The following is a 56888-nucleotide window of genomic DNA, read 5'->3' as shown; positions in this document are numbered from 1 at the left end:
CTGCTGCTGATGGGCTGGGCGCTGCTGGCCGGGCGCATCGCCAAGACCGCGTGAGCATCGCCTATCGTCCCTGTAGAAACGGCGCTGCGCCGCCTCTACAGGGACAGCGAATCAGTAGAACAACCGATACCCCACCAGCCCGACGGCCTCATTGAGCAACTGCCCGTTCTGCCACATCGCCCGGCTCTCCGGCAGCAGCCCGGCGAATGGCCGCGCGTGATCGGCGCCAAGGAAGCCCACTGGCGCCGGTACCACCTCGAACCCGACCTGCTCGAAGCTCCAGCGCGAACGCGGCATGTGCCAGGCCTGGGTCACCACGACCACGCGCCGGATGCCCAGCGGTTGCAACACTTGGGCACTGAAGCGGGCGTTTTCCCACGTGGTGCGACTGGCCTCTTCCTTCCAGGTCACGTTCACGCCGAAATCGGCTTGCAGACGCTGCGCCATCAACTGCGCCTCGCTCGGCGGCGTACCGTAGTGCAGTCCACCACTGGTCAACACCGGCAGGCCCGAGGCCTTGGCCAACTGCGCCGCGTAACGCATGCGCTCCAGCGCCGAAGGGCTGGGCTGATCGTCACCGCCCCAGGCCGGATCGCCACGTTCACGCCCGGCACCGAGAATGACGATGGCATCGGCGCGCCGGGACAGCGTTGCCCACTCCTGCGGCGCCAGCGGCGCCTCGGTCTCCAGCACTCGGGCCGACTCCTGCACCACCAGCGGCAGGCTCATCAGCCACAACCCACCCAGTCCGAGGGCGAAACACAACGCCGCCACCCGTGGCCGGCGTCTGCGCAACCACCAGCCGGCCACGAGCAGCAACAGCAGCAGCCCTGGCGGCATCAACCATTGTTTGATGAAGAATCGAATCGGCATGCACACCTCCGGCAAGGCGTGCAGCCTAAAAGCAACGGGGCCGGGCAACAAGTGCCCGGCCCCGATCGCCAAGGTGGCCAAATCACCGGTGCAGGCCCACTAGCGGGCCGTTTGCTTCCTGGACCCGGACACCGACGCGGGGCGCTTTCGATCCTTGAGCCAGACGATCTTGCCGCGCCCGGCGTCTGCCGACGCACCGCTGCCAGCGCGGGCGGAGCGGTGCTCGGGAAGGCGGTCCAGATAGGCCTTGATCACCCGGAACTCCGCCGGGCTGAGGTCTCGCAGTTCCAGTTCGGCGGGTATTTCATCACGCAAGCCGGCGGATGTCCTGGCCACTTCCAAGGCCAGGCCCAGCCGGTCGATCAGGCGCTCATAGAGCTCGGGTTTGATTGCGGTTAGCTGCGACTCTCCCATCGTTCACCTCATTGAAGGTCAGAATATCTTCCCCCTCCGAACAGCTTAGCGGCGCTGCGCAAAGCAGCTGCCCGTCGCGACAAACGGAGCGCGCCGCGCCAATCGCATTCAGCGTTTCCCCGAACGCGCGGCGCTCATGTATGCTAGGCCGTTCACTCTCACCGCCACCGGAGTGCCGGACGCAGCGAGGTTGCGCTGCCTGGAAACAAGGTCTCCCTCTCTCATTAAAAGTAGCCATGCACGAACAATACCAGCCCCGTGATATCGAAGCCGCCGCCCAGTCTTTCTGGGACGAGCAACAATCGTTCGCTGTGACCGAACAGCCAGGCCAGGACACCTACTACTGCCTGTCGATGTTCCCGTACCCGAGCGGCAAGCTACACATGGGCCACGTGCGCAACTACACCATCGGCGACGTGATTGCCCGCTACCAGCGCATGCTGGGCAAGAACGTCCTGCAACCGATGGGTTGGGACGCCTTTGGCATGCCGGCGGAAAACGCGGCGATGAAGAACAACGTCGCGCCGGCCAAGTGGACCTACGAAAACATCGATTACATGAAGACCCAGCTCAAGAGCCTGGGCCTGGCCATCGACTGGTCGCGTGAGGTCACCACCTGCAAGCCGGACTACTACCGCTGGGAGCAGTGGCTGTTCACCCGCCTGTTCGAAAAAGGCGTGATCTACCGCAAGAACGGGACCGTGAACTGGGACCCGGCCGACCAGACCGTGCTGGCCAACGAGCAAGTCATCGACGGCCGCGGCTGGCGTTCGGGCGCGCTGATCGAGAAGCGCGAAATCCCGATGTACTACTTCCGCATCACCGACTACGCCGACGAACTGCTGGAAAGCCTCGACGAACTGCCGGGCTGGCCCGAGCAGGTCAAGACCATGCAGCGCAACTGGATCGGCAAGTCGCGCGGCATGGAAGTGCAGTTCCCCTACGACCAGGCCAGCATCGGCCAGTCCGGTGCACTGAAAGTCTTCACCACCCGCCCCGATACCCTGATGGGCGCCACCTATGTCGCCGTCGCCGCCGAGCACCCGCTGGCCACCCAGGCCGCCCAGGGCAATCCGGCGCTGCAGGCGTTCATCGACGAGTGCAAGAGCGGCAGCGTCGCCGAGGCCGACATGGCCACCCAGGAGAAGAAGGGCATGGCCACTTCCCTGCGGGTCGAGCATCCACTGACCGGCGAGAAGCTGCCGGTATGGGTCGCCAACTACGTGCTGATGCACTACGGCGACGGCGCGGTGATGGCTGTCCCGGCACACGACGAGCGCGACTTCGAATTCGCCCGCAAGTACCAGTTGCCGGTCAAGGCAGTGGTGCGCACCAGCGCCGGTGATGACGTCGGCGCCGAATGGAACGCCGCCTACGGTGAGCACGGTGTGCTGATCAACTCCGGCGAGTTCGACGGCCTGGACTTCGCCGGCGCGTTCGACGCCATCGAAGCGGCCCTGATCCGCAAGGAACTCGGCAAATCGCGTACCCAGTTCCGCCTGCGCGACTGGGGCATCAGCCGCCAGCGCTACTGGGGCTGCCCGATCCCGATCATCCATTGCCCGTCCTGCGGCGACGTGCCCGTGCCGGAAGACCAACTGCCGGTGCGCCTGCCCGAAGACGTGGTGCCGGACGGCGCCGGCTCGCCGCTGGCGCGCCTGCCCGAGTTCTACGCGTGCACCTGCCCGAAATGCGGCAGCCCGGCCAAGCGTGAAACCGACACCATGGACACTTTCGTCGAGTCGTCCTGGTACTTCGCCCGCTACGCCTCGCCGCACTACGACCAAGGCCTGGTCGACCCGAAAGCGGCCAACCACTGGCTGCCGGTCGATCAGTACATCGGCGGTATCGAACACGCCATCCTGCACCTGCTGTACGCGCGCTTCTTCCACAAGCTGATGCGCGACGAGGGCCTGGTCACCTCCAACGAGCCGTTCAAGAACCTGCTGACCCAAGGCATGGTGGTCGCCGAGACCTACTTCCGCGTGGCCAGCAACGGTGGCAAGGACTGGTTCAATCCCGCCGACGTCGAAGTCGAGCGCGATGCCAAGGCCAAGATCATCGGCGCACGCCTGAAGACCGATGGCCTGCCGGTGGAAATCGGCGGCACCGAGAAGATGTCCAAGTCGAAGAACAATGGCGTTGACCCGCAGGCCATGATCGACGCCTACGGCGCCGACACCTGCCGCCTGTTCATGATGTTCGCCTCGCCACCCGACATGAGCCTGGAATGGTCCGACTCCGGCGTCGAAGGCGCCAGCCGCTTCCTGCGCCGGGTCTGGCGTCTGGCCCAGGGCCATGTCGCCCAAGGTTTGCCGGGCAGCCTCGACATCGCCGCGCTGGACGATGCGCAGAAGGTCATTCGCCGCGCCATCCACGCGGCGATCAAGCAAGCGAGCACCGACGTAGGCCAGTTCCACAAGTTCAACACCGCCATCGCCCAGGTGATGACGCTGATGAACGTGCTGGAGAAAGCGCCGCAGGCCACCGCGCAGGACCGTGCACTGCTGCACGAGGGCCTGGAAGCGGTGACACTACTGCTGGCACCGATCACGCCGCACCTCTCGCACGTCCTGTGGCAGGCCCTGGGCCATGCCCAGCCGGTCATCGATGCCGTCTGGCCAACCGTCGACGAGAGCGCCTTGGTGCAGGACAGCCTCACCCTGGTGGTGCAGGTCAACGGCAAGCTGCGCGGCCAGGTGGAAATGCCGGCCACTGCCAGCCGCGAAGACATCGAACACGCCGCCCGCAACAACGAGAACGTCCTGCGCTTCCTCGATGGCCTGACCATCCGCAAGGTCATCGTGGTACCGGGCAAGCTGGTCAACATCGTCGCCAACTGATGGCAAGCCCGCCCTGGCGACGGGGCGGGCGCAACAGGCCCAAAAGGGAGCTACACCATGATCAAACGCAATCTGCTGGTAATTGGCCTGGCCGCTGCGCTGGGCGCCTGCGGTTTCCAGCTGCGCGGTACCGGCACCAACGAACTGGCTTTCAAGGAGCTGGACCTGGGTGCGCGCAACGCCTACGGCGACACCGTCAAACAACTGCGCCAGTCGCTGCAGAGCAGCGGCGTCAAGGTCTACAGCGGGGCACCCTACAAGCTGGTGCTGACCAACGAGCAGGAATCCCAGCGCGCCGCCACCTACACCGGCGGTAGCCGCTCGGCGGAGTACGAGCTGACCACCGTGCTCAACTACGTGGTGCAGGGTCATAACGACACCGTGCTGCTGGAAGACAAACTGGAAGTGCGCAAGGACTACGTCTACGACGGCAACAACATCGCCGGCTCCACCCAGGAATCCGGTCAGATCCGCAAGGAACTGCGCCGCGAACTGGTCCAGGGCATGATGGTTCGCCTGCAGCAGCTCACCCCGGCGCAACTGGCCGACCTCCAGCAAAAAGCCGACGAGCGCGCCCGCGCCGAAGCCGAAGCGTTGCGCGAAGCCCAGCGTGTGCAGGACAACACGCCCCAGCAATCGCCGATGGAAGTCCCGGCCAACTGAGGCTCAATGGGGCACCTGCGGTGCCCCTGCCCCGCCATGAAGCTTTCTCCCGCCCAACTCAACAAGCACCTGCAAGGCACGCTGGCGCCGGTCTACGTGGTCAGCGGCGACGACCCGCTGCTGTGCCAGGAGGCCGCTGACGCCATCCGCACGGCCGCGCGCCAGCAAGGCTTCGACGAACGCCAGGTGTTCAGCGCCGACGCCAATTTCGACTGGGGCAGCCTGCTGCAGGCCGGTGCCAGCCTGTCGCTATTCGCCCAGCGACGGCTGCTCGAATTGCGCCTGCCGTCGGGCAAGCCTGGTGACAAGGGCGCCGCCGCGCTGATGGAGTACTGCGCCCGGCCCGCCGACGACACCCTGCTGCTGGTCAGCCTGCCCAAGCTCGACGGCAGCGCGCAGAAGACCAAGTGGGGCAAGGCGCTGATCGACGGTGAACAGTGCCAGTTCATCCAGATCTGGCCGGTGGACGCCCAACAGTTGCCGCAGTGGATCAACCAGCGCCTGTCCCAGGCCGGCCTGTCGGCGCAGCGCGATGCGCTCGACCTGATCGCTGCGCGGGTGGAAGGCAACCTGCTGGCCGCAGCCCAGGAAATCGAGAAGCTCAAGCTGCTGGCCGACGGCAATCAGATCACCGTCGAGACGGTGCAAGCCGCCGTCGCCGACAGCGCCCGCTTCGATGTCTTCGGCCTGGTCGATGCCATCCTCAATGGCGAAGCGGCGCACGCCCTGCGCATGCTCGAAGGGCTGCGTGGCGAGGGCGTGGAACCGCCGGTCATTCTCTGGGCCTTGGCCCGCGAACTGCGCCTGCTGGCCGGCTTGGCCCAGCAATTCAGCCAGGGCGTGCCGCTGGACAAAGCCTTCAGCCAGGCCAGGCCACCGGTGTGGGACAAGCGTCGACCACTGGTGAGCAAGGCCTTGCAGCGGCTCTCGGCGCAGCGTTGGACTCAACTGTTGCAGGACGCCCAGCGCATCGATGCACAGATCAAGGGTCAGGCCGAGGGCTCGCCGTGGACCAGCCTGGCGCGGCTGGTGCTGCTGATGGCGGGCCAGCGCATTGGCCTGCCGTCGCAGTGATCACGGGGCTGCGTGCTTTCGCCGCAGCGCACGCAGGTCCGCGACCATAAACAGATTCAATTGGCCCTGCCCCTCAGCGCCCCGTACAGTCGCCCCTCGAACGTCACCCTAACGGGAATCCGCCATGAGCAAGAAGCCGAAAAAGCACGGCCCCAACAAGGCCAAGTCGATCATCGCCCAACCCCTGTTCCGCTGCCGCCAGGAACGACCGGAAAAGGGCAAAGGCAGCTACCGCCGCGAAGCCTTCCAATCGAGAGATTGGGAGGCTTCTTGCTTTCTGGCCGCCTGAAAAAGCTGCAGGCATGATATGGTCGGCACCTGAACTGCAAAACTGGATCTGTGCATGTCCTTCAGTCTTCCCCAGCGCTGGCAGTCCCGCCAGCTGATCGCGGCCTCCAGCTTCATCCTGCTCGTCGCCTGCGCGGAAAAACCTACCGCCGCCGACGCCCTGCCCTTGGCTCCAGCCCAACCCACTGCCAACGTCAGCCTTCCGGCCAACAGCGCCGACAGCAACGGCGATATCCAGCCGCTGCAGACCTTCGCCCAGTGGCAGGCGGGCTTCCGTCAGCAGGCCTTGCAAGCCGGCATCAGCGCGGCCACCTTCGACCGCGCATTCCTCGGTGTCACGCCGGACATGGACGTGATCAAGGCCGATCGCAGCCAGCCGGAATTCAGCCGCCCGGTCTGGGAATACCTCGACAGCGCGCTGTCGCCGCTGCGGGTGCGCAACGGCAAGAAACTGCTGGAGCAGAATGCCGAGTTGCTCTCACGCATCGAGCAACGCTACGGCGTCGATCGCCAGGTGCTGGTGGCGGTGTGGGGTATGGAAAGCAACTTCGGTCAGTTCCAGGGCAACAAATCGGTGATCCGCTCGCTGGCCACCCTGGCCTACGAAGGCCGCCGCCCGACTTTTGCCCAGGACCAGCTCATCGCGGCCCTGCAGATCCTGCAGAACGGTGACATTCAGCCTGAAGCCATGCGCGGCTCCTGGGCCGGCGCCATGGGCCAGACCCAGTTCATCCCCACCACCTACAACACCCATGCGGTGGATTTCGACGGCGATGGTCGCCGCGACATCTGGAACAGCACGCCGGACGCCCTGGCCTCCACTGCGCACTACCTGCAAAGCTCAGGCTGGAAGCGCGGGCAGCCGTGGGGTTTCGAGGTCCAGGTACCGGCCGGCTTCGATTACTGGCTGGCCGACGGTGCCCAGCGCAAGCCGGTCAGTGAATGGCTGAGCCTGGGTGTGAAGCTGCCCACCGGCACGCAACTGCCTGCGGGTAGCAACTCGCTGTCGGCGGCACTCCTGTTGCCAGCGGGCGCGCGCGGCCCAGCCTTCCTGGTGCTGGACAACTTCCGCGCGATCCTCAAGTACAACAACTCCTCGTCCTATGCGCTGGCCGTGAGCCTGCTGGGCGACCGCTTCTCCGGCTGGGGTTTCATCGCCGGGGCCTGGCCGAAGGACGATCTGCCGTTGAGCCGCAGCGAGCGGGTCGAGTTGCAGAACCTGCTCAACGCCCGCGGACACGACGCTGGCAACGCCGACGGCATCATCGGCGCCAATACCCGCAAGGCAATTCGCACGGCTCAGCAGGGCCTGGGCTGGCCGGCCGATGGTTACCCGACGCACAAGCTGCTGGAGAGCCTGCGCTAAGGGCGCAGCTCGAGCGGCAAAGCTGAAAACCGTGGGATTGCGGCGCGCTCCAATCGCGACACGAGGCCGCTCCCACGAGAGCGTGCGAGCTGTCTGAGCCTACACCGGCCAACTTGTGGGAGCGGCCTTGCGCCGCGATTGGACCGCAGAGCGGTCCCGACGATGGCAGCGGCCAGGCTGAAAACCGTGGGACTGCGGCGCGCCCCAATCGCGGCACAAGGCCGCTTCCCCAAGGGCTAGGCGCTGAACAACGGCTGTTCCAGCGTCAACGTCTGCGCGTCGCTGTCCAGCCGCACGCGCGCGCCCAACGGTAGACACACATTCGGGTCGCAATGCCCGCTGCGCCATCCCGCCAGCACGGGCACCTGCAAGGGGCCGAAGATATCGCGCAACAACGGCTGCATCGACGCTACAGTAATACCGGCGAAGTCGCCCACCAGCACGCCCTTGACCCCCTTCAGTCTGCCCGCCAGGCGCAGCTGGGTGAGCAACCGATCCACCCGGTACAGCGGCTCGTTGACGTCCTCGATGAACAGGATGCTGTCGTGGGTCTCGATCTGCGCCGATGTGCCCAGCGTCGCGCCAAGCATCGACAGGTTGCCGCCGACCAGACGCCCGCTGGCTGCACCGGGCACCACGGTGGTCAACGCGAAGTCCTGCGGATGCGCAATCACATCGCCGCAACCCACCTGCCCACTCAACTGCGCGAACAGCGAACTCACCGTAGGCTCGCGCTTGTCCCCGAGCAGATCAGCATTGAGCATACCGCCGTGGAAGCTGACGAACCCGGCATGCCGCGCAATGGCCGTGTGCAAGGCAGTGATATCGCTATAACCGATCAAGGGTTTCGGATGCTGGCGAATCAGCGAGAAATCCAACCGGTCAAGCAGCCGCATGCTGCCGTAGCCACCACGCATGCACAGAATCGCGTCGATCTGCGGATCGGCAAAGGCGTCGTGCAGATCGCGCAGGCGCTGCTCATCGCTCCCTGCCAGATACCCCTGCGCCTGCAACACCCCCGGATAGATCCGGCACTCGTATCCGCGGCGCTCGAACCATTGCGTGACCGTGCCCACATCCACCCGCGCCGGTCCCGCCGGTGCCACTATGGCAAACCGCGCCCCTGGCACCAAGGCCTTCGGCAACCCTATTGCAGCTGTTCCAACGCGCTCCACCTTGCACCTCCACCACGCTCACTGCTTGCCGCAAAAAAAATGCCGATGACGCTTGGCAGCGTACATCGGCATGTTCGACACGCCCCGACTCAGAGCTTGATCTTGGCTTCGTGGGCCTGCTGGTCGGCGTGGTACGAGGAGCGCACCAGCGGGCCGGAGGCGACATTCTTGAAGCCCATCTTGTAGCCTTCCTCGGCGAACCAGGCGAAGGTGTCCGGGTGCACGAAGCGTTGCACCGGCAGGTGGCTGCGCGACGGCTGCAGGTACTGGCCAAGGGTGAGCATGTCGATCTCGTGCTCGCGCATGCGCTGCATCACCTCGATGACCTCTTCGTCGGTCTCGCCCAGGCCCAGCATCAAGCCCGATTTGGTCGGCACATGCGGCACCATCTGCTTGAACTTCTGCAGCAGGTCCAGCGACCAGTCGTAGTCCGAACCCGGACGCGCCGCCTTGTACAGGCGCGGCACGGTTTCCAGGTTGTGGTTGAACACGTCCGGCGGAGTCTGCGCGGTGATTTCCAGCGCCACATCCATACGACCGCGGTAGTCCGGCACCAGGGTTTCGAGTTGCACGCCGGGCGACAAGGCGCGGATCTCGCGGATGCAGTCGGCGAAGTGCTGGGCGCCGCCGTCACGCAGGTCATCGCGGTCCACCGAGGTGATCACTACGTACTTCAGGCGCAGGTCGGCGATGGCCACGGCCAGGTTCTTCGGCTCGTCCAGGTCCAGCGGCTTGGGACGACCGTGGCCGACGTCGCAGAACGGGCAGCGACGGGTGCAGATATCACCCATGATCATGAAGGTGGCCGTGCCGCCGGAGAAGCATTCGCCCAGGTTCGGGCAGGACGCCTCTTCACAGACGCTGTGCAGCTTGTGCTTGCGCAGCAGTTGCTTGATGCGGTCGACTTCCGGAGACACCGGGATGCGCACGCGAATCCAGTCGGGTTTCTTCGGCAGCTCGTCGGTGGGGATGATCTTCACCGGGATGCGTGCCACCTTCTCGGCGCCGCGCAGCTTGACCCCAGCCTCGACTTTCTTGGGCGCAGGGCGGGGCGTGACGTCTTGCGTCGCGATCAGATTCGGCACGGCTTCTTGCACAGTAGTCATATTCAGTCGATTCCGCCCGTGAGGGTCGTCTGCTCAGCGTAGTCGAGGTGCCTGACCAGCTGTTCGCGCAGCCTCGTCCTGACCTCGTCGAGTTCGATCGGGCCTGTGTGGTCGCGCAGCTGGGTCATGGCCAGCCCCGCATACCCGCAGGGGTTGATTCGGCGAAAGGGCGCCAGGTCCATGTCGACGTTCAGCGCCAGGCCGTGGAACGCGCAGCCGTTACGGATGCGCAGCCCCAGCGAAGCGATCTTGGCGTTGTCGACGTACACGCCCGGGGCGTCAGGCTTGGCCGCCGCCGTGACCTGGTAACTGGCCAGTAGCGCGACCAGACTCGCTTCGATGCGACTGACCAGCTCGCGCACACCGATGCCCAGGCGACGCACATCCAGCAGCAGGTAAGCCACCAGTTGACCGGGGCCATGGTAGGTCACCTGTCCACCGCGTTCGGTCTGCACCACCGGGATGTCCCCAGGCAGCATCAGGTGCTCGGGCTTGCCGGCCTGGCCTTGGGTGAACACCGGCAGGTGCTCGACCAGCCAGACTTCATCGGGCGTCTGCGCAGTGCGCTGTCCGGTGAAGCGACGCATGGCCTCCAGTACCGGTTCGTACGGCTGCAGGCCAAGCTCGCGGAAGCCCAGGCATCCGGGCATCACAGCACCATTTTCACGATGCCGGTGGCACGCAGGGCGCTGTTGATGTCCTGCAACTGGTCTTCGCTTTCGGCGACGATATGCAGCTGCACGGTGGTGTACTTGCCTTCCTTGCTCTGGCGCTCGGCCAGGGTGCTCAGGTCGACTTTTGCATGTTTGCTGAGGATCTCGATCACGGTGTCACGGAAACCGACACCGGTATCGCCGATCACCTTGATCGGATAGTCCTGGCAGGGAAACTCGATTTTGTGCGACTTGACGTCAGCTTCGCTCATGGCGCAAACGCCCTCGTAAGGCGTGGCAACAACGATGCCCCCGGCGTGATGGCTCGGGGGCATGGCAGGTCACGTATCAGTTGAACAAACCGTAGAAGAACAGGCGGATGCTATCCCACATACGACGGAAGAAACCACCTTCCTCGACGCCATCAAGGGCGATCAGGTCGGTCGTCTGCACCACTTTGTCATCCAGTTTGACTTCCACTTTACCGATCACCTCGCCTTTGGCGATAGGCGCAGTCAGTTGCGGATTCATGGTCATCGACGCTTGCAGACGCTTGAGCTGGCCCTTGGGCATGGTCATGGTCAGGTCGTTGGCCAGACCCGCCTTGACCTGGCCGGTAGCGCCTTTCCAGACCGGGGCCTGGCTCAGCTCGACACCCTTCTGGTAGAAGGTCTGGGTTTCGAAGAAGCGGAAGCCGTAGGTCAGCAGCTTCTGGGTTTCGGCAGCGCGGGACTGCTCGCTGTTGGTGCCGAACACCACGGCGATCAGGCGCTGACCATCACGCACGGCCGACGCCACCATGCAGTAACCGGCCTCCTCGGTGTGGCCGGTCTTCAGACCGTCGACGGTCTTGTCACGCCACAGCAGCAGGTTGCGGTTGGGCTGCTTGATGTTGTTCCAGAAGAACTCTTTCTGCGAGTAGATGGCGTAGTGGGCCGGATCTTCGTTGATGATCGCGCGCGCCAGCAGGGCCATGTCGTGCGCCGACGAATAGTGCTCCGGGTTCGGCAGGCCGGTGGGGTTCATGAAGTGCGAATTGGACATGCCCAGGTCGGCAGCGGTCTTGTTCATCATGTCGGCGAACGCGTCTTCGCTGCCGGCGATGTGCTCGGACAGGGCGACCGAGGCGTCGTTGCCGGACTGGATGATGATGCCGTGCAGCAGGTCGCTGACGGTCACCTGGCTACCGACCTTGATGAACATGCGCGAGCCACCGGTGCGCCAGGCGTTCTCGCTGACGGTCACCGGGTCGTTCTCGCCGATCTGCCCGCGACGAATGTCGAGGGTGGCGATGTAGGCGGTCATCAGTTTGGTCAGGCTGGCCGGCGGCAGGCGCTCGTCGCCGTTGTTCTCGACCAGCACGTTGCCGCTGGACGCGTCCATCAGTACGTAGGACTTGGCTGCCAGTTGCGGAGGTGCCGGCATCATCTGCTCGGCTGCGAAGGCAGCGGGCATGATCATCAGCAGTACGGGCAGGCAAAGGCGTTTGGCAAGGTTGGTGATGTTCATCCGTCTCTCGTAGATCGCTAATGGTCTGATGTTCCGCAGGACAACCGCGGCGTTTCAGTGTATTTCCAGGCTGACATGCAGCCCTGCCCCAAAGGGGCAAAAACCGCCATTGTACATGGCATGCCTCGGCAATTCATGAACAAGCGCGAAGCGGTGAGTTACAAGCTGCAAGCTTCAAGCTTCAAGCTGCAAGAACAAGCGGTACGCATGGACAGCTCCTCTTGCAGCTTGCAGCTTTCAACTTGTCGCTGGCCACGCGCCGCAGGCGCGTGGCTCAGTCCGTGACGACCTTGGCCTGGCCCAGGTTCGCCAGGCGAATGCTGTCCTGGGCCTGCTGGATTTCACCCTGGCTGCTGATCGGACCCAAGCGTACGCGGTGCAGGGTCTGCTGGTTGCGCACGATGGAACTGATGAAGACCGGGGCGCTGACCATGGTGCTCAGTTTCGAACGCAGCAATTCGGCGGCATCCGGGTTGGCGAAGGCGCCGACCTGCAGGAAGCTGCCGCCGCGATTGCCGGGCACGCTGTTGCCGCCCACCTGAACCGGGACCACGGGCGCGGCGTGCTGCTGCGGCGGAGGCGTCCACTGCTCGACGCGGCCGGTGCTGGCCGGGACCGGCTGGGCCTGGGCGACCTGCGGTTCCTTGAGCATCAGCGGTGGACGCTGGCCCTTCTGCGCCCACCACTGCTGCGGGTCGATACCCTCCACGCGCACGTGGGCGGTGCCGGTTTCGGCGTAACCGAGCTTTTTCGCTGCGGCGTAGGACAGGTCGATGATGCGGTCGGAATAGAACGGGCCGCGGTCGTTGACCCGCAGGATCACGCTGCGACCGTTGGCCAGGTTGGTGACGCGCACGTAGGCCGGCAGCGGCAGGGTCTTGTGCGCCGCGCTCATGCCGTACAGGTCGTACAGCTCGCCGTTGGCGGTATTCTGGCCATGGAACTTGGTGCCGTACCAGGACGCCGTACCCTCGGCGCGATAGCTGCGCGCGTCCTGCATCGGGTAGTAGGTCTTGCCCAGCACGGTGTAGGGGTTGGCCTTGTAGGCGCCCGTGTGAACGGTCGGCGTGGCGTCCGGAATCTTGTTGACGTCCACGTCCCACCACGGCGCGCCGTCCTTGTGCGCCCGGTTGATGTCCAGGCCCGGCTGCGAGCGCACGGCCGTGCCGCTCGACTTGGTGGGCGTTGGACGACTGGACGAACAGCTGACCAGTAGCACGCCGATGGCGGCGCAGCTCAGCAGCTTGAGGGTGTTGGCTTTGAACAATTCGCGCATTACTTGACGCCCCGTGCCTGGACCAGCTGTTGCGACAGCTGATGCACCGCCATGGCATACATCACGCTGCGGTTGTAACGCGTGATCGCGTAGAAATTCTTCAGGCCCATCCAGTATTCCGGGCCGTTGTCGCCTTCGAGTCGGAAGGCGGTGACCGGCTGATCGTCGCGCAGCGCATCATGACTCGACCAGCCCAACGCCCGCAACTCCCCGACCGTCTTGACCGGTTCGATGCCCTGGGTCACCCCTTCGTCGACCCGTGGCCCGCTTACCTCGGCGCGGCTGACCACCGGTTCCCCGGCCACCCAGCCGTGACGCTTGAAGTAGCTGGCCACGCTGCCGATGGCATCGTCCGGGTTGGTCCAGATATTGATGTGGCCATCGTGGTCGAAGTCCACCGCGTAGTTGCGGAAACTGCTTGGCATGAACTGCGGCAAGCCCATGGCCCCGGCGTAGGAACCCTTGAGGGTGAGCGGATCGAGCTGTTCCTCGCGGGCCAGCAGGAGGAACTCGCGCAGTTCCTTGCGGAAGAAGTCGGCGCGCGGCGGGTAGTCGAAGCCCAGCGTCGACAGCGCATCGATCACCCGGTAATTACCGGTATTGCGGCCGAAGAATGTCTCTACACCGATGATCGACACGATGTACTGGGCCGGCACGCCGTATTCCTGCTCGGCACGCGCCAGCACCGCCTCGTGCTGGCGCCAGAAGTCCACGCCACGGGCGATGCGCGCATCGCTGATGAACATCGGCCGATAGTCTTTCCACGGCTTGACCCGCTCGGCCGGCCGCGAAATCGCATCGAGGATCGCCTGCTTGCGCTGCACCTCGTGGAACACCGCCGTCAGTTGCTCGCTGGCGAACCCGTAATCGCGGACCATCTCGCCGACGAACTCGGCCACCTGGGGTGAGCCGTCGTAATCGCCGGCATCGGCCTGCTGGACAGCGCCGAGCAACCCCACCGCGCCGATCCACGGCATACAACGGGCCGCCCAACTACGCACTGCTTGCATGTGATTGTTCACCTTATTCAAACCTGGGCGATCCATTTTCGGTGCGTATGGATCGACATCAGAACGCCAAACGCTGACAGCAGCGTCACCAACGAAGTTCCGCCGTAACTGATGAAGGGCAACGGCACCCCCACCACCGGCAACAGACCGCTCACCATACCGATATTGACGAAGACGTAAACGAAGAATGTCATGGTCAGGCTGCCGGCCAGCAGCTTGCCGAACAGGGTCTGCGCCTGCGCGGTGATGACCAGGCCGCGACCGATCAACAGCAGATAAATGATCAGCAACAGGCAGATGCCCACCAGCCCGAACTCCTCGCCGAGCACGGCGATGATGAAGTCGGTGTGGCTTTCCGGCAGGAAGTCCAGGTGCGACTGAGTGCCCAGCAGCCAGCCCTTGCCGAACACGCCGCCCGAACCGATCGCCGCCTTGGACTGGATGATGTTCCAGCCGGTGCCCAGCGGGTCGCTTTCCGGGTCGAGGAAGGTCAGCACCCGCTGTTTCTGGTAGTCGTGCATGACGAAGAACCACATCGCCACGGCCACCGGCACCGCCGCCGCCACCACGCTGACGATCCAGCGCCAGCGCAGGCCGCCCATGAACAGCACGAAGGCGCCCGAGGCGAGAATCAGCAGCGCAGTGCCCAGGTCCGGCTGGCGCACGATGAGGATGAACGGCATGCCGATCAACACCAGGCTGATGGCCACATGCTTGAGGTGCGGCGGCAAGGTGCGCTTGGACAGGTACCAGGCGATGGTCGCCGGCATGATGATCTTCATGAATTCCGAGGGCTGGAAGCGAATCACCCCGGGGATGTTGATCCAGCGCGTGGCGCCCATGGCGTTGTGCCCCATGACGTCCACCACCACCAGCAGCAGCACCCCGACCACGTAGGCCAAGGGCACCCAGCGCGCCATGAAGCGCGGTTCGAGCTGGGCGATGACGAACATCGAGACCAGGCCGATGCCGAACGAGGTGGCCTGCTTCATCAGCAGGTCCCAGTTCTTGCCGCTGGCCGAATACAGGACGAACAGGCTGCCGGCGGCCAGGGTCAGCAGGATGAGCAGCAGCGGGCCGTCGATATGGATGCGCTGTAGAAAGCTGGCGCGCCTGCGCATCACGTCCTCGCTGGAGAGCATGCGATCGAAATTGTTCTTCACGGGGCCGGTTCCTGGGCGACAGTGGCGGTGGCGGTGCCGAACTCAGGCTTGAGCTGGCCGTTCTCGTCGAGCAACCAGGCGTCCATGACCTGGCGCACCACGGGGGCAGCGACACCCGAGCCGGACTCGCCGTTCTCGACCATCACCGACACTACGATCTTCGGGGCCTCGGCCGGGGCGAAGGCGACGAACAGCGCGTGGTCGCGGTGACGCTCCTGGAGTTTGTTGCGGTCGTACTTCTCACCCTGCTTGATCGCCACCACCTGCGCGGTGCCGCTCTTGCCTGCGATGCGATAGGGCGAGCCGAGCGCGGCCTTGCGCGCGGTGCCGCGGGCGCCGTGCATCACCTGCTCCATGCCATGGGTAACGCGCGCCCAGTCGTTCTTGTCGCGCAGCACGATGTCGGCCATCGGGTTGTCGTCCACCGGCGGCTGACCTTCGATGGTCTTGGCCAGGTGCGGCCGGTTCCACTTGCCCTTGTTGGCGATCAGTGCGGTGGCCTGGGCCAATTGCAGCGGCGTGGCCTGCATATAGCCCTGGCCAATGCCGAGGATCAACGTTTCACCCGGGAACCAGGCTTGGCGGCGGGTGGCGCGCTTCCATTCGCGCGACGGCATCAGCCCGGGCGACTCCTCGAACATGTCCAGCGAGACTTTCTGGCCGATACCGAACTTGTTCATGTAGGCCGAAAGGCGGTCGATGCCCATCTTGTGCGCCAGATCGTAGAAATACGTGTCGTTGGAACGCATGATCGCCACGTCCAGGTCCACCCAGCCGTCACCGGTGCGGTTCCAGTTGCGGTACTTGTGGTCGTAGTTGGGCAGTTGGTAGTAGCCGGGATCGAACACCCGGCTGCTGGCATTGACCACGCCACTGTCCAGACCCGCGATGGCCACCGCCGGCTTGATGGTCGAGCCGGGCGGGTAGAGTCCGCGCAGCACGCGGTTGAACAGCGGCCGATCGATCGAATCGCGCAGCTCGGCATAGGCCTTGAAGCTGATGCCGGTGACGAACAGGTTGGGATCGAAGCTCGGCTGGCTGACCATCGCCAGCACTTCGCCCGTGCGCGGATCGAGGGCGACGATGGCGCCACGACGCCCGCCCAGGGCTTGTTCAGCCGCTTCCTGCAACTTGATGTCCAGGCTCAGGACAATGTCCTTGCCCGGAATCGGATCGGTGCGCTTGAGCACCCGCAGCACCCGGCCCCGGGCATTGGTCTCGACTTCCTCGTACCCCACCTGACCGTGCAACTGGTCTTCGTAGAAGCGCTCGATGCCGGTCTTGCCGATGTGGTGGGTGCCGCTGTAGTTGACCGGGTCGAGCGACTTGAGCTCTTTCTCGTTGATCCGCCCCACATAGCCCACCGAGTGGGCGAAGTGCGCACCCTGCGGGTAGTGACGTACCAACTGCGCCACCACTTCCACGCCCGGCAGGCGGAACTGGTTCACCGCCACCCGGGCGATCTGGTCTTCGTTGAGCTCGAAGAGGATCGGCACCGGCTCGAACGGGCGTCGCCCCTGCTTCATGCGCTTCTCGAACAGCGCGCGGTCGTCCTCGGTCAGCTCCAGTACTTCGATGATGGTGTCGAGCACCGTCTGCCACTGCCCCGCCCGCTCGCGGGTCATGGTCAGGCTGAAGCTGGGCCGGTTGTCGGCGACGATCACCCCGTTGCGGTCGAAGATCAGCCCACGGGTCGGCGGAATCGGCTGCACGTGCACCCGGTTGTTTTCCGACAGTGTGGAGTGATAGTCGTACTGGATGATCTGCAGGTAATACAGACGCGCGATCAGCACGGCGACCAGCAGCATGATGGCCACCGCACCGACCACGACGCGGTTGCGCACCAGACGGGCGTCTTTCTCGTGGTCCTTGAGGCGGATCTGCTGCGGCATCGGACAGGCTTACGCGATCATTTGTGGTAAGGGTGCCCGGACAACACCGTCCAGGCGCGATAGATCTGTTCGCCGATGAGTATCCGCACCAGCGGGTGCGGCAGGGTCAGGGGCGACAGCGACCAGCGCTGTTCGGCGCGGGCACAGACTTCCGGCGCCAGCCCTTCCGGACCGCCCACCATCAGGTTGACCGTGCGCGAATCCAGGCGCCAGCGGTCCAGTTCGACCGCCAGTTGCTCGGTGCTCCACGGCTTGCCGTGCACTTCGAGGGTGACGATGCGCTCGCCCGGTTGCACCTTGGCCAGCATCGCTTCGCCCTCCTGACGAATCAGGCGGGCGACATCGGCGTTCTTGCCGCGGGTGTTCAGCGCAATCTCCACCAGCTCCAGCGACAGCTCCTGGGGCAGGCGCTTGGCGTACTCGTGCCAGCCTTCCTCCACCCACTTGGGCATGCGCGAGCCCACCGCGATCAGACGCAGACGCATGGCGCGGGCTTATTCCCGGTCCCGGAGCTTGTCGGAATACTCGTGTACGTTTTCCGGGCTGTGGTGCTTGCCGTCACCGGCGCGGCTCTGTTCGGCGCCCAGCCACAGGCGCTCCAGGTCGTAGAACTGGCGCGCAGCGGCGGTCATCATGTGGACGATGACGTCGTTGAGGTCCAGCAGCACCCAATCGCTGTCGCCCTTGCCTTCTTCGCCCAGCGGCTGGGCGCCCTTGGCCTTGACCGCCTCGCGGACCTTTTCCAGCATCGCGTTGATCTGCCGGTTGGAGGTACCGGTGGCGATGATCATGTAGTCGGTGAGGCTATGCTTGTCGCGCACGTCGATGACCTGGATGTCCTGGGCCTTGACGTCTTCCAGCGCGGCTTTGGTCAATTCGACCAGTTCTTCGCCATTGATTTTCTGCTTGGTCATATAAAACTCGTTCAACTCGTTGAATGGGGTGCCCTGCGGCCCCCTCAGTGGGACGCACGGTACAGACCGTGCGCCTCGATGTAGGCCAGTACGGCGTCCGGCACCAGAAACCGAACCGACTTGCCGCTGGCCAGCAGCTGTCGGATCTGCGTGGCGGACACCGCAAGCGGCGTCTGCCAGACGAACGAAATGTTTCCCGCCGGGCCGGACATGGCGGTGGGATCGCTCTGCGAGCGCGCAGCCAGTAGGTTGCGCAGCTCGTCGGGGGGTTCGACATCGGCATCCGGGCGCTGCAGCACCAGGATGTGACAGTGTTGCAGCAACTCTTCCCAGCGGTGCCAGCCCGGCAGGCCGCAGAAGGCGTCCCAGCCCAGCACCAGGTACAGCTGATCGTGCGGGTTCAACTCCGCCCGGACCGACTCCAGGGTGTCGATGGTATAGGACGGCTTGTCGCGTTCGAGTTCGCGGGCATCGACGCTCAACCCCGCCACGCCCTGCACCGCGCCGCGCACCATGGCCAGCCGATCGGTGGCGGCCACCTGCGGGGTATGGCGGTGCGGCGGGCGCGCGTTGGGCAGCAAACGCAGTTCGTCCAGGGCCATGAACTCGGCCACTTCCAGCGCGCTGCGCAAGTGGCCGATGTGCACAGGGTCGAACGTGCCGCCCAGGATACCGATACGCCGCACTGCGGTGGCCTTGCTCAACTCAGCACGACCCGCGCAATTGGCCGTCGCCGATCACCACGTACTTCTCGCAGGTCAGCCCCTCGAGACCGACCGGGCCGCGAGCGTGCAGCTTGTCGGTGGAAATGCCGATCTCCGCGCCCAGGCCGTATTCGAAGCCGTCGGCGAAGCAGGTGGGCGCGTTGAGCATGACCGAGGCCGAATCCACCTCGGCCATGAAGCGCCGGGCATTGCCCTGATGCTCCGTGGCGATGGAATCGGTGTGGTGCGAGCCGTAGTGGTTGATGTGCTCGATGGCCGCTTCCAAGCCCTCGACCACGCGAATGGACAAGATCGCGTCGAGGTACTCGGTGTGCCAGTCGTCTTCGTTGGCCGGCTTGGCGGTGATGATCGCGCAGGTGCGCTCGCAGCCACGCAACTCCACGCCCTTCTCTTCGAAGCGGCGCGCCATCGACGGCAGGAAAGCCTCGGCGACGCTGGCATCGACCAGCAAGGTTTCCATGGCGCCGCAGATGCCATAACGGTAGGTCTTGGCGTTGAAGGCGATGTTCGCGGCTTTCTCCAGATCGGCATGGGCATCCACGTAGACGTGGCAGATGCCGTCCAGGTGCTTGATCACCGGCACCCGCGCGTCGCGACTGATGCGCTCGATCAGGCCACGGCCGCCGCGCGGGACGATGACATCGACGAACTCGGGCATGCTGATCAGTGCACCGACTGCCTCGCGGTCGGTGGTCTCGACCACCTGCACCACGGCCGGCGGCAGGCCGGCTTCGGCCAGGCCCTGCTGGATGCAGACGGCGATGGCGCGGTTGGAATGGATGGCCTCGGAGCCGCCGCGCAGGATGGTGGCGTTACCAGACTTCAGGCACAGGCTGGCGGCATCGATGGTCACGTTCGGCCGCGACTCGTAGATGATGCCGATGACCCCGAGCGGAACACGCATCTTGCCGACCTGAATGCCCGACGGACGGTAGCTCATGTCGCGAATCGCACCCACCGGATCGGGCAGCGCGGCCACTTGGCGCAAACCGGTGATCATGCCGTCGATGCGCGCCGGGGTGAGCGCCAGACGGTCCAGCAGCGCGGGCTCCAGGCCATTGGCGCGGCCAGCGGCCAGGTCACGCTCGTTGGCGGTCGTCAGCGCTTCACGGGATGCGTCGAGGGCATCGGCAGCGGCCTGCAAGGCCCGGTTCTTCTGCGCGGTACTGGCACGGCCGATCACCCGCGAGGCCTGGCGGGCGGCGCGACCCAGGCGGGTCATGTAGTCAAGAACGGACTCGGTCATGGGCTCGGTGTCTTGGCAAAGGGGAAATCGGCTGATTATAACTGCGCCGCTCCGGTACGCCCAGCAGCGGGTGGCGGATGGTAGAGGAAGGCAGGGGAAATATGTAGGAAAGATGTAACCGACGGTATCGGAAGCGCCTGAGATTAGCGGTCGTTTTTAGGGAGACGGCGCGTGGGCCTGTCCGTTGGCTGGGGTGGGGTTTGACCCAAACTCAATCAAAGCGTAGACCCCTGCGAGTCGTCAGCGACAAGCGACACATGCTTACAATCCTGTTCAGCCTCGATTAAGCCTTTCGTTGCTATCATTCCGCCCTTCGCCTCCACGAACCGCCAGCATGCCCGATTCCGCCCCCTGCCCGAGCCGCGCGCTGCCCGACAGCTTCTTCGACCGCGACGCCCTGACCGTCGCCCAGGCCCTGCTGGGCAAGGTCATCCGTCATCGCCAAGGCGGGCTGTGGCTGGCCGCCCGTATCATCGAGACCGAGGCCTACTGCTTGAGCGACAAAGGCAGCCATGCGTCGCTGGGCTACACCGAGAAGCGCAAGGCGCTGTTCCTCGACGGCGGGCACATCTACATGTACTACGCCCGTGGCGGCGATTCGCTGAACTTCAGCGCCCACGGCCCGGGCAACGCCGTGCTGATCAAGTCGGCCTACCCCTGGGTCGACGCCGTTTCCGGCGACGACAGCCTGGCCCAGATGCAGTTGAACAACCCCGACGCCAGCGGCAACCTGCGCCCCGCCGAGCGCCTGTGCGCCGGGCAGACCCTGCTGTGCCGCGCCCTGGGCCTGAAGGTGCCGGACTGGGACGCACGCCGCTTCGACGCCGAGCGACTGTATGTCGAAGACTGCGCCCTGGACGTTCCACAGGTGATCCAGACCACCCGCCTGGGCATCCCACAGGGACGCGACGAGCACCTGCCGTACCGCTTCGTCGACGCCCGATTCGCCCGCTTCTGCACCCGGAACCCGCTGCGTCGGGGCCAGGTCGAAGGTCGGGATTTCTTCATCCTCGAACAAGGAAACTGATCTATGGGCCAATGGCTCGACAGCCTCACCGGCTGGCTCAGCGCCAACCCCCAATGGCTTGGGCTGGCCATCTTCCTGATCGCCTGCATCGAATGCCTGGCCATCGCCGGCATCATCGTGCCGGGCACCGTGCTGCTGTTCGCCGTGGCGGTACTGGCCGGCAGTGGCACCTTCGGCCTGGGCGAAACCCTGCTGCTGGGCTTTCTCGGCGGGCTGCTGGGCGATGCGCTGTCGTATGCCATCGGCAAGTACTTCCACCAAGGCATCCGGCGCCTGCCGCTACTGCGCCATCATCCTGAATGGATCGGCAGCGCGGAGAGCTACTTCCAGCGCTACGGCATCGCCAGTCTTCTGGTCGGTCGCTTCATCGGTCCGTTGCGGCCCATGCTGCCGATGGTCGCCGGCATGTTCGACATGCCCCTGCCGCGCTTCATCGCCGTCAGCCTGGTGGCCGCTGCCGGCTGGTCGGTGGCCTACCTGCTGCCGGGTTGGGCCACGGGCGCCGCGATCCGCCTGCCCCTGCCAGAGGGCTTCTGGCTGCAGGCCGGTATCATCGCCGGCGGCCTGGCCGTGCTGGTGGGGCTGAGTTTCAACAGCAGCGTGCGCGACCAGCGCCACGGCACCCGGCTGATCGCCGGCCTGAGCCTGGTGGCGCTGGCAGGCGTGTTTCTTGGCTGGCCATACCTGCATGCATTCGACCAGGGCATCATGACCCTGGTGCAGGAGCATCGCAGCCAGGCCCTGGATGGTGCCATCGTAGTGGTCACCCGCCTGGGCGACTTCAAGACGCAGTTCTTTCTCGGCGGGTTGCTGACCGGCTTGCTGCTGCTGATGCGTCAGTGGCGCCATGCGGTGTTCGCCGGCATGGCGCTGATCGGTACGGCGCTGTGCAACGGCTCGCTGAAATGGCTGTTCGCCCGGGCGCGCCCGGAAGTGCTGAGCGACCCGCTCACCAGCTACAGCATGCCCAGCGGCCACAGCTCGGCGTCCTTTGCGTTCTTCCTGGTCCTGGCCGTGCTGGCCGGACGCAGCCAACCGCCGCGCATGCGCCTGACCTGGGTGCTGCTGGCGGTACTGCCGGCGCTGTCGATCGCCCTGTCGCGGGTGTACCTGGGGGCGCATTGGCCCACCGACATTCTTGCCGGCGCCCTGCTGGCCTGTTGTGTGACGGCAATCTGCCTGACGCTGGTGCAATATCGCCAGCCCTTGGTGGCCATGCCGCTCAAGGTGTGGTGGCTGATCCTGCCGGCGTGCATCGCGCTGCTGACGTTCTTCGCCCTGCACTCACTGCCCAAGGCCCTGCTGCGCTACCAGTATTGAGCAGTACGAACGCGCGGGGCGGGCTGGAAACCAGCCGCCCCGCTCATCGGGCGCTCAGGCTCAGGCGAACAATTCGCCCTGGATCCGCTCGAGCAGCGACTGGATGGTTTCCAGGCGCCGTTGTGGCGAGTCCATGGCCAGCAGATCGACCTTGTCCTCTTCCATGAACGGCAACAGATACGCCAACTGATTGGCCAACGACTGCCGTCCATTCACCTCACGCGGCATACCCAGCGCCTCGACCATCGGGTGCTCGCCCAGCGCCACCAGCAGCGCCAGCAGGTCGTCGTCTGCCTCCACCAGCGGTGTGTCCGGCAGGTCCGCCAGCCAGTCCACTTCGCCCATCAGCAACTGGTCCTTGAGCACCTCGGTGCCCGCCACGCGAAAGCGCCGCACACCTTCGACACGGATGCCCAACAGCCCGTTGTCCTGTTGCGCGAAGTCGCGGATCAGCGCCTCGCAGCCGAACGCCGCGATGCCAGCAGGCGCCTGGCCCACCTGCTCGCCCTCAGCGATGCACACCACGCCAAAGCCCTCGCCCTGCTTCATGCAGCGACCGATCATGTCCAGGTAGCGCGCCTCGAAGATCTGCAAGTCCAGCAGACAGCCGGGAAACAGCACGGTATTGAGGGGAAACAGGGGTAACGTCATCTCGACTCCTCAGGCCACCAGGCTCACTGCCAATGGCAGCAGCACCGCAGTGGCCACACCCATCAGGCTCATCGCCAGCGCCGCGAAGGCGCCGCACTCGTCACTTTCCTGCAGGGCCACCGAGGTGCCCACCGCATGCGCCGTCACGCCCAGCGACATGCCGCGCGCTTCCGGGCTGTGCACGCCGCAGCGGGTCAACAGCGCCGGGCCGAAGATCGCGCCGATGACCCCGGTGATCAGCACGAAGACCGCCGCCAAGGCGGCGACGCCACCGATCTGCTCGGCGACCAGCATGGCGATGGGCGAGGTGACCGACTTCGGCGCCATGGTCATCAGGATCATGTGCTCGGCGCCGAACCACGCCCCCAGCAGCACGCAGGCCAGCGTCGCGAACAGGCCTCCGACTACCAGCGTAGTCAAGATCGGCCAGAACAGCTGGCGGATGCGCCGCAGATTCAGGTACAGCGGCACCGCCAGGGCCACCGTGGCCGGGCCCAGGAGAATGTTGAGGATCTCGGTGCTGCGCTTGTACTCGGCGTAGTCGATGCCGCAGGCCAGCAGCACGCCGATCACCAGCAGCATCGACACCAGCACCGGCTGCAGGAAGATCCAGCGCGTGCGCTCGTAGGCCGCGAGCACCAACTGATAGGCGCCCAGGGTGATGCCGATGCCGAACAGCGGATGGTGGATCACCGCCTCCAGCGCGCCTTGCCAATCCAGGCTCATGGCTGCTGCTCGCGTTTGCCGTGGCGCTGGATGAGCTTCTGCATCAGCACGCCGACGAACACCAGGGTGAGCAGGCAGGAAATCACCAGCGCGCCGACGATGGCCCAGAAGTCTGCGGCGATGTCGCGGGCGTACACCATCACCCCCACCGCTGGCGGTACCAACAGCAGCGGCAGATAGCGCAACAGACTGCCGGCGGCGTCATTGAGCGGCTCGCCGACTTCGCCACGCACCATCAAGAACACCAGCAACAGCAGCAGGCCGATGATCGGGCCTGGCAGCACGGGCAGGAACAAGTGATTGATCGCCGTTCCCAGCAACTGGAACAGCACCAGCCAGGTCAGACCACGCAGCAGCATAAGCATCTCCTTGGGCAACGGGCGCCATTATAGACATGCGCGCGAGCTGAATACGGCGGCATTCGCCCGCCCTACCCGGCCTTGACCGCCCCCCCACGCCGTGCTGATCTTGTACGCTCGTTCCATCGCAGCACCTGACCTGAAACGTAGGTCGGGCCATCTGGACAGACAACCCGGAGAGTCACGATGCCTCATGTACCCGTCACGCAGCTCGCGCAGTACGTCGGCAAGGAACTGGGACGTTCCGCCTGGCTGAAGATCGACCAGTCACGCATCAACCTGTTCGCCGAGGCCACCGGCGATTTCCAGTTCATCCATATCGACCCGGAAAAGGCCGCGCAGACCCCGTTCGGCTCGACCATCGCCCATGGCTTTCTCACCCTGTCGCTGATGCCCAAGCTGATGGAGGACATCCTGGTCCTGCCTGAAGGGGTGAAGATGGTCATCAACTACGGCCTGGACAGCGTGCGTTTCATCCAGCCGGTCAAGGTCGACAGCCAGGTGCGGCTGAAAGTGGACCTTACCGAAGTCACCGAGAAGAAGCCGGGTCAGTGGCTGCTCAAGGCCACGGCAACGCTGGAGATCGAAGGCGAGGACAAACCTGCCTACGTCGCCGAGCCGCTGTCGCTCTGCTTCGTCTGAAAGATCGCTCCGAAGGCTTCGTCCGAAACCCCTCCACACAGCCGTGTGCGCCTGCCGCCACGGCTGTCTCACGCCCTGAATCTGCGGCATACTCGGCGCACCTTTGTGCCCGGATTCGACCATGCGCCCGCTGCTGCCCCTCGCCCTTGTCCTGCTGCTCGCCGCCTGCGGCGAAGGTGAACCGCTGTCGCCGCCGGATGCACGCCTGCCCGACGGCGGCCGCTACCGGGGCCAGGTGGTCGATGGCCTGCTGCAAGGCGAGGGGCGCATCGACTACCCCAACGGCAGTTGGTACGCCGGCACCTTCAAGGACGGCCAGTGGCATGGCCAGGGCGAGTGGCACGGCAGCAACGGCGAGGTCTACCGTGGCCAGTTCGTCGCCGGCCTGTTCGAGGGCCTGGGCGAACTGAGCACCCCTGGCAGCCACTACGCCGGCACCTTCAAGCACGGCCGACGCGATGGCGAAGGCAGCCTCAAGCAGCACGACCAGACCTACCGAGGGCAGTTCAAGGACGACCAGTACGACGGCGCCGGGCAACTGGAATTGGCCGACGGCAGTCGCTATCAAGGCCTGTTCGCCAAGGGCAAGCCCAACGGCGCCGGGGTGCGCAGCGACGCCAGCGGCAACCAGTTCAGTGGCCAGTTCGTCGACGGTCAGCTCGAAGGCGCCGGCACCTACGACAGTGTCGAGGGAGAGCAGTACATCGGCGACTTCAAGGCCAACCGCCTCGAAGGCCGCGGCCGTTACGAAAATGCCGATGGCGATGTGTGGATCGGCGACTTCAAGGACGGTGCACTGAGCGGGCAAGGCGAACTGCTGGGCAGCGACGGCAGCCGCTACAAGGGTGGCTTCCAGGACTGGCGTTTCGCCGGCCAAGGCCACCTGTTCCTGGCCGATGGCAGCCAGTACATCGGCGCCTTCGACAACGACGCCTACCAAGGCCAGGGTCGGCTGATTCAGGCCGATGGCCAAGTCGAAGCGGGCCGCTGGGTCAATGGCGTGCGCGTGCGCGATGAAAAAGGCGTGCTGCTGCCCGACCCGCTGGACCTGGCGCTGCTCAACCAGGGCAAGCTGCTCGATCAGGCGCTGGCGCAAGTGCCCCGTTCCGCGGGGCCGGTCGGCCTGTACAGCCTGGTGCTGGCCGGCGATGGCCAGCAGAGCGTGTTCCTGCGCGAGGCCGACTACGTCAGCAACCTGCTCAAGGTGCGCTTTGGTGCCCGCGGCCAGGTGACCCTGGTCAACCACCGCGATCACCTGAGCGACCGGCCGATGGCCACCCGCGAAAACCTCACCCGGGCCGCTCGCACCCTGGCCGAACGCAGCGGCCCGGACGATCTGGTGTTCATCTACCTGACCAGCCACGGCAGCCACGACCATCAACTGGTGCTCGACCAACCGCGCCTGCAACTGGCCGACCTCGCGGCCGACGAACTGGCCAGCGCCTTGGCGCCGCTGAAAAACCGCGACAAGGTGGTGGTGATTTCCGCCTGCTATTCAGGTGGCTACATCGCCCCGCTCAAAGACGAGCGCACGCTGGTCATGACCGCCGCGCGCCCGGATCGGGTTTCGTTCGGCTGCTCGGAAGAGGCCGACTTCACCTATTTCGGCGACGCCCTGTTCGCCCAGGCGCTGAATCAGACCGACGATTTGAAACAGGCGTTTGAACTGGCGCGCGGCAGTGTTGCCGAACGGGAACGAAGGGAGGGCTTCGAGGCCTCGGAGCCGCAGCTCTGGGCGCCGCCGCAGGTGCTCGCACACTGGCAGCGTCTGCGCCGCCAGCAGGCCGAGCAGGCCCTCGAAGACAAGGTTCAGCCAGCAACGCACGGGCAGGCGAAACAGCCTGCGCCCCGCTAAGCTGAGCGCTAAAGAAGGGAGAGTCATCATGTATTTGACGCCTCAGCATGTGCTGCTTGCCGGAGCCACGGGCCTTACGGGCGAACACCTGCTCGACCGCCTGCTCAACGAACCCACCATCAGCCGTGTGCTGGCGCCGACCCGGCGTGCTTTGGCCGAGCATCCGCGCCTGCAGAACCCGGTGGGCGAGCTTTCGACGACGCTTGCGCAGCTGTCCGGGCGGGTCGACATCGCCTATTGCTGTTTGGGCACCACCCTCAAGCAGGCTGGCTCCGAGGCCGCCTTCCGTGCGGTGGACCTGGATCTGGTGGTGGCTTTCGCTCAACGCGCGCGGGAACTGGGCGCGCGTCATCTGCTGGCGATCAGTGCGATCGGCGCCGATCCTCAATCGTCGATCTTCTACAACCGGGTCAAGGGCGAGATGGAAGAAGCGCTCAAGGCCCAGAACTGGCCACAACTGACCCTGGTACGCCCCTCGCTGCTGCTGGGCGAGCGTTTGCAACCGCGTCTGGCCGAACGCTTGGCCGGGCCGTTTTCGCGGCTGTTGCCGGGCAAGTACCACGGCATCGAAGCCTGCACTTTGGCAAGGGCGCTGTGGCGGCTGGCGCTGGAAGAAGAAGACGGCATGCGCGTGATCGAATCGGACGACCTGCGCAAGCTGGGCAAGAACTGATACGACCTCGTGGAAGCGGCCTTGCGTCGCGATTGGACCGCGTAGCGGGCCCTGGCTTCACTCTCGCTGCGGCCATTGCCGGGACCGCTCTGCGGTCCAATCGCGACACAAGGCCGCTCCCACAAGCTGGACGGTGCAAGGCCAGGCAGCCTGGGAGAGCAGGGTGTGCAGATATTTATGGAAGCACTGCCATGCTCAATCCCTGGCATTTCACACCGCCTCGTGGGAGCGGCCTTGCGTCGCGATTGGACCGCGCAGCGGGCCCTGACTTCACTCTCGCCGCTGCCATTGCCGGGACCGCTCTGCGGTCCCAGGTTTTCAGCCTCGCCGCTACCATTGCCAGAACCGCGTGTGCCCGCCCTAGAGCCCGCCAGTGGCGTTGAACCCCACGCCTAAAACGGTCAATGCCGACAACGGCAGCAACAGGGTATCGAGCAGCATGCTCCCCGGCAGGTCCAGCCGTGGGTAGGCAGGCGCCTCGGCCCCGAAACGGTCCTTGGCGCAACAGCCACCGTCGATCGCATACAGGTCCAGCCGCGTCCCCGCGTACACCACCGGGGCGCCGGGTTGATTGGCATCGAGCGTGCGCACCGTCGCGCAGCCGCCCAGGGCGATCAACAACAGGCCCAGTGCAGCGCGTCTCAATCCTCGACCCCGTAATGGTGCTCGCCCCAACGCGGCAGCATGTCCTGGGGAATGTCGAGCAGGTTGAGCACCCGCGCCACCACGAAGTCGACCAGGTCGTCGATGGTCTGCGGCTGGTGGTAGAACCCCGGCGCCGCCGGCAGAATCACCGCGCCCATGTGCGACAGCTTGAGCATGTTCTCCAGATGAATGATGGAGAACGGCGCCTCACGCGGCACCAGAATCAGTTGCCGACGCTCTTTCAAGGTGACGTCGGCAGCGCGCTCGATGAGGTTGTTGCAAGCCCCGGTGGCGATCGCCGACAAGGTGCCGGTCGAACAGGGCACCACCACCATCGCGGCCGGCGCGCCAGACCCCGAAGCCACTGGCGACATCCAGTCCTCCTTGCCATACACGCGGATCTGCCCATCAGCAGCTCCCGTGTACTCGGTCAGAAACGCCTGCATCGCCTGGGGCTTGGCCGGCAATACCACGTCGGTCTCGGTGGCCATCACCAGTTGCGCCGCTTTGGAGATGAGGAAATGCACCTCACGCTCCTCACGCACCAGGCAGTCGAGCAACCGCAGGCCATACTGCGCGCCCGAGGCGCCGGTCATGGCCAGGGTGATGCGCTGCGGGCCGCTCACTTCAGGGCCTCGGCCAGCTTACCGTGCAGGCCGCCGAAGCCGCCGTTGCTCATGATCACCACATGGGTGCCCGGCCGCACCTGGTCCTTGATGCGCGCGATGATCGCCTCGAGGCTGTCGGCGACCACGCTCGGCACCGTGCACTGGGCCGCAGTGGCGGCCAGATCCCAGCCCAGGTTGGCCGGGGCGTACCAGATCACCTGGTCGGCATGGTTGACGCTGTCCGGCAAGCCGTCACGGTGCGCGCCGAGCTTCATCGAATTGGAGCGCGGCTCGATCACCGCGATCACCGGCGCCTCGCCCACTTGCTTGCGCAAGCCGTCGAGGGTGGTGGCGATGGCGGTCGGGTGGTGAGCGAAGTCATCGTAGATGACCACACCCTGCACTTCTGCCACCTTTTCCATCCGCCGCTTGACGCTCTTGAAGGCGCTCAAGCCTTCGATGCCCATGGCCGCCGCCACACCCACATGGCGCGCCGCCGCCAAGGTGGCCAGGGCGTTGGCGACGTTGTGCTGACCGGTCAGCGCCCAGTCGACCACGCCTTGCACCTGACCGTCGAACAACACCTCGAACCGCGAGCCATCCGCACTGAGCAGACGCGCCTGCCACTGCCCGCCCTCACCGGTGGTCTGCACCGGCGTCCAGCAGCCCATGCCGATGACCCGCTCCAACGCAGGCTCGGTGGTCGGGTGGATGACCAGGCCTTCGCTGGGAATGGTGCGCACCAAATGGTGGAACTGTCGCTCGATGGCGGCCAGGTCCGGGAAGATGTCCGCGTGGTCGAACTCCAGGTTATTGAGGATGGCGGTACGCGGGTGGTAGTGGACGAACTTGGAGCGCTTGTCGAAGAACGCGCTGTCGTATTCATCGGCCTCGACCACGAAGAACGGCGTGTCGCCCAAGCGCGCCGACACCGAAAAGTTCTGCGGCACGCCACCGATCAGGAAGCCCGGGCTCATGCCCGCATGCTCCAGCACCCAGGCCAGCATGCTGCTGGTGGTGGTCTTGCCGTGGGTGCCGGCCACCGCCAGCACCCACCGACCTTGCAGCACGTGGTCGGCCAGCCATTGCGGGCCCGAGACGTAGGGCAGCCCCTTGTTCAGGACGTATTCCACCGCCGGATTGCCGCGCGACATGGCGTTGCCGATCACCACCAGGTCCGGGGCCGGTTCGAGCTGGGCCGGGTCGTAGCCCTGGGTCAATTCGATGCCCTGCGCCTGGAGCTGGGTGCTCATCGGCGGGTAGACGTTGGCGTCCGAACCGGTGACGCGATGACCGAGTTCCTTGGCCAGGACCGCCAGCGAACCCATGAAAGTGCCGCAAATACCGAGAATGTGAATGTGCATGATCGACCTCGCAAAACGTCGAGGCAGGGTAGCCCAGGGCGCGGGAAATCGCACCCGCTGTTTCGCTCAACCGGCGCGGGCGATGCCGTGCTTGCGCAGTTTGCGGTACAGGGTATTGCGGCTGATACCCAGGTGCTCGGCGACGCGGGTCAGGTGCCAGCGGTGCTGGGCGAGCGTCGACAGCAGGGCCTGGCGCTCCGCGCTCTGCAGCGGTGCGCCAGCTTGTGGGCGAGCGTGTCCCGCGATGAGATCGGCTGCGTGTCCGGTGTCATCCGCGCCACCGCCCTCGCGGGGCGAGCCCACCTCTACAGAAGCGTGAGGTGCTCTGACAGCGGGCGGCAGATCCGACAGATAAATGCGCTGACCCTCGCAGAGCGCCACCAAGGTGCGCAGCACGTTGCGCATCTGGCGCACGTTGCCCGGCCAGGCGAAGTCCATCAGCGCCTGGCGTGCCTGGGGTTCGAGGCTGATCGCCTGGCCCGCGGCTTCCTCGGCCAGCAGCGCGTCGAGCAGTTGCGCCCGGTCGCCCCGCTCGCGCACGGCGGGAATGTTGATTTCCAGGCCGTTGAGCCGGTAATAGAGGTCTTCACGAAAACTGCCCTCTTCCACCCGCTGCAACAGGTCACGGTGGGTCGCGCTGACGATGCGCAGGTCCACCGCCTGAGGCTCGCCGCCGATGGGCACCACCTGGCGCTCTTCCAGTACCCGCAGCAGGCGGGTCTGCAAGGCCAGCGGCATGTCACCGATCTCGTCCAGCAGCAAGGTACCGCCATCGGCCTGCAGCAACTTGCCGCGCATGCCCTCCTTGCGCGAACCGGTGAAGCTGCCGCCGCGATAACCGAACAGTTCGCTCTCGATCAGGCTTTCCGGAATCGACGCACAGTTGATCGCCACGAACGGCTTGCCGCGCCGTTCGCTGGCCTGATGCACCGCCAGGGCGAAGGCCTCCTTGCCGCAGCCGGTCTCGCCGCGCAGCAACAGCGGCACATCGCGTGGGTACACACGCAGCGCGCGTCGGAAGTCCGCTTGCAGGACCGGGTCGTGCAGGCAAATGTCCGGATCGACCGCCGCCGCTGGCGAGGGACGCGCCAGCGGGTAGAGAGGCACGCGGGCCCGCCCGCGCAGGCTGGCGAACACCTGCCGACCGTCATGAGTGCGCAGTGGCCAGGCCGTGCTGCCCTGGGGCGACGCGCGACTGAACAGTTCGTCATGGCTGCAGGCGAAGAACCGCTCCACCGGCATGCCCAGCAGCCCGTCCCGGCGACTGCCCAGCAGGTTCAGCGCGCCCTGGTTGACTGCGCAGATGCGTCCGTCACCGTCGAACGCCAACAGTCCCTCGCTGAACAGCCCGACCGATTCGGCGTGCAGGTGGAAACGCAGCAACCAGTGCTGCTCGAAGTGACGCAGGAAATAACAGCTCTCGATCATCTTCGCCGAGAGGTTGACCAGGGCCATGGTGTGGAACTGGCTCTGCCGCGAGACCTCCGCGCGGGCCGAGGACACGTCGAGCACCGCCAGCAGCTCGCCGTGGGGATCGAACACCGGGCTGGCCGAGCAGGTGAGTCCGGTGTGCTGGCCGCGAAAATGTTCATCCTGATGAATGGTCACCGGCTGGCGTTCGACGACACAGGTGCCGATGCCATTGGTGCCTTCGCAGGCTTCGCTCCAGTCGGCGCCGAGCCACAGCCCGGCGCGCTCGAAGATACGCCGCTCGCTGGGTGCGGTGACGCAATTGAGGATCACCCCGCGCGCGTCGGTGAGCAGCACCGCATGGCCGGCGCCGGACAACTGCTGGTGCAGGCTGTTCATCTCGCCCTCGGCGATCTGCAACACCTGGTGCAGGCGCGCACGACTCTCCTGCAAACGCGCCTGTTCAAGCACCACCGGGGGCTGGGCCAATGCCGGGTCCAGGTGGTGATCCTGCAGGCAGCGCAGCCAGGAGCGGGCGATGGACGGGTCGCGGCCCGGCCCGCTGGTCGATCCCTGGGCAACGGTGAGCACCTGCTGAGCATGGCGGCTGAAAGCGTTGCTCTGCATGTTTGTTGTTCTCCGCAGATAGAACGTTGCGCCAGCATCCTCCTGCGCCGCGTGGTTTGCAATCACGAGGCGACTGGCGAGTCAGTGACGTCACAGCAACGGTACAAAGTGTCACGCCCGCCGTGCCGGTCCTGATACCCAATGCCTGACCGCCATTCAGCGAAGTGACCTAAGTCATTGATTGCAAAGGTATGCACCACACTGGCCCACGGTTTGCTCTACGCTTGTCCACTCCCCAACAAACACAATAGCCAGGAGAGACACCATGCGTTACGCACATCCCGGTACCGAAGGCGCCAAGATTTCCTTCAAGCAGCGCTACGGCAACTACATCGGTGGCGAATTCGTAGCTCCGGTCAAAGGCCAGTACTTCGACAACACCTCTCCGGTCACCGGCAAGCTGATCGCCGAATTCCCCCGCTCCACGGCAGAAGACATCGACAAAGCGCTGGACGCGGCCCATGCCGCCGCCGACGCCTGGGGTCGCACCTCGGTGCAGGACCGTTCCAACGTGCTGCTGCGCATCGCCGACCGCATCGAGCAGAACCTCGAAGTGCTGGCCATCACCGAAACCTGGGACAACGGCAAGCCGATCCGCGAAACCCTCAACGCCGACATCCCACTGGCGGTCGATCACTTCCGCTACTTCGCCGGTTGCCTGCGCGCCCAGGAAGGCGGGGCCGCCGAGATCAACGAAAACACCGTGGCTTACCACATCCACGAGCCGCTGGGCGTGGTCGGCCAGATCATCCCGTGGAACTTCCCGCTGCTGATGGCCGCCTGGAAACTCGCACCGGCGCTGGCCGCCGGCAACTGCGTGGTGCTCAAGCCTGCCGAGCAGACGCCATTGGGCATCACCGTGCTGATGGAATTGATCGGCGACCTGCTGCCCAAGGGCGTGCTCAACGTGGTGCAGGGCTATGGCCGCGAAGCCGGTGAAGCGCTGGCTACCAGCAAGCGCATCGCCAAGATCGCCTTCACCGGTTCCACCCCGGTGGGCTCGCACATCATGAAATGCGCCGCGGAAAACATCATTCCGTCCACCGTGGAGTTGGGCGGCAAATCGCCGAACGTCTACTTCGAAGACATCATGCAGGCCGAGCCGAGCTTCATCGACAAGGCCGCCGAAGGCCTGGTACTGGCGTTCTTCAACCAGGGCGAGGTGTGCACCTGCCCGTCGCGGGCGCTGGTGCAGGAGTCGATCTACCCGCAGTTCATGGACGTGGTGATGAAGAAGGTGCTGCAGATCAAGCGCGGCGACCCGTTGGACACCGACACCATGGTCGGCGCCCAGGCCTCGCAGCAGCAGTTCGAAAAGATCCAGTCCTACCTGAAGATTGCCCAGGAAGAGGGCGCCGAGCTGCTGACCGGCGGCAAGGTGGAGCAACTGGACGGTTCGCTGGCTAGCGGCTACTACATCCAGCCGACCTTGCTCAAGGGCAACAACAAGATGCGCGTCTTCCAGGAAGAGATCTTCGGCCCGGTGGTCAGCGTCACCACCTTCAAGGACGAAGCCGAAGCCCTGGCCATCGCCAACGACACCGAGTTCGGCCTCGGCGCAGGCGTGTGGACCCGCGACATCAACCGTGCCTACCGCATGGGTCGCGGTATCAAGGCCGGCCGCGTGTGGACCAACTGCTACCACCTCTACCCCGCCCACGCCGCTTTCGGTGGCTACAAGAAGTCCGGCGTCGGCCGTGAAACCCACAAGATGATGCTCGACCACTACCAGCAGACCAAGAACCTGCTGGTCAGCTACGACATCAACCCGCTCGGCTTCTTTTAAAAAAGCCACAAGCTTCTAGCGGCAAGCGACAAGAAAGAGCGGACCGTGTGCCGGCTGCTTTTTCTTGCAGCTTGCAGCTTGCCGCTGGCCGTTAGCCGCTCGCGCCGTTGGCGCGCTTTCTGCAACACCTGAATCACCAAAGGCCCGGCGTCCCTCCGGCGACCTAAAACAACAAACAGGTGAAATCATGCCAAGCGAACATTCCGCCGGTACACCGGCCGGTTCTTCGGTCGACTTCGAAAAGGTCGGCTCTGACTACTTCCAACAACGCGAACTCAAGAAAGGTGCTGCGGGCTGGGTTCTGCTGGTGGGCCTGGGCGTGGCCTATGTGATCTCCGGCGACTATGCCGGGTGGAACTTCGGCCTCGCCCAAGGCGGCTGGGGCGGCATGTTCCTCGCCACCTTGCTGATGGCCACCATGTACCTGTGCATGTGTTTCTCGCTGGCTGAACTGTCTTCGATGATTCCCACCGCTGGCGGCGGCTATGGGTTTGCCCGCAGCGCCTTCGGGCCTTGGGGCGGCTTTCTCACCGGTACGGCGATCCTCATCGAGTACGCCATCGCACCCGCCGCCATTGCCACGTTCATCGGCGCCTATTGCCAGTCGCTGTTCGGCATCGGCGGCTGGATGATCTACCTGGCGTTCTACGTGGTGTTCATCGGCATTCATATCTTCGGCGTGGGTGAAGCGCTGAAGCTGATGTTCGGCATCACCGCCATCGCCGCCATTGCCCTGGTGGTGTTCCTGCTGGGCATGCTGCCCCATTTCGATGCCGCCAACCTCTTCGACATCGCCCAGACCGACGCCGCTGGCGCCAGCAGCTTCCTGCCGTTCGGCTATGTCGGCGTGTGGGCGGCAATCCCCTATGCGATCTGGTTCTTCCTCGCGGTCGAAGGCGTGCCCCTGGCCGCCGAAGAAACCAAGAACCCACGGCGCGACCTGCCACGCGGCTTGATCGGCGCGATGCTGGTGCTGCTGGCCTTCGCCCTGCTGATTCTGGTGGTCGGCCCCGGCGGCGCCGGCTCCGAAGCGCTCAAGGCCTCGGGCAACCCACTGGTCGAAGCCCTGGCCAAAGCCTACGGCGGTTCCACCTGGATGAGCGGCTTCGTCAACCTGGTTGGCCTGGCCGGACTGATCGCCAGCTTCTTCTCGATCATCTACGCCTATTCCCGGCAGATTTTCGCCCTGTCGCGCGCTGGCTACCTGCCGCGCAAGCTCTCGGAAACTAACAAGAGCAAGGCGCCGGTGCTGGCCTTGGTCATCCCTGGATTGATCGGCTTCGCCCTGTCGCTGACCGGCCAGGGCGACCTGCTGATTCTGGTGGCAGTGTTCGGTGCCACACTGTCCTATGTGCTGATGATGGCCGCGCACATCACCCTGCGCATCCGTCGGCCGAAGATGGCCCGCCCCTACCGCACCCCCGGTGGCATCTTCACTTCGGGCCTGGCCCTGGTGCTGGCGTGCATCGCCGTGGTGGCCGGTTTCCTGGTCGATCCGCGGGTGGTGATTGGCGCTGCGCTGATCTATGCAGTATTAATTGCCTACTTCGCGTTCTACAGTCGCCACCACTTGGTTGCCGGCACGCCGGAAGAGGAATTCGCCGCGATCCAGCAGGCCGAAGAGGCCCTGCACTGATTGCCGACCCACGCCGCAGGCCCGTCCTGCGGCGCTCTGGAGGTTCTGTATGGCACGTTTCGTACACACGGTCGGCAATCTGGTCTACCGTTTCGACAGCCTCAAGGAGGTCATGGCCAAGGCCAGCCCGGCGCGCTCCGGCGACTTCCTCGCGGGCGTGGCCGCCGCCAACGACGGTGAGCGGGTCGCCGCGCAGATGGCCCTGGCCGACATCCCCCTCAGCCACTTTCTCAGCGAAGCGCTGATTCCCTACGAGCAGGACGAAATCACCCGGCTGATCGTCGACACCCACGACGCCGAGGCCTTCGCCCCGGTCAGCCACCTCACGGTCGGTGGCCTGCGCGACTGGCTGCTCAGCGAAGCGGCCGACGAGTCCAGCCTGCGGGCGCTGGCCCCGGGCCTGACCCCGGAAATGGCCGCTGCGGTGTCGAAGATCATGCGCGTGCAGGACTTGGTGCTGGTTGCGCAGAAGATCCGTGTGGTCACCGCGTTTCGCGGCACCATGGGCCTGCGCGGGCGATTATCGACCCGCCTGCAACCCAATCACCCCACCGACGAACCGGCGGGTATCGCTGCCAGCATTCTCGACGGGCTGCTGTACGGCAACGGCGACGCCATGATCGGCATCAACCCGGCCACCGACAGCATCGCCTCCATCTGTGCCCTGCTGGAAATGCTCGACGCCATCATCCAGCGCTATGACATTCCCACCCAATCCTGCGTGCTGACCCACGTCACCACCTCGATCGAGGCGATCAACCGCGGCGTGCCGCTGGACCTGGTGTTCCAGTCCATCGCCGGCACCGAGGCGGCCAACGCCGGCTTCGGCATCAACCTCAACGTCTTGCAGGAAGGCTACGAGGCCGGGCTGTCGCTGCAACGCGGCACCCTCGGACAGAACCTGATGTACTTCGAAACCGGCCAAGGCAGCGCCCTGTCGGCCAATGCCCACCACGGCGTCGACCAGCAGACCTGCGAGACCCGCGCCTACGCCGTGGCCCGGCATTTCAAGCCATTTCTGGTCAACACCGTGGTCGGCTTCATCGGTCCCGAGTACCTGTACAACGGCAAGCAGATCATCCGTGCGGGGCTGGAGGATCACTTCTGCGGCAAGCTGCTCGGCGTGCCCATGGGCTGCGACATCTGCTACACCAACCACGCCGAAGCCGACCAGGACGACATGGACACCCTGCTCACCCTGCTCGGCGTTGCCGGGATCAACTTCATCATGGGCATCCCCGGCTCCGACGACATCATGCTCAACTACCAGACCACCTCGTTCCACGACGCCCTCTACGCCCGTCAGACCCTGGGCCTGAAACCGGGTCCGGAGTTCGAATCCTGGCTGGAACGCACCGGCATCCTGACCCAGGCCGACGGCCGCGTACGCTTCGGCGACAACCTCCCGCCGGCCTTCCGCCAGGCCTTGGCACAGCTCGCATAGGCACGACCATGGACCGACACGTACCCACTCCCGACAACCCCTGGCTGGCCCTGCGCAACCTGACACCGGCGCGCATCGCCCTGGGCCGCACCGGCACCAGCCTGCCCACCGGCGCGCAACTGGACTTCCAGTTCGCCCACGCCCAGGCCCGCGACGCCGTGCACCTGCCCTTCGACCACGCCGCGCTGCGCGAGCAGTTGCAGGCGCGCGGGCGCGACAGCCTGCTGCTGCACAGCGCGGCCGCCGACCGTCACCAGTACCTGCAACGGCCCGACCTCGGCCGCCGCCTGAGCGACGCGTCGGCGGCCACGCTGCGCGAGCATGCCCAGGCCAACGCCGGCGGGGTCGATCTGGCGATCGTCGTCGCCGACGGCCTCTCGGCCCTGGCCGTACACCGTCACACCCTGCCGCTGCTGAGCCGCTTCGAAGAGCAGGCCAGCGCCGAGGGCTGGACGACGGCGCCGGTGATCCTGGTGCAACAGGGACGGGTGGCGGTGGCCGACGAAGTGGGCGAGCTGCTGGGCGCACGCATGACCGTGATGCTGATCGGCGAGCGCCCCGGCCTGAGCTCGCCCGACAGCCTGGGCCTGTATTTCACCTATGCGCCGAAGGTGGGCCTGACCGACGCCTACCGCAACTGCATCTCCAACGTGCGCCTGGAGGGCCTGAGCTACGGCATGGCCGCGCACCGCCTGCTGTACCTGATGCGCGAGGCCTGCCGACGGCAGTTGTCCGGGGTGAACCTCAAGGACGAGGCCGAGGTCCACAGCCTCGACAGCGATCAGCCCGGCGGCAAGACCGGCAACTTCCTGCTCGGCGAGGACTGACCCTGCGTTCCCCCAGGCAGATTGCGTATGCAGACTGCCTTGGGGCAGCATGCCATCACGTGGCGACGTGCATCATCCCGTTCCCAATGGACTCTGAGGCCTGCTCATGCGCATCATCAAGGCAACCCTGGAACACCTCGACCTGCTCACCCCGCTGTTCGTCCAGTACCGCGAGTTCTACGGGCAACTGCCCTATCCCGACACCTCGCGGACCTTTCTGCGCAAGCGCCTCACGCGCGGCGAGTCGGTGATCTATCTGGCCCTGCCGGATGACGACGACAGCCGCCTGCTGGGTTTCTGCCAGCTCTACCCGAGTTTTTCATCGCTGTCGCTCAAGCGCGTGTGGATCGTCAACGACATCTACGTGGCCGAAGACTCGCGGCGCATGCTGGTGGCCGACCACCTGATGCGCGAAGCCAAGAAGATGGCCAAGCAGAGCAACGCCATCCGCCTGCGGGTGTCGACCAGCAGCGACAACGAGGTGGCGAAGAAGACCTACGAGTCCATGGGCTTTCGCAAGGACACCGAGTTCGAGAACTACATCCTGCCGATCAGCCAGGACTGAGCCAGACGGGCCGCCGGGCAAACCGTAACCACTCGCTACAAACTCTCCGGGCATCTTCACGACTTCGCCGTATAATGCCCCCCTCGTCATATGTGAAAAATCACTCCCCGTTCGGGGAAGATACCCACGCCAAAAATGACTTCGTCCGTCATCGCGCGCCCGTAGAAGCGGGTCAAGACAACAGGTGCTGTACATGGAATTCAACCCGCTGGACCTTATCCTGCATCTCGATGCCTACCTTGACCTGCTGGTGACCAACTACGGTCCCTGGATCTACGCCATTCTGTTCGCGGTGATCTTCTGCGAAACCGGCCTGGTGGTCATGCCCTTCCTGCCAGGCGATTCGCTGCTGTTCATCGCTGGCGCCGTGGCCGCCGGTGGCGGCATGGACCCGGTCCTGCTGGCCGGTCTGCTGATGCTCGCGGCGATCCTCGGCGACAGCACCAACTACGTGATCGGGCGCACGGCGGGCGAGCGGCTGTTCCGCAATCCCAATTCGAAGATCTTCCGCCGCGACTACCTGCAGCGCACCCATGAATTCTACGAACGCCACGGCGGCAAGACCGTCACCCTGGCGCGCTTCCTGCCGATCCTGCGCACTTTCGCACCGTTCGTCGCCGGCATTGCCCACATGCACTATCCGCGTTTCCTGGCCTTCAGTGTGGCCGGCACCCTGCTGTGGGTCGGCGGTCTGGTGACCCTGGGCTACTTCTTCGGCAACGTGCCGTTCATCAAGCAGCACCTGTCACTGATGGTGGTCGCCATCATCATCCTGTCGCTGGTGCCGATGATCCTCGGCGTGCTGCGCAGCCGCCTGGGTCGCACCGCCAAGGCGTCCTGAGCGGCCATGTGGTCGTTGGCCGCCTGGCGGCGCAAGCGCACCCTGGCGCGCTACCCCATCGACCCGGCGCTGTGGCAGGCCGTTCGCGAACGCCTGCCCCTGCTCGACGGCATCAGTGACGAGCAGGACCGCTGGCTGCGCGAGGCCAGCGTGCTGTTCCTGCACGACAAGCACCTCACCACCCTGCCCGGCGTCGAACTGGACGACGAGCAGCGCCTGTTCCTCGCCGCCCAGGCCCAGTTGCCGCTGCTGAATCTGGGCGAGCTGAACTGGTACCAGGGCTTCCACGAGCTGATCCTCTATCCCGACGATTTCAAGAGCCCCCAGCGCCACCGCGATGCCAGTGGCGTCGAGCATGTCTGGGACGCTGAACACAGCGGCGAGGCCTGGCTCCAGGGCCCGGTGATCATGGCCTGGCCAGGCGTGCTGGCCAGCGGCGGCTGGGATGCCTACAACCTGGTGATCCACGAGCTGGCGCACAAGCTCGACATGCTCAACGGCGACGCCAACGGCCTGCCGCCGCTGCACCCGGACATGGATGTCGGCGCCTGGGCGCAGGCCATGCAGCAGGCCTACGACGACCTCAACCGTCAGCTCGATGCCAACCCGGACCTGGAAACCGTCATCGACCCCTACGCGGCGGAAAACCCGGCGGAGTTCTTCGCCGTCACCAGCGAGTACTTCTTCAGCGCTCCCGACCTGCTGCAGCAGAGCTACCCCAAGGTCTACCAGCAACTGGCGCTGTTCTATCGCCAGGACCCGCTGGCGCGCCTGACCCGCCTGCAAGCCGAACATCCGCAGTACCGCGACGCCCCGGCCTGAGCGGCGGCGGCGCAGGCCGACCGTGGCATGCAGGGGCGGAATATGCCTATAATCGCCGCCACTTTTTCTGGTCAATCAGGGGGGCTAAGCCCAATGAGCTACAGCAAGATTCCTGCGGGCAAAGACCTGCCGAACGACATCTACGTCGCCATCGAGATCCCGGCCAACCACGCGCCGATCAAATACGAGATCGACAAGGACAGCGACACCCTGTTCGTCGACCGTTTCATGGCCACCCCGATGTTCTACCCCGCCAACTACGGCTTCATCCCCAACACCCTGGCCGATGACGGTGATCCGCTGGACGTGCTGGTGGTCACCCCGTACCCGGTCGCGCCAGGCTCGGTGATCCGCGCCCGTCCGGTCGGCGTGCTGAACATGACCGACGACGGCGGCGGCGACGCCAAAGTCATCGCCGTGCCGCACGACAAACTGTCGCAGCTGTACGTGGACGTCAAGGAATACACCGACCTGCCGCCGCTGCTGATCCAGCAGATCGAGCACTTCTTCGCCAACTACAAGGATCTGGAGAAGGGCAAGTGGGTCAAGATCGAAGGCTGGGACGGCGCAGACGCCGCCCGCGCTGCGATCACCAAGTCGGTAGCGGCCTACAAAGGCTGATACCGCACAGGAACGGGGTCGCCATGCGGCCCCGCTTCCAGCTTATTATCGGAAAGCGCTGACCTATCACGTCAGAAGCATCCCACAGCACCTTTCAAACGCTTCTTACACATCCCGCCAAGATCCGCTCCTTCCCTCATCACCGCGTTTATTCCCTCGCCACGCGCCACCCCTTAGACTCGCCGCCATGAACAATTCCGGTGACCGTCTCAAGACCCTTCTGCAGGAGTGCGGCCTGACCTCGTCCGACTTCGCCGCCCAGCGCCATGTCACGCCCCAGCACGTGAACAACTGGTTCAAGCGCGGCATCCCGCTCGCACGCCTGGACGAGGTGGCCGATCTGTTCTGCGTCAATCGCCGCTGGCTGCGCAGCGGCGAAGGCCCCAAGCACCCCAGCCCGATCCTGCGCCCCTGCCCCACTCAGGTCGAACCCGCACCGCCCGGCCATGGCGGACGGCAGGTCTGCGTCGACTTCCATCGCCTCGTCGACGGCCTGCTGCAGCCGGACCCCGAGCGCCACCTGCTGATCTCGGCGCAAGCGCTGGACACCCTGGGCATCCTCGCCGAACACGTGGTGTGCCTGGACATGCCGGCGGCCAACATGGCGCCGCTGATGCCCATCGGCGCCGCCCTGGCCATCGACCGCAGCCTCACCCGTGTGGTCGATGGCCAGACCTACGCCCTGCTGCACGAAGGCCGGCTGCGTGTGCACAGCCTCAGCCTCGGGCAGAACGACACCCTGTGCCTGCACAGCCACGACCGGCGCAACTACGCCGTGGAGCGCTACACCAGCGCCCAGCGTCACGCCCAGGGCATGCAGGTGCTGGGCTGGGTGTTCTGGTGGTCGTGGTTCAGCCGCCAGCGCCCGCTGTAAGCGGCGCGGCAATTTCCGCTGGGCATCCCCGGTGCACCCTTGTATGCTACGCGGCACATTCTGCTCCGGTCGGCCAAGCCGCATTCCAGAGCACCTGACGACGCCCCACACGGCCGCCCGTCATCTTCTTCAGGCCTTCAGGGCCAACCCGTTAAGGCGGTTGCGGCTTATCAAAAATGAGCCAAGCCCGTCCCCGAAAGCCGGCCACAAGCCGGCTTTTTAATGCCCACCACTTGGGACCTCAACGCCCAACACACACTACTGATAGTTGACCGTCAGTGTGTACTGCACTTGAAAGCTCCCCGACACGTCCGCGCCATTGACCACCTGCGGCGAAAACGTCAAACCGATATCGTTTGTGCCCTGTTTCAGCGTCACCGCCCGTGGCGTATTGAAACTGGCAGGGGTCATGGAGGCGCTCCACAGGGCCTGCATATTGACGCCGGTGAGGCTTGTTTTCGAGACGCCGCTCGCGGCGTTGACGATGGATTGATTGGCCGTCAACGTCATGGACGCCGGTCTGGCGCCGGTGCAGTTGAGACTGATCGGCGCCGATTTCTGTTGACCTGCCAATCCCGCCGGATTGGTTGGATCGAATTTCAAGCTGATGCTGCGTGCCGAAGTCAGGCTGCAGGTTTCGCTGCGTACACGGTAGATGAAGTTGATCTCGTGTAGCCATTCGGCGTAATTGGGATAGCCCGCAGAGGTCACGCCCAACTTGACGATGGCGCGCCCCGATCCACTCTGTGGCGCGCGACCCACGATGTAATAGGTGTATGAAACCGTCGCTCCGACACGCAGCGGCATGCAGGTCTCCCCCAAGCAGTCAGGCCCGTAAGACCCAAGCGGAATTTCAGACATGTACATGTAAGATTTTTTCTGCAGAACCTTGATGGCCCCTGCAGTGACGTTATAGACCGGCGTGATCTCTAGATTCGTCGCCGCATAACGCGGGTAAGCCCGCTTGGCCGTACAGGTGCCAGAAAATGGAATTTCGAATTCTGCACCGGGGCTGACCTCATAACCGTATGTGTTGTAGCCCGTCACCGAACACACCAAACTGCCGGAGATAAGCGCGCTCGCCTGTTCCGATAGACAAGCCAGCAAAAGCGCGGCAATCAAGAGGCGGAGTTTGGAGTTTCTAGCCGTACGCGTATTCATCGTGTTCCATTTACCCTGTCATTCCCAACAGCAGAAACCGCTGGGGCGTGCGTCATCGACCGTCAGATATCCAGACTGCCTTGCGTGCTTTGTAGATAAATCGTGTAGGGCAGCACGACGGTGTCCAGAATCCCAGAGGGTATGAAGTCGAGTAACTGGAGGGGCATCAGAGCCGGCGCCGCCGGGTCGCGCTCGACCAGCTGCGGCGGGCCGTGCAACAGGCACAGGTCATAGGCGATACCGCTGTAAACACGCGGAAGGGATTCACACCGCGTTTGGGCTTTTCTCAACGCACTGCTTGCATGCGCATCGGAACTCAACACCGTATTGACGGTGCCGCATCCGCAGAGCGCCCAAGCCATAGCCAAACACAACAAAAGTGCCTTCATTGCCCGCGATACCTGAATGAAAGAGTCGACACCGACGCCCCCAACAAAGGTCGCCGTACGGTACTTGCTTGCCGGACGTCTGCGCTGCGCGATCGAAGGCCACCTCGAATCGACATCGAGCACATCGGGCGTGCCGCTCAGATCAACAGCCCACGGGACGGTTGGCGACGATCCAAAGCGTAGGAAAAGTCGCCAAAGCGGCCAATCAGACCGATCTCAAAAGCCTCCTGGCGGCCAACTCGATTGCCCGCCAGGCCGGGCGTAACCACCGGTCGGAATAATCGATTCAGCCTCAATGAAAAGGGGCATTGGCCGATACAGAGATTGCCACCTCGAACCGGAACGCAATCATGAAAGGACCCTATATTGCAGCGCTGTTGTCACTGGCGCTTTCTACCGCTTGCCAGGCTGCCGTGGAAGCGCCGATGCAAGGCACCATCCGCTTCACCGGTGCCGTCATCGGCAGCCAGTGTGCGCTTTCCACCCATGCTGGCGCCGGACTGTCCGAGTCCTGTCCGCTCAATGCCGTGTCGCGCACGCTCAGCGTCCAGCCCCTGCTCGGTGCAGTGACGTCCCCAGTGCGGGTGCGGTCGATGACGCCAGTGCAGACATCCGGTCAAGGTGAACACACCTACGTGCTGGAAGATGCGACGGGTCACTTGATCACCCAAGGCCGCTACCTGGTGACCCAGACCGTGCTCTGATTCACCGCGCGACAGTCGATGGCGCCGTGGCACTCTCCGGTCCACGGCCCTCACCCGGCGTTTGAGATCCGTCCTATTCAGATGACGACAGGCGATGACTAGGCTGGCGCCGATGAAACTCGCCCATCTCATTCCCACCGCCCACTCCACGCTCTCGACCCCCCAGGCCGCGCGCAAACTCCTGCGCCTGTTCGCCTTCAGTCTGATAGCGGGCGTTTATATCGGTGCCTACGGCTACCTGCGCGTGACCCTGAACCAGGAGATATCCTCGCGCCGCAGCTACATGAACGAGGCCATCTTCCAGGCTCAGGGTTTCTTCGTCAGCCGCCAGACATTGCTCAAAGGGCTGGGATTGTCCACGGTCAGGCAACCGACGCTGTCGGCCGCCGAGGCCAACAACGTGCCGGAGGAGGAAATCCATATCATCCTCGGCCAGCGCCACGAGATCTGGAGCCTGTGGCTGACCCGCCGCATGCTCGACTACCTACGGGCCAATCAGGTGAACCTGATCTACGTACCGCAGCCTGCGCAGGCGCCGGTGCAGCGCTTGTTCACCACCACCGAGCACAGCGCCGACCTGCCGCCGCGCGTCCTGGAACGCGTGCGCTCGGTCAACGACAGTGAGGTGCCGCAGGACGAGTTGTGGCTGACCGATCCAGGCCGCCTGGACTCGCCGCTGTACATCTTCATCCGCATGGACGAACGCAACGTCACCTCCGGCTGGCTGGGTCTGGAGGTCGATGGCCCCGATCTGGTCAAGGCCCTCGAGCACGAGCAGGCGGGCGATTTCAAACTGCTGGACGCCAATGGCCACCTGATCCTCAGCAACACCCCCTTGCCCCCTGGCCAGGACGGGCAGATGCAACGCGTACCGACCAGCGCCAGTTTCGGCTGGGAGGGCGAACATTGGCTGCCGGAGCGGCTGACCATCCGCAAGCACCTGGACTACTCCAACTGGCAGATCGTCTACAGCCTGCAACTGGTTTCGCTGCTTCCCGCCCTGGCCGTGCCCGTGTCGGTGGCGCTGCTCATTTGCCTGCTGGCCACAGTCTGCCTGCTGTGGCTAGTCAGGCAGATCGATCAGCGGATGATCGTCCCGGCCGCCGCGCGCATCGACGCGCTGGTGGAAAGCGAGGCGTTCTGCAGCGCCGTGATCCGTATTGCTCCCGTCGCCCTGTGCGTGCTGCGCCGCAGCGACGGTGCGGTGGTCTTGGAGAACCCGCTGTCGGCCCAATGGCTGGCCATGGGCGATGAGCGTACTCGCCTGTGCCATCGCTGGATCGACCGCGCGTTCAGTGTCGAGGCGCAACGCAGCGCTACCGACGAACTGCAAATGGCCGACGGTCGCCACCTCTACCTGAGCTACGCCCCCACCCGCTACCAGCGCGAAGACGTGTTGATCTGCGCCTTCAGCGACATCACTGAGCGCAAGACCGCCGAAATCGCCTTGCAACAGGCCAGGACCCTGGCCGACGCCGCCAACGAGGCCAAGACCCTGTTCCTGGCGACCATGAGCCATGAGATCCGTACCCCGTTGTACGGCGTGCTGGCAACGCTCGAACTGCTCGCGCGGACCCAACTCGATGCCCAGCAGCGCGGCTACCTCACCGCCATCGAAGGCTCGTCGGCCACCTTGCTGCAGTTGATCTGCGATGTGCTGGACGTGTCGAAGATCGAAGCCGGCCAACTGGCACTGGAAATGAGCACCTTTTCTCCGCTGGAACTCACCCAGGACGTGATCCAAGGCTACACCGGCGCAGCGCAAGGCAAGGGCCTGCAACTGTTCGCCTGCATCGACCCGCAACTGCCCGACCTGGTGCTGGGCGACGTCATCCGCATTCGGCAGATTCTCGGCAACCTGCTGAGCAATGCGGTGAAGTTCACCGAGACCGGACGCATCGTCGTGCGTCTGCAACTGGCGTGTCGCGAGGGTGAACGGGCCATGTTGCAGTGGCAGGTGGTCGATACCGGCAAAGGCATTCCCGCTGCGGACCAACGCCACCTGTTCGAGCCCTTCTTCCAGAGCAGCCCGAACGCCAACCTGGTGGCGGGTACCGGCCTGGGCCTGTCCATCTGCAAGCGCCTGGTGCACTTGATGAACGGCGCGCTGCGGGTGTTCAGCGAGCCTGGCCTGGGCAGCAGTTTCGCCTTCAGCCTGCCGCTTGAGCAGGTGAGCACCCAGAACGACTTTCATTGGGCGAGCCCGTTGCCGAACGAGCGTATCTATGTGCAGTCGCCCGTGCATGAACTGGCCGAACACACGGCCGGGTGGCTGCGCCGGTGGGGCGCGCGTGCGCAGTTGATCGGCCAGGACGCGGGGCAACTGGATGTCGACGCCCTCTTGATCGAACTCTGTCCCGGACAAGCCGACAGCGCGCTGAGGACTGACTGGCCTGGCCAGCGCATCCTGGTTTCCCAGGACGGGCACGGCATCGTACCCATCGCCGAGCGCACCCTGCACATCGGGCTGAACAACCTGCACCTGCTCAACCGCGCGGTGCGCCAGGCATTGGGCGTGGAACTGCAAGGCGAACCGGTGATTCCCGCCCAGCTCGAGGCGAGCAAGTTGAACCTGCACCTGCTGGTGGCCGAGGACAACGTCATCAACCAATTGATCCTGCGCGATCAGCTCGAGGAGCTCGGTTGCACGGTGGTGCTCGCCTGCGATGGCGTCGAGGCCTTGGCGCTGTGGCAGGACGCCGATTTCGACCTGGTGCTGACGGACGTCAACATGCCGCGAATGAACGGCTACCAACTCACCGAGCGCCTGCGCCAGCAAGGCTGCAGCGTACCGATCGTCGGTGCGACCGCCAACGCCATGCTCGACGAAGCCGAGCGCTGCCTGGGTGCCGGCATGGACCACTTTCTGATCAAACCCTTCACGCTGCACGCTCTGTACCAGTGCCTGCAGCCTTATCAGAGATAGCCTGCAGTGAATGTCTACCGCGTGCTCATTGTCGAGGACCATCCCTTCCAGCATCAGTACCTGACCACGGTGTTCCAGGCCGCAGGCGGCTTCGAGGTCGAATTGGTCTGGGACGGCGCAACCGCCTTGCAGCGCCTATCCCGCAGCCACTACGACCTGCTGTTGAGCGACTTGATGATGCCGCAGATGGACGGCGTGCAATTGATCCAGCAACTGGCCCAGTTGCACCGACCGCCAGCGCTGGCGCTGATGACCGCCGCATCACGCCGCATGCTGCTGGGCTCGGGACAGGTCGCCAAGAATCTGGGGCTGAAGGTGGCGGGCCTGATCTCCAAGCCGGTGCGCGAGGCCGAGATCATCAGCCTGCGCGAACGCCTCGACGACCTCACCGAGCAGGCCCGCACCTTCAGTCGCAGACCCCGTGGCTGTCGGGCACGCAGCACCCTGATCAAAGCCTTGGAAAATGGCGAAATACAGGCCTGGTACCAGCCCAAGAAGTCACTGCGCGATGGCCGGATCGTCGGTGCAGAAGCCCTGGCCCGCTGGGTACATCCGGCCGAAGGGCTGCTGATGCCGGGGGCGTTCCTGGACGAGATCGAAAACGCCGAGCTGGAGATCGAGTTGCTCACCAGCATCCTCGGACAGACCCTGGGCGCTCAGGCGCAGTGGGCGCGGATGGGCCATTCGCTGCCGGTCTCGATCAACCTGCCGACCCATCTGCTCGATCAGCCCGACCTGGTGGATCAGTTGCTGGCGCAGGTCCGCGTCAATCAGGCCGATCCCAGGCAGATCACCTTCGAGCTGACCGAAAGCTCCACCACGCAGTTGTCCAGCAACTACTACGCTGGAGCGTGTCGGCTGCGGCTGATGGGCTTCGGCCTGGCTCAGGACGATTTCGGCAAGGGCTACAGCTCGTACTTCAACCTGGTGTCCACGCCCTTCACGGAACTCAAGATCGATCGCTCCCTGGTGCTGGGCTGTGGCGAAAACGACGGATTGGCATCGGCCTTGCTCAGCATTACCGAACTGGGTCGCAAACTGGGCTTGACCACCGTGGCCGAGGGCGCCGAAACCCAAGCCGAGCTTGCGGTACTGCGCCGTGTTCAATGCGACCAAGTGCAAGGCTTCATCATTTCACCGGCTGTACCACGCAACGACCTGGCCGCCCTGCTACGAGAGGATGGCCCTCGGCCAGCACTTCTGTAGACTGATGAGGTCAAACGTTTCAGCAAAAGGAAATGCAGCCCTTTTAGGGGTAGTTCGAAACGGGCGCACCTGTGTGCACCTTTCCACCCTATTTCTGGCCGAGTGCGAAACATGAAACATGCCAGCCTGCGCCTGGACAAACTGGCGCTGAGCTCCGAACGCCTGAACAAGGCCCTTTTGCTGCTGACCGGTCTGCTGCTGGTGATGTCGAGCACCTGCTATTGGGCCGTCACCCGACTGCTCGAAGCCGAGCAGCAACGCGTCGAATTCCATTTCGCCCGTGTGCTGGAAATCATCCATGAACACGAGACGTTCCTGCGCAACGTCGCCACCGGGTACCGCAGCAGCACGCAAGGCCCGCTGCGCTCGGTGCAGTCGGTCACGGTCATGCAGACGACGCCCATCGGTGAACAGGTGATGCTAAAGGCCAGAGGCTTCGAGCTGTCGATGCCCTTCTCACTGGCCCATGGCGCCGGTTTCAGCAAAGACGACGAGAACCGCGCATTGGCCCTCGGTGTGCAGATGACCGACTACTACGGCGGCTTCTGGGCCAGCTCGTTCTATGCCTCACCGCAACTGTTCGTGCTGACCCCGGACGGCGATTCCAGCCTGGCCATCCCGGCCACGGACGATCCGCGCCAGCACCTGCCCTTGCCGCCGGAAGAATACGCCACCGTGGTCGGCCGACTCGAACGCCTGCGCACCGCCCAGAACCTGCTCACCGATCACCGCGTGCGCTGGGTACGGGCGCCGCTGCGGCTGTACCAGGATCGGCCCAGCATCGTGGCGATGATCGGCCTGCACGCCGCCGGCGCGCTGCTCCCGGCCGGCAAGGGGCAAGGTCTTCTGACCCTCGCCGCGGTGGTGGATACGGCCCAGGTGGACGAGTTCGAGCGGGTGTTGCGCCTGTCGGTGTACAACCAGTTCACCCTGGTCTCGCCCGAAGGCGAAGTGGTGCTGGGCGCACTGGGTGCCGACGATCCGGCGCCCCAGGGCCTGAGCTTCAACCGCCACGGCCTGCGCTTCAAGATGGTCGCGCCCCACGGCGATCGCTGGACCGGGTTGTACGCCATCACCTACCAGGACTTCCTGCGCTACGCCAAGTGGCCCTTGCTGGGACTCATGCTGACGGTCATCGCTGCCATCCTGGTGGGCATGTGGATCAACCACTGGTACAAATCGCGCATCGTCGTCCCGGCGCAACGCGCCCAGGATCGCCTGTTCGAGAACCAGGCGTTCAACCGCATCATGCTGCACAACGCGCCCGTCGGGCTGTGCGTGATGCGGCGCAGCGATCACCAGGTGCTGCTGGACAACCAGCGCGCCGTGCAACTGGGTGCGACGCCCGCGCTCACGCAATTGCTCGAAGGCTACGACGGCGACCAGGCGCCCGGCGAAATGTGCCTGCTGGTGGAAGGTCGCTACTTGCAGGTGGTGTTCGTCGCCACCCGTTATGAAGGTCAGGATGTGTTCCTCTGCGGGTGCAACGACATCACTCGCCATGTAGACGAAACCCTGATGCTCAACCAGGCGCACCGCCGCGCCACCGCTGCCAACGAAGCCAAGACCGTGTTCCTCGCGACCATGAGCCATGAGATCCGCACACCGCTGTACGGCGTGCTGGGTAACCTGGAACTGCTCTCGCTCACCGAGATGAGCGAGCGTCAGCGCCACTACCTGGAAATCATCCAGGGCTCCTCCACGGTGCTGTTCCAACTCATCAGCAACGTGCTGGACGTGTCGAAGATCGAGTCTGGCCAGATGCCGCTCGAAGAGGCCCCGTTCGCGCCGGTGCAACTGGTCGAGGACGCGGTGGTCGCCTTTACCGCGACCGCCCGCAACAAGGGCCTGGACATCGAATCGGAAATCGACCCGCAGGTGCCTGCGCAGATCCTGGGCGACGCCGGGCGGGTGCGACAGATCCTGCACAACCTGCTGGGCAATGCCATCAAGTTCACCGACTCGGGCCGCGTACGCCTGCGCTTGAGCGTTGTGCAGCGCACCGAGACAGACGTCTCGTTGCAGTGGCAGGTGACCGATACCGGTGTCGGCATCCCGGAAAAGGCCTTGGAGCAACTGTTCCGACCCTTCTACCAAGTGGCGGCCGGCCAGGATGGCAATGGCGCCGGCCTGGGGCTGTCGATCTGCAAGCGCCTGAGCGAACTCATGGGCGGCAGCATGCGCGTGGTCAGCGAGCCCGGCCTGGGCAGCAGTTTCTCCCTGCTGATCACGCTGCCGGTGGTCGATGCGCCACCGGCGGTGGCCCCAACCTCGCTGGTGCCGTCGTGCCTGGACGCACCCTGCCTGAACGTGCGCGTGCTGGTGGCCGAGGACAATCCGGTGAGCCAGGCAGTGCTGCGCGAGCAACTCGAGGCGCTCGGCGCGCACCCGACCGTGGCGCGCGACGGCCAGCACGCCTTGCAACTGTGGAACACCCAACCGTTCGACCTGGTCATCACCGACATCAACATGCCGCGGCTCAATGGTTACGAACTGGCGCAAGCCCTGCGCCAGCAGGGCGTGGACGTGCCGATCATCGGCGTCACCGCCAACGCCCTGCGCGAAGAGGGCCAGCGCTGCCTGGCCATGGGCATGAGTGCCTGGGTGGTCAAGCCCTTGAGCCTGGGCATGCTGCGTCAGGCATTGATGTCGCATTGCCGCAAAGCCAACGGCCTGCCCGCTCCCGCACTGAAACCTGCCTGCACGCCGCAGACCGACCGCGAAGGCTGGATCGAACTGTCGCCGGCCATGCGCGAGCTGATGGCGCAGACCTTGCTCGCGGACATCGCGCAGATCGAACAGGGCCTGGTGGACATGGACGCCCTGGCCGTACGTCAGCGCCTGCACAGCCTCAGCGGTGCGCTGGCAAGCGTGCATGCGCAAACCCTGCATGCGCTAGGCCACGAGCTGGAGAACGCCCTGCACGAAGGCCCGATGACCACCGCCATCGTCCAGCGCATCAGGGCCTTGTGCACACGCCTGGCTGCGGTAGCCCAGTGCCTGAACGAAGAACCCCGCTGATGCCCATCGAACCTCTCAAGAGAGCCCACACATGACTGAATTGAATGTCGTCATTGCCGACGACCATCCCATCGTTCTGCTGGGCGTGCGCGAAATCGTCCAACGCGACGGACGCTACACCGTGGTGGGCGAGGCGGTCAGTTCCAGCGAACTGATCGAGCAACTGCGCACGCATCGCCCGCAATTGCTGATCACCGATTTCAACATGCCGGGCGACGCCACCTACGGCGATGGGCTGAAACTCATCGAGTACGTGCTGCGCAATTTCCCGCAGACGCAGGTCCTGGTGCTGACCATGATTTCCAACAGCCTGATCCTGTCACGCCTGCAAGAACTGGGCGTGGCCGGCGTGATCCAGAAGAACCACCTGCATCAGGAGATCGAGAAAGCCTTGACGGCCCTGAGCAGACGGCGTCCCTACCAGAGTCCTAGCGCCGAGGCCCGCTCGGTCATGGGCAGCAGCGGTCAGGTGGGCGATCGTTTCGAGAGTCTGTCGCCGCGCGAGCTGGAAGTGCTGCGCCTGTTCGTGACCGGCATGACCGTCAGCGACATTGCCCGCCAACTGTGCCGCAGCAACAAGACCGTCAGTGCACAGAAGGTCTCGGCCATGCGCAAGCTGGAGGTCGACAGCGACCAGTCACTGTTGACCTACTGCATCGAGGCCCGGCAATTCCATTGATCAGGGATAGACAAGCTGCATCAGCAGCGTGGCGGTGAACGTGCCGGCCTCCGGCAACGTCTCCAGTGCCACTGGCTTGACGCGCAGCGAAACCACCAGCGGCGTTTCCCCCGCCGTCCACAGATGCGGCTGACCCAGGGTCAATCCCGGCTGGCTGCCTTCGCCGATCAGGCGTAGCCCCAGCCCAGGTCGATTGGTCAGCAGCGTGACTTCATCGAAACGCCCCGCCGCGGCCGTCAAGACCAGGCTCACGCCACTGCCCGCTCGACAGTCGAACGACAGCGGGATCTCGGTCACGGGAACTGTGTCGTCCTTGAGCTGGTTGATAGTGGCGTTGCCCAAGTCGACTTCCATCGAGGTGGCGAACTGCAGACGGCAGGCCGGTTCGACCAACCGTCCACTGACCTCCAATTGCACCGTGCTGGCAGGCTGCGCGAGCGCAACCGTGCTCGACAGCACCAGCATCAGGATCAGCCAGGCGTTCATAGGTAATTGATCGTCATGACCAGCGCGGACGTGAACTGTCCGGGCGCCAGCGTGCCTTGCTGGACCAGCTTGGCCTTGAGCCCCAGGCTCACGGTCCCGGACAGATTGCTGTAGCTCTTGAGCGTGCCTTGCAGGTTGGCCGTCGAGTTGTCGTTGGCCCACAGCAGCGACACGCCCAGGTTGTTCGCTGAGGTTTTGGCAACCGTTGCGCTGTAGGTGCCCAACGCGGCGGAAAAGCCGACGGTCAACGAGGAGCCGCTCGGGCAACTGAGCTGGATGTTCAAGCTCTGTGGCTCGGCCTCGGCCACTTGATCGGTTCGCACGTCCCCGAAGCTGGCGGTCAGTGCGTTGCCGCTGCTCAAGGTGCACGGCGGGCGAGTCAGGGTTCCGCTGACGGTGATATTGACCACGTCGGCGGCTTGCGCACTGGCGCTCATCAAGGCCAGTACAAGAGCGATGAATTTCATGAAGACTCCTCTAGGACCGATGGCCCAGCAGCACAACGTGTCGAGGCCAACAGAAGGCGGGGGGTGGCGGTGTTCATGGGTGGGTGTCCTGACTGTTCGAAGCCGCTGCCCGCTGGCAACGCACGTCCATCTGCAGGATGCCGGTCGACGTCTCTTGCGTGCCGAGCGCCAGCGCGCTGCTGCACCAGAGCGTGCCGCCCACGCTGATCTGCAAACGCGCCCGATCCGGCACACCGGCCAGGAACGCGCGGCCGTTGTCGGCCACCAGGGTGCTGACCAGCGAAGTACCGTCCTCGCTCAGCAGCTCGGCATTGGCGGCGAAAGGTGCCGGAGTGCCCTGCTCGTCGAGAATGCGAAACAGGATGCGCTGCCCGCTGCGTGTGTCGAACTTCGCCACCACGAAGGCGCCACGGTTGGGGATCACCTCCTGCACCAACTGCTCGATGTCGACGTTCTGGGCAATGGTCTGGCTGTCGAGCGAGATCCGGTTCTTGCGATAAGGCATGGCCGAGGGCATCACCGCATAGCCGTTGTCGTTGGTGCGAATGCCGCGCTTGTTGGTGATCGACACCTGGCCGGCATCGGGCGCAGCGACGATGACATTGGTTTCGCTCAGCGGCTGGCTGAGCATGATCTGGTCGGCATAGGCCACCACCGACCCGTCCAAGCCCAGGTCGAGCTGCTGGTTGTTGCCGGTTTGGGTGTAACCACCACGCAGCACCCCTTTGGCGCCCTCGTACTGGGCTGACAGCGATCCGCCCTGCTGGCTCTGGCCGGCGCTGGCCTGGCGTGATACCCCCACGCCATAGGTCAGCGCATCATCGTCCAGGGCATTGCCACTGAGGGTTGCCATCTGCCCGTTGACACCGCCGCTGGCGTGGTGGGTGCTGGCCGAGACGCGGCTGCTGCTGCCCGGCCCGCCCAGCGGCAGGCTCACGCTCAGGGTCAGGTTACGGTCGGTGGTCTGGCCTTGATTGAGGCCCACCGCCACGGAGTAAGAAACGTTGCCGACTCCGAAGTTGTAACCCAATTGCAGGCTGGTATCGGCGGTCGCGCGATCCCAGTAGGCCGACTTCGATACGTTGGCGTACAGGCTGCCGAAACGGCCGATCTGCTGGGACACGTTGGCGCTGAAATTGCTCTTCAGGTGCCCCGTTCGATAGGCCGCGATACCCAGATCGTCGACGGCAGCAGTGAACGGACCCTCGAGCACATCGCGGCGGCTGTTCAGTGCCTCGGTGAATGAGTAATAGCCACCCGTGGAGTAGCGATAGCCCACCAAGCTGAAATTGGTATCGGTCAGGGCCACCGATTTGGAATAGCGAAAGCGATACGACTGACCGCTGCGGGTGGCTTTCTCGGGGCCGATGTCGCTGCTGCGGGCGTGGGTGACGTCCAGCGAGACCGCACCGAATCCCGCAAAATCATGGGCCACGCCGAGCAGGCCGGCGCTGTACCTTTCGCTGAACAAGCCGCCGCCGAATACCGTGGTGCCGCCACGCAGGCCATGGCGGCCGGTCAGTTGGCCAAAGGTCGGCGCTTCGCCACCCGCCTCGGACAAAGCCCCCCGGTAGCGGCCCGCGTACAGCGCGTAGGTGGTCTGCTTTTCGCGCAGCATGTAGGGCACCGAGGAGAACGACTGGGTGTACACCTGGACCTGGCCATCGGCGCCCTCGACCGTCACCTCCAGGTCGCCATTGCTGGCCGTGGAGTAGAGGTCGGAGATCGCGAACGGCCCGGACGGCACCCACTGCTCCTTGATGACGTAGCCACGCTGGCGAATGATCACCCGCGAGCGCCCGTTGGCGATGCCACGCACCACCGGGGCGAACTGACGGGCGTCATCGGGCAGCATGTCCAGGTCCGAGGCGATGCCCAGGCCGCGATAGGGCAAGGCATCGAACAAGTCACCCTCGGTGGTCGCATCGCCCAGCGTCGCGATGGCCATGAGGTTGCCCATATCGCGCTGGACGTAGCTTTCCAGTGACTGCCACTGCCCCGGCGTGCCGCTGCCTCGGCGAAAGGTGGAGAAATTGCGCAGCCGCCAGGCACCGGCATTGACCCCACTGCGCAAACTGGCGAACTGATCCTGGCGCCGCGCGCCGTCCGAATTCACGCTGCTGTGCGAGATCGAGTAGCTGGTGAACGCAGCCGTCTCTCCATTGCTCCACTGCCGACGACGGACATCGAAAGGAATTTCACCGAGATAGGCCTGGGGAATCTGCACATCCAGTGCTTGCTGGTTGAAATCGTAGTCGTAGGTCACCCCCGCCAGCCCTTGGTCGAAGGCGATACAGGTCGGATCGGCATCCGCACGCTTGGCCAGCGCTTCGCTGGAAACCCCTTGGGCTCGGAAGAAATCGCTGTCCAGGCAAGGAAACAGGCCGGTCGCCGATTGCTCGGGCTGCGTGCTGCGGATGAAACGGATGTCCTGCTTGCCGACGTGACGCTGATTGACCGAGATATCGACCCGATAGCTGCCCGGCAACTGGCCTTCGCTGATCGCACTGATCTGCTGCTTCAACTGGTCCGAGCCCTGCCCGCCACCGATCTCCAGAAAGGTCGGATCGAACTCGAAGCCTGCGTGCGCCGGGCTCAGGTGCAGGGTCAGAAGCACGGCCAACGGGCAGCCGAACCCCTTCACCGCGCCAAGGCGCGTGAGGGCGGAGGAAGTGTGCATAGGCGTTCCTGGAGCGGCGAGGCGTGATCAGTTCAAGGTGACGGGCGCCACGCTGACACTGGTGCCGTAATCGTCGATGTAGCTGAGCGAGATACGATCTGCGCGGCGCGCCTTGACCGGCAGCACGCGGTGTTCGCCAGGGCGTAGGACATCGATGGGCGAATCCAGCGTGTGGTCGTTGACCTTGAGCTCGCTGACCACCACGTGAAACTTGGAAGGATTGTCCACCGTCAGGTTGCCACCGGCAGCGCTCCAGGCCAGCAAGGCCACGGCGTCCTTGGCCGAGCCGGTCAGCCCGGCGGGACGGTAGAACAGCTTGATGGTGGTCTTGAGCGCAATCTGCAGCACGTTCTTGTCGCGCTGATCGTCACGCATGGCGGGGATGGCCTTGACGTTCATCAGGAACAGGCTTTCTCGGTCCTGAGGCACGTTGGCGCCACCGGCAAAAATCACCCGCAGGATGTTTTCCTTGTTGGCGTCGAGGCGGAACAGCGGCGGTGTGACGATGAAACTGTCCAGGCTGGCATCGTTCGCTGCGCCGTAGCCGCTGACCCACGATTGCACCAGATAGGGCGAATCGTCTTCGCGGTTGCTGACCGTCAGGTTCGCTTCGTTCTGCTTGCCGTCGTAGATCAGCCGGGTGGCGCCCACGGTCACGGCGGCTTGCGACGCCCCAGCGAACAGCAGGGACAGCCAGGCCAGGTGGGTGAGAACACGTTTACGCATGGGTGAACCTCGGGAATCGAGAGCCGTGCCAGGCACGGCCCTCGCAGGGGCTTACTTGTAGGTGACGTCGAAAGTGGCCAGGGCATTGACCTGACCGGTGCCGATACCGGACGTGGTGACCTGGTTCGGCGCTTCACCGGTGGTGGTGTCGAGCGCGGTGCGCACGTAGGAGGCGACGAAGTCGAAGGTGTTGGACTGGTTACGCAGGGCGTAGTCTTCGGTGGCAGTGTTCAGCGACACTTTCGAGCCGGTGCGCGCGTCGTCGATCTGGATGGCGATGCCTCTGACCTGGTTCTCGCCGCTCAGGCCCAGCAAGGTGTTGTCCTGTGCGTCGGGCTGGCCGCTGAACTTGATCTGCACGTTGTTGCGGGTCTGCAGGCTGCAGTTGTCCAGCGTCAGCGAGAACTGCTTGGGCTTGGCCTTGGCGCCCACGGTGTTGGCGAAGTCGGCGATGCGCACCGGATCGAGGTTGACCGACTTGGTGACGTCGCTGGTGTTGATGGTGCAGGCGTTGTCGGTGACCGAGCCGGTGAAGACGATCTGGCCGCCGTCGGCGAACGACGCCGAGCTGGCCAGCAGGCAGCAGGTGCCGAAGGCCAGGCTGAGTTTTTTCACAGAGTTATGCATTGCAATGCCCTTTACGTTGAAGGATGACTGCCTGCCACTTCCGGTAGGCCAGTGCATGGTGCATTGCGCTGCGCGCACGAGACATTAGACGAATCTTAAACGCGCCTGGACGCGCTTTTGCTCGGCAGCAACTGGGCGTCACTGGGAACGAAAAAACTGCATGGAGACCACTGCCCGGCTCAATTTCCAACCTTCTGCACGGCGCTTTGCGGGAGCGGCCTTGCGTCGCGATTGGACCGCAGAGCGGTCCCGGCAATGGCAGCGGCGAAGCTGAAAACCTGGGACCGCTGCGCGGTCCGATCG

General features: G+C 64.7%; 54 protein-coding genes (1 of these 54 running past the window's edge). 25 read left to right on the top strand and 29 right to left on the bottom strand.

Translation table 11 applies throughout. The features are described 5' to 3' along the window. A protein-coding gene (lnt, locus tag Q6A47_RS19945) for an apolipoprotein N-acyltransferase (RefSeq protein ID WP_304485166.1) crosses the window boundary here: on the top strand, positions 1-54 show its end. The gene continues 1464 nt to the left of window position 1, outside the view; the window shows 54 of its 1518 coding nt (coding positions 1465-1518); its start codon lies off the left edge, out of view; its stop codon occupies positions 52-54. A gap of 57 nt (positions 55-111) precedes the next feature. Here lnt and Q6A47_RS19940 read toward each other — a convergent pair whose 3' ends face one another. Both Q6A47_RS19940 and Q6A47_RS19935 read right to left on the bottom strand, forming a co-directional pair. After that, positions 112-873, bottom strand: coding sequence for a YdcF family protein (locus tag Q6A47_RS19940; RefSeq protein WP_304485165.1), 762 nt, complete (start codon positions 871-873; stop codon positions 112-114). 99 nt (positions 874-972) lie between these two features. Next, positions 973-1287, bottom strand: coding sequence for a hypothetical protein (locus Q6A47_RS19935; RefSeq protein WP_029611927.1), 315 nt, complete (start codon positions 1285-1287; stop codon positions 973-975). A 236-nt stretch (positions 1288-1523) separates the two neighbouring features. Between Q6A47_RS19935 and leuS the strand changes: the two genes are divergently transcribed. The 5 genes from leuS (at position 1524) to Q6A47_RS19910 (ending at position 7521) form a co-directional block, all read left to right on the top strand. Then, entirely contained in the window at positions 1524-4130 is a 2607-nt protein-coding gene (gene leuS, locus Q6A47_RS19930) for a leucine--tRNA ligase (protein ID WP_304485164.1), read from the top strand. Positions 4131-4187: 57 nt separating this feature from the next. After that, entirely contained in the window at positions 4188-4793 is a 606-nt protein-coding gene (locus tag Q6A47_RS19925; RefSeq protein ID WP_039580588.1) for an LPS-assembly lipoprotein LptE, read from the top strand. A 36-nt stretch (positions 4794-4829) separates the two neighbouring features. Beyond that, positions 4830-5867 carry a DNA polymerase III subunit delta gene (gene holA, locus Q6A47_RS19920; RefSeq protein ID WP_295488601.1) on the top strand — a complete coding sequence of 346 codons (1038 nt, stop codon included), beginning with the start codon at positions 4830-4832 and terminating at the stop codon, positions 5865-5867. A gap of 124 nt (positions 5868-5991) precedes the next feature. Then, positions 5992-6156: an alternative ribosome rescue factor ArfA gene (gene arfA, locus Q6A47_RS19915; RefSeq protein ID WP_039580593.1), complete on the top strand. Its 165-nt coding sequence runs from the start codon at positions 5992-5994 to the stop codon at positions 6154-6156. Between the two features lie 54 nt (positions 6157-6210). Further along, positions 6211-7521: a lytic murein transglycosylase gene (locus Q6A47_RS19910; RefSeq protein WP_116889367.1), complete on the top strand. Its 1311-nt coding sequence runs from the start codon at positions 6211-6213 to the stop codon at positions 7519-7521. A gap of 236 nt (positions 7522-7757) precedes the next feature. On the opposite strand, the gene Q6A47_RS19905 is transcribed toward Q6A47_RS19910, so the two are convergent. The 13 genes from Q6A47_RS19905 to Q6A47_RS19845 all read right to left on the bottom strand — a co-directional run bounded on the left by Q6A47_RS19905 (position 7758) and on the right by Q6A47_RS19845 (position 20190). Further along, on the bottom strand, positions 7758-8696 hold the full coding sequence (locus Q6A47_RS19905) for a S66 peptidase family protein (protein ID WP_304485163.1): 939 nt from the start codon (positions 8694-8696) through the stop codon (positions 7758-7760). Between the two features lie 89 nt (positions 8697-8785). Continuing rightward, on the bottom strand, positions 8786-9802 hold the full coding sequence (lipA, locus tag Q6A47_RS19900) for a lipoyl synthase (RefSeq protein WP_039580601.1): 1017 nt from the start codon (positions 9800-9802) through the stop codon (positions 8786-8788). Between the two features lie 2 nt (positions 9803-9804). After that, entirely contained in the window at positions 9805-10452 is a 648-nt protein-coding gene (gene lipB, locus Q6A47_RS19895) for a lipoyl(octanoyl) transferase LipB (protein ID WP_304485162.1), read from the bottom strand. Then, on the bottom strand, positions 10452-10727 hold the full coding sequence (locus Q6A47_RS19890; RefSeq protein WP_029611929.1) for a DUF493 domain-containing protein: 276 nt from the start codon (positions 10725-10727) through the stop codon (positions 10452-10454). The genes lipB and Q6A47_RS19890 overlap by 1 nt, the downstream gene beginning before the upstream one ends. 76 nt (positions 10728-10803) lie before the next feature. Continuing rightward, the gene (locus Q6A47_RS19885; protein ID WP_039580607.1) at positions 10804-11964 is read right to left on the bottom strand and encodes a D-alanyl-D-alanine carboxypeptidase family protein; all 1161 of its coding nucleotides are present in this window, start codon (positions 11962-11964) and stop codon (positions 10804-10806) included. Between the two features lie 274 nt (positions 11965-12238). After that, positions 12239-13240 carry a septal ring lytic transglycosylase RlpA family protein gene (locus Q6A47_RS19880; protein WP_039580608.1) on the bottom strand — a complete coding sequence of 334 codons (1002 nt, stop codon included), beginning with the start codon at positions 13238-13240 and terminating at the stop codon, positions 12239-12241. Beyond that, positions 13240-14250 carry a lytic murein transglycosylase B gene (gene mltB, locus Q6A47_RS19875; RefSeq protein WP_304485161.1) on the bottom strand — a complete coding sequence of 337 codons (1011 nt, stop codon included), beginning with the start codon at positions 14248-14250 and terminating at the stop codon, positions 13240-13242. The genes Q6A47_RS19880 and mltB overlap by 1 nt, the downstream gene beginning before the upstream one ends. A gap of 17 nt (positions 14251-14267) precedes the next feature. Further along, on the bottom strand, positions 14268-15371 hold the full coding sequence (rodA, locus tag Q6A47_RS19870) for a rod shape-determining protein RodA (protein WP_052192236.1): 1104 nt from the start codon (positions 15369-15371) through the stop codon (positions 14268-14270). A 38-nt stretch (positions 15372-15409) separates the two neighbouring features. Continuing rightward, the gene (mrdA, locus tag Q6A47_RS19865) at positions 15410-17305 is read right to left on the bottom strand and encodes a penicillin-binding protein 2 (protein ID WP_295488620.1); all 1896 of its coding nucleotides are present in this window, start codon (positions 17303-17305) and stop codon (positions 15410-15412) included. A gap of 17 nt (positions 17306-17322) precedes the next feature. After that, positions 17323-17790 carry a 23S rRNA (pseudouridine(1915)-N(3))-methyltransferase RlmH gene (rlmH, locus tag Q6A47_RS19860; RefSeq protein WP_039580612.1) on the bottom strand — a complete coding sequence of 156 codons (468 nt, stop codon included), beginning with the start codon at positions 17788-17790 and terminating at the stop codon, positions 17323-17325. A 9-nt stretch (positions 17791-17799) separates the two neighbouring features. Then, on the bottom strand, positions 17800-18219 hold the full coding sequence (gene rsfS, locus Q6A47_RS19855) for a ribosome silencing factor (protein ID WP_029611933.1): 420 nt from the start codon (positions 18217-18219) through the stop codon (positions 17800-17802). 44 nt (positions 18220-18263) lie between these two features. Further along, positions 18264-18923 (bottom strand): nicotinate-nucleotide adenylyltransferase, encoded by a 660-nt coding sequence (nadD, locus tag Q6A47_RS19850; protein WP_295488626.1) that lies wholly within the window; start codon positions 18921-18923, stop codon positions 18264-18266. A 1-nt stretch (position 18924) separates the two neighbouring features. Further along, positions 18925-20190, bottom strand: coding sequence for a glutamate-5-semialdehyde dehydrogenase (locus Q6A47_RS19845; protein ID WP_304485160.1), 1266 nt, complete (start codon positions 20188-20190; stop codon positions 18925-18927). Between the two features lie 334 nt (positions 20191-20524). Between Q6A47_RS19845 and Q6A47_RS19840 the strand changes: the two genes are divergently transcribed. Both Q6A47_RS19840 and Q6A47_RS19835 read left to right on the top strand, forming a co-directional pair. Further along, on the top strand, positions 20525-21217 hold the full coding sequence (locus Q6A47_RS19840; protein WP_039580616.1) for a DNA-3-methyladenine glycosylase: 693 nt from the start codon (positions 20525-20527) through the stop codon (positions 21215-21217). A gap of 3 nt (positions 21218-21220) precedes the next feature. Beyond that, complete coding sequence (locus tag Q6A47_RS19835) at positions 21221-22537, top strand: bifunctional DedA family/phosphatase PAP2 family protein (RefSeq protein WP_039580618.1); 1317 nt, start codon at positions 21221-21223, stop codon at positions 22535-22537. 60 nt (positions 22538-22597) lie between these two features. Here the strand turns inward: Q6A47_RS19835 and Q6A47_RS19830 are convergent, their stop codons facing one another. Genes Q6A47_RS19830 through Q6A47_RS19820 form a run of 3 tightly spaced genes read right to left on the bottom strand, consistent with a single transcriptional unit; the run spans position 22598 to position 24273 of the window. Continuing rightward, positions 22598-23188: an LON peptidase substrate-binding domain-containing protein gene (locus Q6A47_RS19830; RefSeq protein WP_039580619.1), complete on the bottom strand. Its 591-nt coding sequence runs from the start codon at positions 23186-23188 to the stop codon at positions 22598-22600. Between the two features lie 9 nt (positions 23189-23197). Next, positions 23198-23908: an LrgB family protein gene (locus Q6A47_RS19825; protein ID WP_205419338.1), complete on the bottom strand. Its 711-nt coding sequence runs from the start codon at positions 23906-23908 to the stop codon at positions 23198-23200. A 2-nt stretch (positions 23909-23910) separates the two neighbouring features. Next, positions 23911-24273, bottom strand: a complete 363-nt coding sequence (locus tag Q6A47_RS19820; protein ID WP_039580624.1) for a CidA/LrgA family protein — start codon at positions 24271-24273, stop codon at positions 23911-23913. Positions 24274-24459: 186 nt separating this feature from the next. Between Q6A47_RS19820 and Q6A47_RS19815 the strand changes: the two genes are divergently transcribed. The 3 genes from Q6A47_RS19815 to Q6A47_RS19805 all read left to right on the top strand — a co-directional run bounded on the left by Q6A47_RS19815 (position 24460) and on the right by Q6A47_RS19805 (position 27443). Then, on the top strand, positions 24460-24915 hold the full coding sequence (locus Q6A47_RS19815; RefSeq protein WP_039580626.1) for a MaoC family dehydratase: 456 nt from the start codon (positions 24460-24462) through the stop codon (positions 24913-24915). Positions 24916-25036: 121 nt separating this feature from the next. Beyond that, the gene (locus Q6A47_RS19810; RefSeq protein WP_116889381.1) at positions 25037-26770 is read left to right on the top strand and encodes a C13 family peptidase; all 1734 of its coding nucleotides are present in this window, start codon (positions 25037-25039) and stop codon (positions 26768-26770) included. Positions 26771-26798: 28 nt separating this feature from the next. After that, the gene (locus Q6A47_RS19805) at positions 26799-27443 is read left to right on the top strand and encodes an oxidoreductase (RefSeq protein WP_116889383.1); all 645 of its coding nucleotides are present in this window, start codon (positions 26799-26801) and stop codon (positions 27441-27443) included. Between the two features lie 360 nt (positions 27444-27803). Here Q6A47_RS19805 and Q6A47_RS19800 read toward each other — a convergent pair whose 3' ends face one another. From Q6A47_RS19800 to Q6A47_RS19785, 4 genes are all read right to left on the bottom strand, one after another. Further along, positions 27804-28088, bottom strand: coding sequence for a YceK/YidQ family lipoprotein (locus Q6A47_RS19800; RefSeq protein ID WP_039580629.1), 285 nt, complete (start codon positions 28086-28088; stop codon positions 27804-27806). Further along, on the bottom strand, positions 28085-28714 hold the full coding sequence (gene ubiX / locus Q6A47_RS19795) for a flavin prenyltransferase UbiX (RefSeq protein ID WP_304485159.1): 630 nt from the start codon (positions 28712-28714) through the stop codon (positions 28085-28087). The genes Q6A47_RS19800 and ubiX overlap by 4 nt, the downstream gene beginning before the upstream one ends. Continuing rightward, on the bottom strand, positions 28711-30060 hold the full coding sequence (gene mpl / locus Q6A47_RS19790; protein ID WP_295488651.1) for a UDP-N-acetylmuramate:L-alanyl-gamma-D-glutamyl-meso-diaminopimelate ligase: 1350 nt from the start codon (positions 30058-30060) through the stop codon (positions 28711-28713). The genes ubiX and mpl overlap by 4 nt, the downstream gene beginning before the upstream one ends. Before the next feature lie 66 nt (positions 30061-30126). Then, positions 30127-32097 (bottom strand): sigma-54-dependent Fis family transcriptional regulator, encoded by a 1971-nt coding sequence (locus tag Q6A47_RS19785; RefSeq protein WP_304485158.1) that lies wholly within the window; start codon positions 32095-32097, stop codon positions 30127-30129. 265 nt (positions 32098-32362) lie between these two features. Between Q6A47_RS19785 and exaC the strand changes: the two genes are divergently transcribed. The 9 genes from exaC (at position 32363) to Q6A47_RS19740 (ending at position 41513) form a co-directional block, all read left to right on the top strand. Beyond that, entirely contained in the window at positions 32363-33883 is a 1521-nt protein-coding gene (gene exaC / locus Q6A47_RS19780; RefSeq protein ID WP_116889389.1) for an acetaldehyde dehydrogenase ExaC, read from the top strand. Positions 33884-34070: 187 nt separating this feature from the next. Next, positions 34071-35519, top strand: coding sequence for an ethanolamine permease (eat, locus tag Q6A47_RS19775; protein WP_039580643.1), 1449 nt, complete (start codon positions 34071-34073; stop codon positions 35517-35519). Positions 35520-35568: 49 nt separating this feature from the next. Further along, entirely contained in the window at positions 35569-36963 is a 1395-nt protein-coding gene (locus Q6A47_RS19770; RefSeq protein ID WP_304485157.1) for an ethanolamine ammonia-lyase subunit EutB, read from the top strand. 8 nt (positions 36964-36971) lie between these two features. Continuing rightward, positions 36972-37790, top strand: coding sequence for an ethanolamine ammonia-lyase subunit EutC (eutC, locus tag Q6A47_RS19765; RefSeq protein WP_304485156.1), 819 nt, complete (start codon positions 36972-36974; stop codon positions 37788-37790). 106 nt (positions 37791-37896) lie between these two features. After that, the gene (locus Q6A47_RS19760) at positions 37897-38355 is read left to right on the top strand and encodes a GNAT family N-acetyltransferase (RefSeq protein WP_029611946.1); all 459 of its coding nucleotides are present in this window, start codon (positions 37897-37899) and stop codon (positions 38353-38355) included. A 193-nt stretch (positions 38356-38548) separates the two neighbouring features. After that, entirely contained in the window at positions 38549-39196 is a 648-nt protein-coding gene (locus tag Q6A47_RS19755) for a DedA family protein (RefSeq protein WP_029611947.1), read from the top strand. Between the two features lie 6 nt (positions 39197-39202). Next, on the top strand, positions 39203-40018 hold the full coding sequence (locus Q6A47_RS19750) for a M90 family metallopeptidase (RefSeq protein WP_116889395.1): 816 nt from the start codon (positions 39203-39205) through the stop codon (positions 40016-40018). 93 nt (positions 40019-40111) lie between these two features. Further along, complete coding sequence (ppa, locus tag Q6A47_RS19745) at positions 40112-40639, top strand: inorganic diphosphatase (protein ID WP_029611948.1); 528 nt, start codon at positions 40112-40114, stop codon at positions 40637-40639. 187 nt (positions 40640-40826) lie between these two features. Further along, the gene (locus tag Q6A47_RS19740; protein ID WP_039580655.1) at positions 40827-41513 is read left to right on the top strand and encodes an XRE family transcriptional regulator; all 687 of its coding nucleotides are present in this window, start codon (positions 40827-40829) and stop codon (positions 41511-41513) included. A gap of 258 nt (positions 41514-41771) precedes the next feature. Here the strand turns inward: Q6A47_RS19740 and Q6A47_RS19735 are convergent, their stop codons facing one another. Next, positions 41772-42674 carry a fimbrial protein gene (locus Q6A47_RS19735; protein ID WP_304485155.1) on the bottom strand — a complete coding sequence of 301 codons (903 nt, stop codon included), beginning with the start codon at positions 42672-42674 and terminating at the stop codon, positions 41772-41774. A 62-nt stretch (positions 42675-42736) separates the two neighbouring features. After that, complete coding sequence (locus Q6A47_RS19730) at positions 42737-43063, bottom strand: YceK/YidQ family lipoprotein (RefSeq protein WP_039580677.1); 327 nt, start codon at positions 43061-43063, stop codon at positions 42737-42739. 350 nt (positions 43064-43413) lie between these two features. Here Q6A47_RS19730 and Q6A47_RS19725 point away from each other — a divergent pair, with 350 nt between their 5' ends. The 5 genes from Q6A47_RS19725 to Q6A47_RS19705 all read left to right on the top strand — a co-directional run bounded on the left by Q6A47_RS19725 (position 43414) and on the right by Q6A47_RS19705 (position 51599). Next, positions 43414-43767 carry a hypothetical protein gene (locus Q6A47_RS19725; RefSeq protein ID WP_304485154.1) on the top strand — a complete coding sequence of 118 codons (354 nt, stop codon included), beginning with the start codon at positions 43414-43416 and terminating at the stop codon, positions 43765-43767. Between the two features lie 112 nt (positions 43768-43879). Then, on the top strand, positions 43880-46693 hold the full coding sequence (locus tag Q6A47_RS19720; RefSeq protein ID WP_304485153.1) for an ATP-binding protein: 2814 nt from the start codon (positions 43880-43882) through the stop codon (positions 46691-46693). A 6-nt stretch (positions 46694-46699) separates the two neighbouring features. Further along, entirely contained in the window at positions 46700-47899 is a 1200-nt protein-coding gene (pvrR, locus tag Q6A47_RS19715; RefSeq protein ID WP_039580684.1) for a response regulator cyclic di-GMP phosphodiesterase PvrR, read from the top strand. A 111-nt stretch (positions 47900-48010) separates the two neighbouring features. Then, positions 48011-50920 (top strand): hybrid sensor histidine kinase/response regulator, encoded by a 2910-nt coding sequence (locus Q6A47_RS19710; protein WP_304485152.1) that lies wholly within the window; start codon positions 48011-48013, stop codon positions 50918-50920. Positions 50921-50951: 31 nt separating this feature from the next. Further along, positions 50952-51599: a response regulator gene (locus Q6A47_RS19705; protein WP_029614792.1), complete on the top strand. Its 648-nt coding sequence runs from the start codon at positions 50952-50954 to the stop codon at positions 51597-51599. Here Q6A47_RS19705 and Q6A47_RS19700 read toward each other — a convergent pair whose 3' ends face one another. The 5 genes from Q6A47_RS19700 to Q6A47_RS19680 all read right to left on the bottom strand — a co-directional run bounded on the left by Q6A47_RS19700 (position 51600) and on the right by Q6A47_RS19680 (position 56585). Beyond that, entirely contained in the window at positions 51600-52085 is a 486-nt protein-coding gene (locus Q6A47_RS19700) for a fimbrial protein (protein WP_304485151.1), read from the bottom strand. Continuing rightward, positions 52082-52552 (bottom strand): fimbrial protein, encoded by a 471-nt coding sequence (locus Q6A47_RS19695; protein ID WP_304485150.1) that lies wholly within the window; start codon positions 52550-52552, stop codon positions 52082-52084. The genes Q6A47_RS19700 and Q6A47_RS19695 overlap by 4 nt, the downstream gene beginning before the upstream one ends. A gap of 73 nt (positions 52553-52625) precedes the next feature. After that, positions 52626-55232: a fimbria/pilus outer membrane usher protein gene (locus tag Q6A47_RS19690; protein WP_304485149.1), complete on the bottom strand. Its 2607-nt coding sequence runs from the start codon at positions 55230-55232 to the stop codon at positions 52626-52628. 27 nt (positions 55233-55259) lie between these two features. Beyond that, on the bottom strand, positions 55260-55958 hold the full coding sequence (locus Q6A47_RS19685; protein WP_304485148.1) for a fimbrial biogenesis chaperone: 699 nt from the start codon (positions 55956-55958) through the stop codon (positions 55260-55262). A gap of 51 nt (positions 55959-56009) precedes the next feature. After that, positions 56010-56585: a fimbrial protein gene (locus Q6A47_RS19680; protein WP_304485147.1), complete on the bottom strand. Its 576-nt coding sequence runs from the start codon at positions 56583-56585 to the stop codon at positions 56010-56012. Positions 56586-56888: the final 303 nt, after the last annotated feature.

It is taken from the genome of Pseudomonas boreofloridensis (genome assembly GCF_030580795.1).
GTDB lineage: Bacteria > Pseudomonadota > Gammaproteobacteria > Pseudomonadales > Pseudomonadaceae > Aquipseudomonas > Aquipseudomonas boreofloridensis.
This window is presented reverse-complemented; position numbering and strand designations above follow the sequence as displayed.

Bases quoted from the DNA above. Each gene is read 5' to 3' on its own strand.
- Q6A47_RS19940 (WP_304485165.1), bottom strand. From the start codon at position 873: ATGCCGATTCGATTCTTCATCAAACAATGGTTGATGCCGCCAGGGCTG.
- Q6A47_RS19935 (WP_029611927.1), bottom strand. From the start codon at position 1,287: ATGGGAGAGTCGCAGCTAACCGCAATCAAACCCGAGCTCTATGAGCGC.
- leuS (WP_304485164.1), top strand. From the start codon at position 1,524: ATGCACGAACAATACCAGCCCCGTGATATCGAAGCCGCCGCCCAGTCT.
- Q6A47_RS19925 (WP_039580588.1), top strand. From the start codon at position 4,188: ATGATCAAACGCAATCTGCTGGTAATTGGCCTGGCCGCTGCGCTGGGC.
- holA (WP_295488601.1), top strand. From the start codon at position 4,830: ATGAAGCTTTCTCCCGCCCAACTCAACAAGCACCTGCAAGGCACGCTG.
- arfA (WP_039580593.1), top strand. From the start codon at position 5,992: ATGAGCAAGAAGCCGAAAAAGCACGGCCCCAACAAGGCCAAGTCGATC.
- Q6A47_RS19910 (WP_116889367.1), top strand. From the start codon at position 6,211: ATGTCCTTCAGTCTTCCCCAGCGCTGGCAGTCCCGCCAGCTGATCGCG.
- lipA (WP_039580601.1), bottom strand. From the start codon at position 9,802: ATGACTACTGTGCAAGAAGCCGTGCCGAATCTGATCGCGACGCAAGAC.
- lipB (WP_304485162.1), bottom strand. From the start codon at position 10,452: ATGCCCGGATGCCTGGGCTTCCGCGAGCTTGGCCTGCAGCCGTACGAA.
- Q6A47_RS19890 (WP_029611929.1), bottom strand. From the start codon at position 10,727: ATGAGCGAAGCTGACGTCAAGTCGCACAAAATCGAGTTTCCCTGCCAG.
- Q6A47_RS19885 (WP_039580607.1), bottom strand. From the start codon at position 11,964: ATGAACATCACCAACCTTGCCAAACGCCTTTGCCTGCCCGTACTGCTG.
- Q6A47_RS19880 (WP_039580608.1), bottom strand. From the start codon at position 13,240: ATGCGCGAATTGTTCAAAGCCAACACCCTCAAGCTGCTGAGCTGCGCC.
- mltB (WP_304485161.1), bottom strand. From the start codon at position 14,250: ATGCAAGCAGTGCGTAGTTGGGCGGCCCGTTGTATGCCGTGGATCGGC.
- rodA (WP_052192236.1), bottom strand. From the start codon at position 15,371: ATGCGCAGGCGCGCCAGCTTTCTACAGCGCATCCATATCGACGGCCCG.
- mrdA (WP_295488620.1), bottom strand. From the start codon at position 17,305: ATGCCGCAGCAGATCCGCCTCAAGGACCACGAGAAAGACGCCCGTCTG.
- rlmH (WP_039580612.1), bottom strand. From the start codon at position 17,790: ATGCGTCTGCGTCTGATCGCGGTGGGCTCGCGCATGCCCAAGTGGGTG.
- rsfS (WP_029611933.1), bottom strand. From the start codon at position 18,219: ATGACCAAGCAGAAAATCAATGGCGAAGAACTGGTCGAATTGACCAAA.
- Q6A47_RS19845 (WP_304485160.1), bottom strand. From the start codon at position 20,190: ATGACCGAGTCCGTTCTTGACTACATGACCCGCCTGGGTCGCGCCGCC.
- Q6A47_RS19840 (WP_039580616.1), top strand. From the start codon at position 20,525: ATGCCCGATTCCGCCCCCTGCCCGAGCCGCGCGCTGCCCGACAGCTTC.
- Q6A47_RS19835 (WP_039580618.1), top strand. From the start codon at position 21,221: ATGGGCCAATGGCTCGACAGCCTCACCGGCTGGCTCAGCGCCAACCCC.
- Q6A47_RS19830 (WP_039580619.1), bottom strand. From the start codon at position 23,188: ATGACGTTACCCCTGTTTCCCCTCAATACCGTGCTGTTTCCCGGCTGT.
- Q6A47_RS19820 (WP_039580624.1), bottom strand. From the start codon at position 24,273: ATGCTGCTGCGTGGTCTGACCTGGCTGGTGCTGTTCCAGTTGCTGGGA.
- Q6A47_RS19815 (WP_039580626.1), top strand. From the start codon at position 24,460: ATGCCTCATGTACCCGTCACGCAGCTCGCGCAGTACGTCGGCAAGGAA.
- Q6A47_RS19810 (WP_116889381.1), top strand. From the start codon at position 25,037: ATGCGCCCGCTGCTGCCCCTCGCCCTTGTCCTGCTGCTCGCCGCCTGC.
- Q6A47_RS19805 (WP_116889383.1), top strand. From the start codon at position 26,799: ATGTATTTGACGCCTCAGCATGTGCTGCTTGCCGGAGCCACGGGCCTT.
- mpl (WP_295488651.1), bottom strand. From the start codon at position 30,060: ATGCACATTCACATTCTCGGTATTTGCGGCACTTTCATGGGTTCGCTG.
- Q6A47_RS19785 (WP_304485158.1), bottom strand. From the start codon at position 32,097: ATGCAGAGCAACGCTTTCAGCCGCCATGCTCAGCAGGTGCTCACCGTT.
- exaC (WP_116889389.1), top strand. From the start codon at position 32,363: ATGCGTTACGCACATCCCGGTACCGAAGGCGCCAAGATTTCCTTCAAG.
- eat (WP_039580643.1), top strand. From the start codon at position 34,071: ATGCCAAGCGAACATTCCGCCGGTACACCGGCCGGTTCTTCGGTCGAC.
- Q6A47_RS19770 (WP_304485157.1), top strand. From the start codon at position 35,569: ATGGCACGTTTCGTACACACGGTCGGCAATCTGGTCTACCGTTTCGAC.
- eutC (WP_304485156.1), top strand. From the start codon at position 36,972: ATGGACCGACACGTACCCACTCCCGACAACCCCTGGCTGGCCCTGCGC.
- Q6A47_RS19760 (WP_029611946.1), top strand. From the start codon at position 37,897: ATGCGCATCATCAAGGCAACCCTGGAACACCTCGACCTGCTCACCCCG.
- Q6A47_RS19755 (WP_029611947.1), top strand. From the start codon at position 38,549: ATGGAATTCAACCCGCTGGACCTTATCCTGCATCTCGATGCCTACCTT.
- Q6A47_RS19750 (WP_116889395.1), top strand. From the start codon at position 39,203: ATGTGGTCGTTGGCCGCCTGGCGGCGCAAGCGCACCCTGGCGCGCTAC.
- ppa (WP_029611948.1), top strand. From the start codon at position 40,112: ATGAGCTACAGCAAGATTCCTGCGGGCAAAGACCTGCCGAACGACATC.
- Q6A47_RS19740 (WP_039580655.1), top strand. From the start codon at position 40,827: ATGAACAATTCCGGTGACCGTCTCAAGACCCTTCTGCAGGAGTGCGGC.
- Q6A47_RS19735 (WP_304485155.1), bottom strand. From the start codon at position 42,674: ATGAATACGCGTACGGCTAGAAACTCCAAACTCCGCCTCTTGATTGCC.
- Q6A47_RS19730 (WP_039580677.1), bottom strand. From the start codon at position 43,063: ATGAAGGCACTTTTGTTGTGTTTGGCTATGGCTTGGGCGCTCTGCGGA.
- Q6A47_RS19725 (WP_304485154.1), top strand. From the start codon at position 43,414: ATGAAAGGACCCTATATTGCAGCGCTGTTGTCACTGGCGCTTTCTACC.
- Q6A47_RS19720 (WP_304485153.1), top strand. From the start codon at position 43,880: ATGAAACTCGCCCATCTCATTCCCACCGCCCACTCCACGCTCTCGACC.
- Q6A47_RS19710 (WP_304485152.1), top strand. From the start codon at position 48,011: ATGAAACATGCCAGCCTGCGCCTGGACAAACTGGCGCTGAGCTCCGAA.
- Q6A47_RS19705 (WP_029614792.1), top strand. From the start codon at position 50,952: ATGACTGAATTGAATGTCGTCATTGCCGACGACCATCCCATCGTTCTG.
- Q6A47_RS19700 (WP_304485151.1), bottom strand. From the start codon at position 52,085: ATGAACGCCTGGCTGATCCTGATGCTGGTGCTGTCGAGCACGGTTGCG.
- Q6A47_RS19695 (WP_304485150.1), bottom strand. From the start codon at position 52,552: ATGAAATTCATCGCTCTTGTACTGGCCTTGATGAGCGCCAGTGCGCAA.
- Q6A47_RS19690 (WP_304485149.1), bottom strand. From the start codon at position 55,232: ATGCACACTTCCTCCGCCCTCACGCGCCTTGGCGCGGTGAAGGGGTTC.
- Q6A47_RS19685 (WP_304485148.1), bottom strand. From the start codon at position 55,958: ATGCGTAAACGTGTTCTCACCCACCTGGCCTGGCTGTCCCTGCTGTTC.
- Q6A47_RS19680 (WP_304485147.1), bottom strand. From the start codon at position 56,585: ATGCATAACTCTGTGAAAAAACTCAGCCTGGCCTTCGGCACCTGCTGC.